This window comes from Streptomyces sp. NPDC039736, assembly GCF_055596485.1.
The window spans coordinates 110,789-168,459 of sequence record NZ_JBVIUQ010000011.1; the positions used below are offsets into that span (position 1 = coordinate 110,789).

47 protein-coding genes (1 of these 47 cut by a window edge) are annotated in these 57,671 nt (G+C 71.7%); 30 read left to right on the forward strand and 17 right to left on the reverse strand.

The window, feature by feature from the left end; all coding sequences use genetic code 11:
* A protein-coding gene (locus tag ACZ56L_RS29510) for an MFS transporter (RefSeq protein WP_468686365.1) crosses the window boundary here: on the forward strand, positions 1-641 show its 3' portion. 607 nt of this gene lie to the left of the window's left edge; only the last 641 of its 1,248 coding nucleotides appear in the window; its start codon lies off the left edge, out of view; the stop codon is at positions 639-641.
* Positions 642-666: 25 nt separating this feature from the next.
* Here the strand turns inward: ACZ56L_RS29510 and ACZ56L_RS29515 are convergent, their stop codons facing one another.
* The 3 genes from ACZ56L_RS29515 to ACZ56L_RS29525 form a co-directional block, all read right to left on the reverse strand.
* A complete protein-coding gene (locus tag ACZ56L_RS29515) occupies positions 667-1,239 on the reverse strand; it encodes a DinB family protein (protein WP_345229032.1) in 573 nt (190 codons plus the stop codon).
* Between the two features lie 114 nt (positions 1,240-1,353).
* Positions 1,354-2,544, reverse strand: coding sequence for a lipase family protein (locus ACZ56L_RS29520; RefSeq protein WP_471067411.1), 1,191 nt, complete (start codon positions 2,542-2,544; stop codon positions 1,354-1,356).
* A 116-nt stretch (positions 2,545-2,660) separates the two neighbouring features.
* Positions 2,661-3,764, reverse strand: coding sequence for an AraC family transcriptional regulator (locus tag ACZ56L_RS29525; RefSeq protein WP_471067413.1), 1,104 nt, complete (start codon positions 3,762-3,764; stop codon positions 2,661-2,663).
* 92 nt (positions 3,765-3,856) lie between these two features.
* On the opposite strand from ACZ56L_RS29525, the gene ACZ56L_RS29530 reads away from it, so the two are divergent.
* Positions 3,857-5,692: an AMP-dependent synthetase/ligase gene (locus tag ACZ56L_RS29530; protein ID WP_471067415.1), complete on the forward strand. Its 1,836-nt coding sequence runs from the start codon at positions 3,857-3,859 to the stop codon at positions 5,690-5,692.
* Between the two features lie 185 nt (positions 5,693-5,877).
* On the opposite strand, the gene ACZ56L_RS29535 is transcribed toward ACZ56L_RS29530, so the two are convergent.
* Positions 5,878-6,081 carry a cold-shock protein gene (locus tag ACZ56L_RS29535; protein ID WP_008738468.1) on the reverse strand — a complete coding sequence of 68 codons (204 nt, stop codon included), beginning with the start codon at positions 6,079-6,081 and terminating at the stop codon, positions 5,878-5,880.
* 295 nt (positions 6,082-6,376) lie between these two features.
* On the opposite strand from ACZ56L_RS29535, the gene ACZ56L_RS29540 reads away from it, so the two are divergent.
* Positions 6,377-7,249 carry a menaquinone biosynthetic enzyme MqnA/MqnD family protein gene (locus ACZ56L_RS29540; RefSeq protein WP_345229028.1) on the forward strand — a complete coding sequence of 291 codons (873 nt, stop codon included), beginning with the start codon at positions 6,377-6,379 and terminating at the stop codon, positions 7,247-7,249.
* 15 nt (positions 7,250-7,264) lie between these two features.
* Here the strand turns inward: ACZ56L_RS29540 and ACZ56L_RS29545 are convergent, their stop codons facing one another.
* A complete protein-coding gene (locus ACZ56L_RS29545) occupies positions 7,265-8,296 on the reverse strand; it encodes an alpha/beta hydrolase (protein ID WP_345229027.1) in 1,032 nt (343 codons plus the stop codon).
* Between the two features lie 240 nt (positions 8,297-8,536).
* Here ACZ56L_RS29545 and ACZ56L_RS29550 point away from each other — a divergent pair, with 240 nt between their 5' ends.
* The 5 genes from ACZ56L_RS29550 to ACZ56L_RS29570 all read left to right on the forward strand — a co-directional run bounded on the left by ACZ56L_RS29550 (position 8,537) and on the right by ACZ56L_RS29570 (position 13,697).
* Positions 8,537-10,039 (forward strand): serine/threonine-protein kinase, encoded by a 1,503-nt coding sequence (locus ACZ56L_RS29550; protein ID WP_471067418.1) that lies wholly within the window; start codon positions 8,537-8,539, stop codon positions 10,037-10,039.
* A 136-nt stretch (positions 10,040-10,175) separates the two neighbouring features.
* On the forward strand, positions 10,176-11,372 hold the full coding sequence (mqnC, locus tag ACZ56L_RS29555; protein ID WP_345229025.1) for a cyclic dehypoxanthinyl futalosine synthase: 1,197 nt from the start codon (positions 10,176-10,178) through the stop codon (positions 11,370-11,372).
* Between the two features lie 7 nt (positions 11,373-11,379).
* Entirely contained in the window at positions 11,380-11,940 is a 561-nt protein-coding gene (locus tag ACZ56L_RS29560) for an imidazolonepropionase-like domain-containing protein (protein ID WP_345229024.1), read from the forward strand.
* A gap of 75 nt (positions 11,941-12,015) precedes the next feature.
* A complete protein-coding gene (locus ACZ56L_RS29565; protein WP_345229022.1) occupies positions 12,016-12,708 on the forward strand; it encodes a demethylmenaquinone methyltransferase in 693 nt (230 codons plus the stop codon).
* Entirely contained in the window at positions 12,708-13,697 is a 990-nt protein-coding gene (locus tag ACZ56L_RS29570; RefSeq protein ID WP_471067421.1) for a glutaminase, read from the forward strand. The genes ACZ56L_RS29565 and ACZ56L_RS29570 overlap by 1 nt, the downstream gene beginning before the upstream one ends.
* Before the next feature lie 357 nt (positions 13,698-14,054).
* On the opposite strand, the gene ACZ56L_RS29575 is transcribed toward ACZ56L_RS29570, so the two are convergent.
* Positions 14,055-14,642, reverse strand: a complete 588-nt coding sequence (locus tag ACZ56L_RS29575) for a GNAT family N-acetyltransferase (RefSeq protein WP_471067423.1) — start codon at positions 14,640-14,642, stop codon at positions 14,055-14,057.
* A gap of 105 nt (positions 14,643-14,747) precedes the next feature.
* Here ACZ56L_RS29575 and ACZ56L_RS29580 point away from each other — a divergent pair, with 105 nt between their 5' ends.
* Positions 14,748-16,043 carry a geranylgeranyl reductase family protein gene (locus tag ACZ56L_RS29580; protein WP_345229020.1) on the forward strand — a complete coding sequence of 432 codons (1,296 nt, stop codon included), beginning with the start codon at positions 14,748-14,750 and terminating at the stop codon, positions 16,041-16,043.
* 79 nt (positions 16,044-16,122) lie between these two features.
* Positions 16,123-17,049, forward strand: a complete 927-nt coding sequence (locus ACZ56L_RS29585; protein WP_468686372.1) for a threonine/serine dehydratase — start codon at positions 16,123-16,125, stop codon at positions 17,047-17,049.
* A gap of 90 nt (positions 17,050-17,139) precedes the next feature.
* On the opposite strand, the gene ACZ56L_RS29590 is transcribed toward ACZ56L_RS29585, so the two are convergent.
* On the reverse strand, positions 17,140-18,018 hold the full coding sequence (locus tag ACZ56L_RS29590; protein WP_471067426.1) for a C40 family peptidase: 879 nt from the start codon (positions 18,016-18,018) through the stop codon (positions 17,140-17,142).
* A gap of 789 nt (positions 18,019-18,807) precedes the next feature.
* Between ACZ56L_RS29590 and ACZ56L_RS29595 the strand changes: the two genes are divergently transcribed.
* From ACZ56L_RS29595 to recQ, 15 genes are all read left to right on the forward strand, one after another.
* Positions 18,808-19,167, forward strand: a complete 360-nt coding sequence (locus ACZ56L_RS29595; RefSeq protein WP_189821185.1) for an NADH-quinone oxidoreductase subunit A — start codon at positions 18,808-18,810, stop codon at positions 19,165-19,167.
* A gap of 18 nt (positions 19,168-19,185) precedes the next feature.
* Positions 19,186-19,740: a NuoB/complex I 20 kDa subunit family protein gene (locus tag ACZ56L_RS29600; RefSeq protein WP_345229017.1), complete on the forward strand. Its 555-nt coding sequence runs from the start codon at positions 19,186-19,188 to the stop codon at positions 19,738-19,740.
* On the forward strand, positions 19,737-20,474 hold the full coding sequence (locus tag ACZ56L_RS29605; protein ID WP_468686374.1) for an NADH-quinone oxidoreductase subunit C: 738 nt from the start codon (positions 19,737-19,739) through the stop codon (positions 20,472-20,474). Before ACZ56L_RS29600 ends, ACZ56L_RS29605 begins: the two co-directional genes overlap by 4 nt.
* Positions 20,471-21,802, forward strand: a complete 1,332-nt coding sequence (locus ACZ56L_RS29610; RefSeq protein ID WP_345229013.1) for an NADH-quinone oxidoreductase subunit D — start codon at positions 20,471-20,473, stop codon at positions 21,800-21,802. The genes ACZ56L_RS29605 and ACZ56L_RS29610 overlap by 4 nt, the downstream gene beginning before the upstream one ends.
* A gap of 17 nt (positions 21,803-21,819) precedes the next feature.
* Positions 21,820-22,725, forward strand: a complete 906-nt coding sequence (gene nuoE, locus ACZ56L_RS29615; protein WP_471067549.1) for an NADH-quinone oxidoreductase subunit NuoE — start codon at positions 21,820-21,822, stop codon at positions 22,723-22,725.
* Positions 22,722-24,095 (forward strand): NADH-quinone oxidoreductase subunit NuoF, encoded by a 1,374-nt coding sequence (gene nuoF, locus ACZ56L_RS29620; RefSeq protein ID WP_345229012.1) that lies wholly within the window; start codon positions 22,722-22,724, stop codon positions 24,093-24,095. The genes nuoE and nuoF overlap by 4 nt, the downstream gene beginning before the upstream one ends.
* A complete protein-coding gene (locus ACZ56L_RS29625; protein ID WP_468686375.1) occupies positions 24,092-26,638 on the forward strand; it encodes an NADH-quinone oxidoreductase subunit G in 2,547 nt (848 codons plus the stop codon). Before nuoF ends, ACZ56L_RS29625 begins: the two co-directional genes overlap by 4 nt.
* Positions 26,635-28,008 carry an NADH-quinone oxidoreductase subunit NuoH gene (gene nuoH / locus ACZ56L_RS29630; protein ID WP_345229009.1) on the forward strand — a complete coding sequence of 458 codons (1,374 nt, stop codon included), beginning with the start codon at positions 26,635-26,637 and terminating at the stop codon, positions 28,006-28,008. Before ACZ56L_RS29625 ends, nuoH begins: the two co-directional genes overlap by 4 nt.
* Positions 28,001-28,651, forward strand: coding sequence for an NADH-quinone oxidoreductase subunit NuoI (nuoI, locus tag ACZ56L_RS29635; protein WP_345229008.1), 651 nt, complete (start codon positions 28,001-28,003; stop codon positions 28,649-28,651). Before nuoH ends, nuoI begins: the two co-directional genes overlap by 8 nt.
* Positions 28,648-29,487, forward strand: coding sequence for an NADH-quinone oxidoreductase subunit J (locus ACZ56L_RS29640; RefSeq protein WP_345229007.1), 840 nt, complete (start codon positions 28,648-28,650; stop codon positions 29,485-29,487). Before nuoI ends, ACZ56L_RS29640 begins: the two co-directional genes overlap by 4 nt.
* Positions 29,484-29,783, forward strand: a complete 300-nt coding sequence (gene nuoK / locus ACZ56L_RS29645) for an NADH-quinone oxidoreductase subunit NuoK (protein WP_189554133.1) — start codon at positions 29,484-29,486, stop codon at positions 29,781-29,783. The genes ACZ56L_RS29640 and nuoK overlap by 4 nt, the downstream gene beginning before the upstream one ends.
* 15 nt (positions 29,784-29,798) lie before the next feature.
* Entirely contained in the window at positions 29,799-31,745 is a 1,947-nt protein-coding gene (nuoL, locus tag ACZ56L_RS29650; protein ID WP_468686376.1) for an NADH-quinone oxidoreductase subunit L, read from the forward strand.
* A 5-nt stretch (positions 31,746-31,750) separates the two neighbouring features.
* Positions 31,751-33,325, forward strand: coding sequence for an NADH-quinone oxidoreductase subunit M (locus tag ACZ56L_RS29655; protein ID WP_401756848.1), 1,575 nt, complete (start codon positions 31,751-31,753; stop codon positions 33,323-33,325).
* Positions 33,322-34,986, forward strand: coding sequence for an NADH-quinone oxidoreductase subunit NuoN (nuoN, locus tag ACZ56L_RS29660; RefSeq protein ID WP_345229004.1), 1,665 nt, complete (start codon positions 33,322-33,324; stop codon positions 34,984-34,986). Before ACZ56L_RS29655 ends, nuoN begins: the two co-directional genes overlap by 4 nt.
* A gap of 161 nt (positions 34,987-35,147) precedes the next feature.
* Positions 35,148-37,181: a DNA helicase RecQ gene (gene recQ / locus ACZ56L_RS29665; protein WP_471067552.1), complete on the forward strand. Its 2,034-nt coding sequence runs from the start codon at positions 35,148-35,150 to the stop codon at positions 37,179-37,181.
* A 202-nt stretch (positions 37,182-37,383) separates the two neighbouring features.
* Here recQ and ACZ56L_RS29670 read toward each other — a convergent pair whose 3' ends face one another.
* The 4 genes from ACZ56L_RS29670 to ACZ56L_RS29685 form a co-directional block, all read right to left on the reverse strand.
* Positions 37,384-38,055 (reverse strand): GOLPH3/VPS74 family protein, encoded by a 672-nt coding sequence (locus tag ACZ56L_RS29670; RefSeq protein WP_468686377.1) that lies wholly within the window; start codon positions 38,053-38,055, stop codon positions 37,384-37,386.
* Between the two features lie 72 nt (positions 38,056-38,127).
* Positions 38,128-39,366: a fumarylacetoacetase gene (gene fahA, locus ACZ56L_RS29675; RefSeq protein ID WP_345229001.1), complete on the reverse strand. Its 1,239-nt coding sequence runs from the start codon at positions 39,364-39,366 to the stop codon at positions 38,128-38,130.
* Positions 39,367-39,685: 319 nt separating this feature from the next.
* Positions 39,686-41,677 carry a CocE/NonD family hydrolase gene (locus ACZ56L_RS29680; protein ID WP_471067432.1) on the reverse strand — a complete coding sequence of 664 codons (1,992 nt, stop codon included), beginning with the start codon at positions 41,675-41,677 and terminating at the stop codon, positions 39,686-39,688.
* Between the two features lie 12 nt (positions 41,678-41,689).
* The gene (locus ACZ56L_RS29685) at positions 41,690-43,222 is read right to left on the reverse strand and encodes a peptide MFS transporter (protein WP_345228999.1); all 1,533 of its coding nucleotides are present in this window, start codon (positions 43,220-43,222) and stop codon (positions 41,690-41,692) included.
* Between the two features lie 228 nt (positions 43,223-43,450).
* On the opposite strand from ACZ56L_RS29685, the gene ACZ56L_RS29690 reads away from it, so the two are divergent.
* The 5 genes from ACZ56L_RS29690 to ACZ56L_RS29710 all read left to right on the forward strand — a co-directional run bounded on the left by ACZ56L_RS29690 (position 43,451) and on the right by ACZ56L_RS29710 (position 48,718).
* Entirely contained in the window at positions 43,451-44,461 is a 1,011-nt protein-coding gene (locus tag ACZ56L_RS29690) for a polyprenyl synthetase family protein (protein ID WP_345228997.1), read from the forward strand.
* Positions 44,462-44,745: 284 nt separating this feature from the next.
* Positions 44,746-45,990 carry a LolA family protein gene (locus tag ACZ56L_RS29695; protein ID WP_471067556.1) on the forward strand — a complete coding sequence of 415 codons (1,245 nt, stop codon included), beginning with the start codon at positions 44,746-44,748 and terminating at the stop codon, positions 45,988-45,990.
* Positions 45,991-46,017: 27 nt separating this feature from the next.
* Positions 46,018-47,049 carry an ABC transporter ATP-binding protein gene (locus ACZ56L_RS29700; RefSeq protein ID WP_471067435.1) on the forward strand — a complete coding sequence of 344 codons (1,032 nt, stop codon included), beginning with the start codon at positions 46,018-46,020 and terminating at the stop codon, positions 47,047-47,049.
* On the forward strand, positions 47,036-47,911 hold the full coding sequence (locus ACZ56L_RS29705; protein ID WP_471067437.1) for an ABC transporter permease: 876 nt from the start codon (positions 47,036-47,038) through the stop codon (positions 47,909-47,911). Before ACZ56L_RS29700 ends, ACZ56L_RS29705 begins: the two co-directional genes overlap by 14 nt.
* 216 nt (positions 47,912-48,127) lie before the next feature.
* Positions 48,128-48,718, forward strand: coding sequence for a TetR/AcrR family transcriptional regulator (locus tag ACZ56L_RS29710; protein WP_345228994.1), 591 nt, complete (start codon positions 48,128-48,130; stop codon positions 48,716-48,718).
* Between the two features lie 88 nt (positions 48,719-48,806).
* On the opposite strand, the gene ACZ56L_RS29715 is transcribed toward ACZ56L_RS29710, so the two are convergent.
* The 6 genes from ACZ56L_RS29715 to ACZ56L_RS29740 all read right to left on the reverse strand — a co-directional run bounded on the left by ACZ56L_RS29715 (position 48,807) and on the right by ACZ56L_RS29740 (position 57,534).
* Entirely contained in the window at positions 48,807-50,162 is a 1,356-nt protein-coding gene (locus tag ACZ56L_RS29715) for a M28 family metallopeptidase (protein WP_471067440.1), read from the reverse strand.
* A 311-nt stretch (positions 50,163-50,473) separates the two neighbouring features.
* Positions 50,474-52,075, reverse strand: coding sequence for a ribosomal protection-like ABC-F family protein (gene abc-f / locus ACZ56L_RS29720; protein WP_471067442.1), 1,602 nt, complete (start codon positions 52,073-52,075; stop codon positions 50,474-50,476).
* A 364-nt stretch (positions 52,076-52,439) separates the two neighbouring features.
* A complete protein-coding gene (gene rarD, locus ACZ56L_RS29725) occupies positions 52,440-53,360 on the reverse strand; it encodes an EamA family transporter RarD (protein ID WP_468686491.1) in 921 nt (306 codons plus the stop codon).
* Positions 53,361-53,586: 226 nt separating this feature from the next.
* On the reverse strand, positions 53,587-54,666 hold the full coding sequence (locus tag ACZ56L_RS29730) for a 2-oxoacid:ferredoxin oxidoreductase subunit beta (protein WP_401756833.1): 1,080 nt from the start codon (positions 54,664-54,666) through the stop codon (positions 53,587-53,589).
* Positions 54,659-56,614: a 2-oxoacid:acceptor oxidoreductase subunit alpha gene (locus ACZ56L_RS29735; protein ID WP_471067444.1), complete on the reverse strand. Its 1,956-nt coding sequence runs from the start codon at positions 56,612-56,614 to the stop codon at positions 54,659-54,661. Before ACZ56L_RS29735 ends, ACZ56L_RS29730 begins: the two co-directional genes overlap by 8 nt.
* 260 nt (positions 56,615-56,874) lie before the next feature.
* The gene (locus ACZ56L_RS29740) at positions 56,875-57,534 is read right to left on the reverse strand and encodes a response regulator transcription factor (protein WP_189821375.1); all 660 of its coding nucleotides are present in this window, start codon (positions 57,532-57,534) and stop codon (positions 56,875-56,877) included.
* Positions 57,535-57,671: the final 137 nt, after the last annotated feature.

A 57,671-nucleotide genomic window follows, 5' to 3' on the forward strand; every position in this document is an offset into this window, starting at 1 on the left:
ACCGGGTTCCCGGCCTGCGGATCCGCCCCTCCCGGATCTCGGTCCCGGCCGGGGCCCGCCGCCCCTTCGCGCTGCTCTCCCTGGTGCTGGTCGCCGTCTGGTCGGTGTGCGGGCTGTACCTGTCCCTCGGCCCCTCCATCGCCCTGGAACTCCTGCACAGCGGGAACCTGCTGATCGGCGGGCTGACCGTGGCGCTCTTCGCGGGCGTCGCCACCGCCGGTCAGCTGTGGTGCGGCGGGCTGCCTCCGTTGCGGGCCGCCGGGGTCGGCGTCCTCGCCCTGCTGGCCGGTCTCGCGCTGTCCTTCACCGCGCTCACGGCGAACCTGCCCGTGCCGTTCTTCCTGGGCACCGCGGCCCTCGGCTTCGGCTGGGGCGTCGCCTTCCTCGGCTCCTTCCGCGCGCTGGCCGCCCTCGCGGACCCGGCCGGCCGCAGCGCACTGCTGGCCTCGGTCTACGTGGTCGCCTACCTCTCCATGAGCGTGCCCGCCGTGCTGGCCGGAGGAGTCTCCGGCGGCTGGGGCCTGCGCCGCACGGCCCTGACCTTCATCGCCGCCGCGGCCCTCCTGTGCGGGGCGGCCCTGCTGGGGCTGGCCCGCACCGGAAGGCGTGACCGGCGGGCCGCCCGGCCCGCCGGTCCCTGACCCGCACGCCTGCCGCGCCCGGCCCCTACTGCCCCACCCTGCCGTCCACGCACTCGCGCAGCAGGTCCGCGTGGCCGCAGTGGCGGGCGTACTCGTCGACCATGTGGACCATCAGCTCGCGCACCGCGATGTCCTCGCGGCCCACGTGCCGGCCCAGGTCGTCCGCGTACTTCGCCAACTCCGCGTCCGTCGCCGCCTGCTGGCGTTCCAGGTCGGCGAAGGCGGAGGCGACCTGGGCCGGGTCGCCCGCCGCCTCGTCGAAGTCCGCGTCGCGCCTGCCGTACAGCTTCGGGAGCGGGTCGCCGTGGGTGATCCAGTTGAGCCAGTCGCGCTCCACCTCCGCGAGGTGGCGGACCAGGCCCAGGAGGGACATCGTGGACGGGGGCACCGAGCGCGTGGCCAGTTGGTCCGCGGTCAGGCCGTCGCACTTCATGCGCAGGGTGAGGCGGTAGCTGGCGATGGCGTCGAGAAGGGTGGCGAGCTCGCCCTCCGGCGCGGGGCCCTCGGTGTCGCGGGGGTCGTCGTCCGGGTTCACCCACATGTCGGGGTAGACGGTCGCTTCGGTCCAGCGCGCGGGGCGGTGGTCGTCGTCGGTCATGGGGTCATCGTCGCCGGTGCGGGGCGGCGCTGCCAGGGCATTTACGAGGAACGAGGACCCGGCCCGCACGGGCGTCGCGCGGGCCGGGCCCCCTTCCGTACCGGACTGCCGCGATCAACAGTTGCCGCCCGTCGCCCTGCCCGCGAAGCGGTCGCCCAGCCAGTCCATCGCCGGGAACGCGCCGACCGTCACCCCGCCGATGTGTTCGAGGAGCGGGTGGGAGCGCCACTGGACGGTGGCCCCCGCCCCGCACCAGTCGGACCGGAGCCGTGCGCCGATCCGGTACGGGATCAGCTCGTCCAGGCCCGCGTGGTAGAGGTAGACCGGGTGGTCGGGTGCGTGCCGGCCGAGCTTGGAGGCGCCCAGCTTCTCCTGCCAGTCGGGGGAGTCGAGCGGGTTGGTGGTCGTGACCTCGCTGATGCGCTTGAAGGGCGCGGAGACCGCGTTGATCGCCACGCAGTTCCTGCGCATGAAGTCGACGTAGGACCTGCCCTGCCGGTTGAGGTAGGAGTCGAGCTTCAGCTCCGGGTGGGCCGTGTCGTGGCCCGCCGCCGCCATCAGGATCAGACCCGCCCCGATGTTGCCGTCGTTGAACTTCGCGACCTCCATCAGGTCGGCCGGGACGCCGCCGGTCGCCGTGCCCTTCACGTTCAGTTCCGGGGCGTACGAGTCATGGAGTTCGGCCGCCCAGCTACTGGCCTGGCCGCCCTGCGAGTAGCCCATGATGCCGACCGGGGAGGCGGGGGTGAGGCCCGTTTCGGCGGACGGGAGCTTCATCGCGGCGCGGGCCGCGTCCAGTACCGCCTGGCCCTCCGCACGGCCCACCGTGTACGTGTGGTCGCCGGGCGTGCCGAGGCCCTCGTAGTCCGTCACCGCCACCGCCCAGCCGCGCTGCACGACCTGGTTGATCAGGGTCGCCTCGACCGTCGTTCCGTACGGGAAGCCCGCGCTCGGCGCGCACTGGTCGCCCATGCCGACCGTCCCGACGGCGTACGTCACCAGGGGGCGCGGGCCCTTGCGGCCGTCCCGGGGCACGATCACCGTGCCCGAGACGGTGTTCGGCGCGCCCTTCGCGGTCGTCGAGCGGTAGTCGATGTGCCAGGCGTCGGTGTTGGTGGGCTGGAGGGGGAGCGGGTGGAAGGAGGTGGGGGAGGCGGAGAGGAGACTGCCGGGGGCGGAGGCGGACGGGGCCGGAGCCGCCGGCGCGTCGTCGGCCGCGGAGGCGGTCGCGGCCGTCGGCAGGGCCGCGGACAGCGCGAGGGCGGCGGACGCGGCGAGCACTCTGGTACGACTGCGTACGGACATGGGCTCTCCCTACGAGCGGGTGGGGGGTGCAGGGCGCACGGATGCAGGGGTTGCTCTTGCGTACGGAGAACGTAGTGACCGGCGAGCAGGGAACGCGCTGACCGGAACGCTCACCTTCACTGACGCGGATTCGCACCGGGGGCCGCCGGAGCGGGCGGCGGAGGAGTGCCGGGCGGGGCGCCGGGCGGGGCGCCGGAGGGCGTTTCCTCGTGGCCCGCCGCCCGGACCCGGTACGCCCCCGGTGTCGTGCCCGTCCAGCGGCGGAAGGCGCGGTGGAAGCTCGTGTCCTCCGAGAAGCCGAGGCGGGCGGCCAGCTCGGCGATGGGTTCGCGGCCCTCCGCCAGTCCCGCGATCGCCGCGTCCCGGCGGACCGCGTCCTTGAGCTGCTGGAAGCTCGTGTTCTCCCGCTCCAGACGGCGGCGCAGCGTCGCCGGGCTCACCGCCAGACGGGCGGCCGTGACCGTGAGGGACGGCAGGCGCGGGGAGGCGCGGAGGGCCTGGGCCAGGGAGCGGCGCACTTGCTCGGCGACCGTCGTGTCATACTCCCGGCGGGTGAGCAGGTCGAACGGGGCCCGGCGCAGCAGCGCGTCGAGGGATGCCTCGTCCTGGACGAGCGGGGCCGACAGCCAGCGGGCGTCGAAGCCGGCCGCCGTACGCGCCGCCCCGAAGCGGACCGGGCAGCCGAAGAGGCTCCCGTACTCCGCCTCGTGCGGGGGCGGCGGATAGGCGAACTCCGCCCAGTGCAGGGGAATGCGGCTGCCGGTCAGCCAACTGCACAGGCGGTGCCAGATGATCACCACGCACTCGGCGAGGAACCGGTCCTCGTCCGCGCCCAGCCCGTTGTGGACGGTGAGGACCGCCTCCGTGGGGGTGTGCGTGAGGGAGAGCTTCGGGCCGCCGTCGAAGAGGCCGTAGAAGGCGGTGCCGCGTTCCATCGCCCGGCCCAGGTCCGGGCAGCCCAGGGCCGCGTAACACATCATCGCGAAGGTCCCGGGGCGGCTGGGGGTGGCCGAGAGGCCCAGGAACTCGTCCTGGGTGGTGCGGTACAACGCCCGGAAGAGGCGGGCGAACTGGACGCTGGTGACGCGGGCCCGGTCGTCGCCCAGCAGCAGCGGCGGGATCTGCGCGGCCTGGAGGAGCGGGACGGTGTCCACCCCGGCGCGTTCGGCTCCGCGCAGCACGGCCCGCACGTGGTGCACGGTGATCGTCCGCTTGCCCATGGAGGGGAAGGTAGCCGCTGTGAGCGCGCGGGTCAGCGGGGCTGACGTTTCCCGTCATCTCCCGCGCGGACGTGGCTCCTTACCGTCGGGTCATGACGGATACGGGCGCCCTGCGCGCGCAACGGCCGCGTCCCGCGGCACTGGCCGGGTTCAGCGAGTGGGCGGGGGAGCGGCACGGGGAGCTGCCCGCCCTGCGGGCGAAGGGGGCCGAGCCCGTCTCGTACGCCGGGTTCCGCGACCGGGTGCGGGACGTCGGGCGCCACCTGATGGCGGCCGGGGTGGGTCCGGGCGACCGGGTGGGCATCCTCGGCGATACCTGCGTGGACTGGACGTACGCCCACTTCGCCGTGCTCGCGGTGGGCGGAGTCGTGGTCCCGGTCTACCCGACGGCGGGCGAGGAGGAGGTCGCCTGGGTGCTGGGCGACTCGGGCGCGGTCCTCGTCCTGTGCGAGACCGCCGAGCAGGCGGAACGGGTGGCGTCCGCGACGGGTCCCGGGGAAGGGGGCGCGGCTCCGGGAAGCGGTCCCGCCCCGGGGGAGGGGGTCGGTGCGGTCCCGGGGGAGGGGGCCGGTGCGGTCCGGGGGCCGCGGCCCCTGCCGACCCTGCTCTTCGGGGAGCTGGGGGAGCGGGTTCCCGGGGAGGTCGCCGTCGACGACTTCCTCGCGCGGGCCGACGCCGTCCGGCCCGGGGACCTCGCCTCGCTCGTCTACACGTCCGGGACCACCGGGCCGCCCAAGGGGTGCCGGCTCACCCACGCCAACTTCGGGGCCGTTCTCGACGGCGGGGCCGAGACGATCGACGGCGGGCCCGGCGACGTCACGTACCTCTACCTGCCGCTCGCGCACCTGCTGGCGCAGCTCGTCGAGCTGAACACCCTCATGTTCGGCGGGGAGTTGTGCTACTTCGGCGGGCGGATCGAGGACGTGATCGGTGAGCTGGCCGAGGTGCGGCCCACGCACCTGCCCTCCGTGCCCCGGCTCTTCGAGAAGGTGCACGCCGTGGTGCTGGGGCTGGCCGAGGCGCGGGAGGGCGGCGGGGAGCGGTTCCGGGAGGCCGTACGGGTCGGGGTGCTGGCGGCGGAGGGACGGCTTCCGGAAGAGGACAGGGCGACCTGGGAGGCCGCCGAGGAGTCGTTGTACGGGCTCGTGCGCGGGGCCTTCGGGGGGCGTGTGCGGTGGGCCCTCACCGGGGCCGCCCCCATCGCCCCGCAGACGCTCGACTTCCTGCGGGCGTGCCGGATTCCCGTGTACGAGGGGTACGGGATGACCGAGTCCGGCGGGGTCATCTCGCTCAACCGGCCGGGAGCCGTGCGGTACGGCTCCGTGGGGCGGGCCTACCCCGGCTGCGAGATCCGGATCGACGCGTCCGACGGCGAGGTGCTGGCCAGGGGCGGAACGGTCTTCACCGGTTACCACGGGGACGAAGCCGCCACCCGCGAGGCCCTCGACGCCCAGGGGTGGCTGCACACCGGGGACCTGGGGACGATCGACGCGGACGGGTACCTCACCCTCACCGGCCGCAAGAAGGACCTGGTCATCACGTCCTCGGGGAAGAACCTGACCCCCTCGCTGATCGAGCACGCCGTCCAGCAGTCCCGGTACGTCTCGTACGCCGTCATGGCCGGCGACCGCAGGCCCCACCCCGTGGCCCTGATCACCCTGGAGGCCGACGAGATCGCCGCCTGGGCCGCCCGCGAGGGCCATGACCTCGGCGAGGAGCCCGGCCGGCACCCCGCCGTGCGGGAACTGGTGCGGGAGGCCGTCGAGGCGGCGAACGCGCAGGTCTCCCGGCCCGCCCGGATCCGGGCCTTCGCGATTCTCGGCCGGGACCTCGCCGTCGCGGACGGCACCCTCACGCCCACCCTGAAGGTGCGCAGGAGAGCCGTCCTGGAACGCTACGCGGCGGAAATCGAGGAGCTCTACCGGTGAGTGGAGAGCCCTGCCGGTGAGTGGAGAGCGCTACCGGTGAAGGAAGGGCTCTGTCCGTGCATGCGGAGGAACAGGCAGGAGCCCCGCTCCGACGAATCGGAACGGGGCTCCTTGGGTACTGCGTTCAACGACCGCGATCGATCGTTTTCCCGATGGGTCCGAGGACCCGGCTCACGTCGTGAGACTCAGGCGGGGGTGACGTTCTCCGCCTGCGGGCCCTTGGGGCCCTGCGTGACGTCGAAGTTCACGAGCTGGTTCTCCTCCAGGGAGCGGAAACCAGACGCGTTGATCGCGGAGTAGTGGACGAAGACATCCGGGCCGCCGCCGTCCTGGGCGATGAAGCCGAAGCCCTTTTCAGCGTTGAACCACTTGACGGTTCCGGTAGCCATAAGCCCTCCCATGGGCCAAAGGGTTGCCCTGCTCCAGAACCTGCAAGGAAGTCTGAAAACAAAAGCCTGCGGGTTACATGTCCGCAGGCTCTGTACTGCAAGGGAAACCAAACTGCAACTTGCGGGCGAGCCTAGCACGCACCTTTGGGCAAGCGGTAGAGGGAAAGATCACGTCACTCGGATGTTTGACGCGGGCGTGTCGGCTGACGCCGGACGGGGGCCCGGGGGCCTCCCGCGACCCCGTCCGCCGACCCCCGGAGGGGCCCTCCGGTCAGCGCGGGTCTAGCCTCGCGATGTGGACAATTCAACCGCTGGCGAGCTGACGCCGAACCGCACCCGGCCCCGCGTCGGCCACATCCAGTTCCTGAACTGCGTGCCCCTCTACTGGGGCCTGGCGCGCACCGGGAGCCTGCTGGACTTCGAGCTGACCAAGGACACCCCCGAACGGCTCAGCGAGCAGCTCGTCCGGGGCGACCTGGACATCGGCCCGGTCACCCTGGTCGAGTTCCTGAAGAACGCCGACGACCTGGTGGCCTTCCCCGACCTCGCGGTCGGCTGCGACGGGCCCGTGATGTCCTGCGTGATCGTCTCCAAGGTGCCGCTGGCGGAGCTGGACAAGGCGCGGGTCGCCCTCGGCTCCACCTCGCGTACCTCCGTACGCCTGGCACAGCTCCTCCTGGCCGAGCAGTACGGCGTCGAGCCCGACTACTACACCTGCCCGCCGGACCTGTCGCTGATGATGCGCGAGGCGGACGCCGCCGTGCTGATCGGGGACGCCGCGCTGCGGGCCTCCCTGCACGACGCGCCCCGGCTCGGCCTCCAGGTCCACGACCTGGGGCAGATGTGGAAGGAGTGGACGGGGCTGCCGTTCGTCTTCGCCGTGTGGGCCGCCCGCAAGGACTACCTGGCCCGCGAGCCGTACCACGTGGAGAAGGCGCACGAGGCGTTCCTCGCCTCCCGCGACCTGTCGCTGGCCGAGGTCGACCAGGTCGCCGAGCAGGCCGCCCGCTGGGAGGACTTCGACGCCCGGCTGCTGGAGAAGTACTTCACCACGCTCGACTTCCGCTTCGGGCCCGAGCAGATCGCGGGCGTCGAGGAGTTCGCGCGCCGCACCGGGGAGACCACCGGGTACCCCACGGACGTGCACGTGACCCTGTTGGGCGAATGACCCCCGACGGCCCGCTCAGGGGGTGGGGACGGGCGCCTTCAGGTGCGAGCTCAGCCAGGCGAGGCTGCCCGACTCCATGCCCTTGATGTACGTCGCCGGATTGTGGACGCCGTCCGGGATCACCTGGAGGCGGGTCTTGATCGGGCCCTTGCCGTAGTCCTCCATGAAGCGCCGCACCCGCGGGATCAGCTTCTCCTTGGACCCGACCTGGAACGCCAGGTACACCTTCGGGGCGTCCGGCCGCTTGATCAGGTCGCCGGCCAGCTTCCGCGGACTGTTCGCCAGTTTCTCCTGCGGGTGGCCCTTCCACATCGGGGAGTCCGGCACGAGGTCCGGGCCCGAGGAGATCGCCGCCTTGAAACGCTCCGGGTACTTCAGCACCGACTTCAGCGCGATGAATCCGCCGGACGACGAACCCATGAACGCCCAGCCGTCCCGCGAGCGGTACGTGCGGAAATTCGCCCGGACGAAATCCGGGACGTCCTGCGTCAGCCAGGTGTCCATTTTCGGCCGCCCGGGAATGTCGCTGCCGTCGTGGTACTTCTTCTCCGGATTCTGCACGGGCATCACGACGAGGAACGGCAGGCTCTGCCCCCGCTCGGTCATCTCGGCGACCGTCTCCAGGAAGTGCTTCTTCTCCAGCGACCAGTAATTGCTGTCGTGCCCGTACGAACCCGGCAGCGCCGTCAGCACCGGGAAACCGCTCTCCGCGTACTTCGGGTCGAAGTACTCCTTCGGGGCCCACACCCACACCTTGCCGGTGAAGCCGGACTTCGCGCCGGACAGGGTCGTCTGGGCGACCTTCGTGCCGTCGTCCAGGGTGCGGAACACGGAGAAGTCCGCGCGCGGCCCGCGCGGCAGCAGCGTGTCGGCCCCGCCCTTGGACGCGGCCTGCTGGAGGTCGTTGCGCTGGATCGAACCGCCGTTGTCCTCGGCCGAGTTGAAGTCGTACGGCTTGCCCTCGTCCGAGCAGCCCGTCACCGAGAGCGTCAGGAGGGACCCGAGCAGGGCGGCGGCTATCAGGCGGCGGGTCGGCAGGCGATTCATGCGGGGGCTCCGGGGGCGGGTGGGGGCGGACGTGCGGCGACGGGGGCGGTGCGGGGCCACCCGATTCCTCCACGCGGCGGACACGCTGTGTGCGCGATCCGTACAAGGAGATGTGCCTCGGGGGGCTTCGGTTCGCCCCCGGCCCGATCTGTCCCAGTGATCCCGCACACGTCGGCCCTACTGTGGGAGCAGGGTCCACGCGGGTTCACGGTTCACGAGGTCTCGGGGGAGAACACCACCATGCAACCGCTGGAAGCGGGCGAACCGCAGAATATCGGTGACTACCGGCTGCTCGGACGGCTGGGGTCCGGCGGCATGGGCCGCGTCTACCTCGGGCGCACCGCGGGGGGCCGCACGGTCGCGGTCAAGGTGGTGCACCCGCACTTCGCGCAGGACGAGGAGTTCAGGGCGCGGTTCCGCCGCGAGGTGGCGGCCGCGCGGAAGGTCGGCGGGGCGTGGACGGCGCCCGTCCTGGACGCGGACCCGGAGGCCCCGGTGCCGTGGGTGGCGACGGGTTACGTCGCGGGCCCTTCGTTGACGCAGGCGGTCGCCGGGCACGGCCCGCTGCCGGACTCCTCGGTACGGGTCCTGGGCGCGGGCCTCGCGGAGGCGCTGACGGCGGTGCACGCGCTCGGCCTCGTGCACCGGGATGTGAAGCCGTCGAACGTGCTGCTCACCCTGGACGGGCCCCGGCTGATCGACTTCGGGATAGCGCGGGCCACGGACGCGACGGCGTCCCTGACGTCGACCGGGGTGTCGGTGGGCTCGCCCGGCTACATGTCGCCGGAGCAGATCCTCGGCAAGGGGGTCACCCCGGCCGCCGACGTCTTCTCGCTGGGGGCGGTGCTGGCGTTCGCGGCGACGGGGGCGTCCCCCTTCCCCGGGGACTCGGCGGCCGCCCTGCTCTACAAGGTCGTGCACGAGGAACCCGAGCTGTCGGGGCTGCACGGCGACCTGCGGGACCTGGTCCTGTCCTGCCTCGCCAAGAGCGCCGCCGAGCGGCCCACCCCGCGCGAGGTCGGCGAACGGCTGCTGCTGGGCGGGGCGGCCGCGGCGGTGCGGGCGGGGTGGCTGCCGGGGGAGCTGGTCGCGGAGGCGGGGCGCAGCGCGGTGCGGCTGCTGGAGCTGGAGGCGGCCTCGGGGCCGGTGCCGTTCACGCAGGGGGCGTCTGCGCCGGAGGAGTTCGAGCCGGCCCCGACGTCGTCCGGCGACAGTGAGGACGGCGACCCCGCGCAGCGGAGCAGGCGGCGGAGCTGCACGGTGGTGCTCGCGGTGGCGGGCGCGCTGGCCGGGGTGGCGCTCGGCATCGCCTTCCTGCCGCCGCTGCTGGGGGAGGAGAAGCAGTCCCGGGACATGTCGGCGTCCGAGCCCCGGGCGCCCGGCGGCGGGGTGCCGGACGGCTTCCTCGGCACCTGGAGCGGCAGCATCACGGAGGCCACCACCGACCAGCCGCACGGCACGGCCACGATCACCCTCGTGCGGGGCGGCAAGGGCGAGGACGTGCTGAGGTCGACGTACGAGCTGATGGGCTACAAGTGCCACGGCGTCGGCAGGCTGGAGTCCGCGACGGCCGACAAGGTGGTCGTGGTGGACCGCCCCGACCCGGCGCGCCCCTCCACCCCGCTCCTGTGTTCCGGCGAGTCCAGCGAACTCGTCCTCACCCGGAACCCGGACGGCACGCTCCAGTACACGTCGCCGTCCGCGAAACAGGGGAAGCCCTACGGAACCCTCCGGAAGCGCTGACCCCGCCCCCGCACCCCCCTCCCCGGGCGGCGGGGCCGCTCCGGGGAGGGGCCGCCCGGCCGGCCCAGGCCGCTGGCGTAGGCTGGATCAGTCTTGACGTACGCTCCCGAAACCCCTCTGGGAAGGACCCGCCCCGGTGACCGAGAAGGCCGACCTCCAGTCTGTCCTTGACCGTGCCGCCGAGGGTGGCCGCATCACCCCCGAGGAGGCCCTCGCCCTCTACCGCGACGCCCCGCTGCACGCGCTCGGCCAGGCCGCCGACGCCGTCCGCCGCCGCCGCTACGCCGGCACCGAGCACATCGCGACGTACATCATCGAGCGCAACATCAACTACACGAACTCCTGCGTCACCGCGTGCAAGTTCTGCGCCTTCTTCGCCGCGCCGAAGAGCCCCGACGTGTGGACCCGCGACCTCGACGACATCCTGCGCCGCTGCGCGGAGACCGTCGAGCTGGGCGGCACCCAGATCATGTTCCAGGGCGGGCACCACCCCGACTACGGCGTCGAGTACTACGAAGAGCACTTCTCGGCGATCAAGAAGGCGTACCCGCAGCTCGTCATCCACTCCCTCGGCGCCTCCGAGGTCGAGCACATGGCCCGGATCAGCAAGGTGAGCACGAAGGAGGCCATCCAGCGGATCCACGCCGCCGGCCTCGACTCCTTCGCCGGCGCCGGCGCCGAGCTGCTCCCGGCCCGCCCCCGCAAGGCCATCGCCCCGCTGAAGGAGTCCGGCGAGCGCTGGCTGGAGATCATGGAGGAGGCCCACGGCCTCGGCGTCGAGTCGACGTCCACCATGCTCATGGGCACCGGCGAGACCAACGCCGAGCGCATCGAGCACCTGCGCATGATCCGCGACGTCCAGGACCGCACGGGCGGCTTCCGCGCCTTCATCCCGTACACCTACCAGCCGCAGAACAACGCGCTGAAGGGCCGCACCCAGGCCACCCTCTTCGAGTACCTGCGGATGATCGCCATCGCGCGGATCTTCCTCGACAACGTCGCCCACATCCAGGGCTCCTGGCTGACCACGGGCAAGGAGGTCGGCCAGCTCTCCCTGCACTACGGCGCGGACGACCTCGGCTCGATCATGCTCGAGGAGAACGTCGTGTCGTCCGCCGGCGCCAAGCACCGCTCCAACCGGATGGAGATCATCGACCTCATCCGCAAGGCCGGCCGCGTCCCCGCCCAGCGCGCCACCACGTACGAGCACCTCGTCGTGCACACCGACCCGGCGGACGACCCGGTCGACGACCACGTCGTCTCGCACCTCTCCTCCACGGCCATCGAGGGCGGCACGGCCCACCCCGAGCTGAAGCTCCTCGCCTCCAACTGACGCGCCGGTGCTGACCATCCACCGGGTGCGCGGCATCCGGGAGGCCGACGGAGTGCGCGGGAACGCGGTCGTCGTGGACGGCGACCGCGTTCGCGCCGTCGGCACGTACGAGGAGCTCGCCCCGGAGCTCGACCCCCGCGCCCGCGTCCGGGAGTGGGACGGCCACCTCACCCCCGGCCGCTTCGAGCCCGACGCCGTCGACCTCCTCCAGGCCCACTACTGGCCCGACCCCCGCGAGGCCGACGAGCTGGGCGCCGAGCCGCTGACCGGGCCCGCCCTGCGCGGCCTGGACCTGACCGACACCCGCTGGGGCCACAGCGCCCGCCGGGGCGTGCAGCGGCTGCTCGCGCACGGGACGACCGCCGTCGCGGGGCCGTTCACCCACCCGGCGGTGCGGACCGCGGTCGAGCGGTCACCGGTACGGGTCCTGCCCGCGCCACGCCCGGGCCCGCTCGCCCCGTCCGCCCCCGCCGACTTCGCGGTGTTCGCGGAGGGGACGGACGCGGGGACGCCGGGGGCCTGCCTGGTCACCGTCATCGGCGGCAGGCTGGTGTTCCGGCGGGCCTGAGGGCGAGCCGCCGATCCCGGGCCCGCCGGTGAGCCCCCGCACGCCCGCCGCCCCGCTGCCCGGCACAATGGGCGGGTGACCCGAGCATCCCTGGACAAGCAGCCGCACGAAGTCGCCTCGATGTTCGACGGAGTGGCGGCGAACTACGACCTCACCAACACCGTCCTGTCCCTGGGCCAGGACCGCGCCTGGCGCAAGGAGGTGACCCGGGCCGTCGACCCCGGGCCCGGCAAGCGCGTCCTCGACCTCGCGGCCGGCACCGCCACCTCCTCCCTGCCCTTCGCGGCCACCGGCGCGTACGTGGTGCCGTGCGACTTCTCGATCGGGATGCTGAGCGAGGGCAAGAAGCGGCACGCGCACCTGCCCTTCACCGCCGGTGACGCCACGAAGCTCCCCTTCCAGGACAAGTCCTTCGACGCCGTCACCATCTCCTTCGGGCTGCGCAACGTCGTCGACACGGAGGCCGCGCTGCGGGAGATGTTCCGGGTGACGAAGAAGGGCGGACGGGTGGTGATCTGCGAGTTCTCCGACCCCACCTGGGCGCCGTTCCGGACCGTCTACAACGAGTACCTGATGCGGGCGCTGCCGCCGGTCGCGCGCGCCGTCTCCTCCAACCCCGACGCGTACGTCTACCTCGCCGAGTCCATCCGCGCCTGGCCCGACCAGGCCGGACTCGCCAAGAAGCTGCAGCAGGCCGGCTGGTCGAAGGTCGCCTGGCGCAACCTGACCGGCGGCGTGGTCGCGCTGCACCGGGGCGTGCGGATCTGATGAGCGCGGGGTCGGCCGGGCCGGGAGCCGTGGCGTCGGAGCACGGGCGGGAGAGCGAGCCGGAGCAGCCCGCGGACTTCGACTTCCAGGGCATCCTGCGCCGGATCGAGGCCGATGTGCGGCCGCAGATCGGGGCGGGGCAGGTCGCCGCGTACATCCCCGCGCTGTCCTGCGTCGATCCGAACCGCTTCGGCATGGCGATCGCCGACCTCGACGGCAAGGTGTACGGGGTGGGGGACTGGCGGCAGCCGTTCTCCACCCAGTCCATCACCAAGGTCTTCGCCCTGGCGCTGGCCCTCGCGCAGGGCGGCGACGACCTGTGGGAGAGGGTCGGCCGGGAGCCGTCCGGCAACCCCTTCAACTCGCTCGTGCAGTTGGAGTACGAGAACGGGATACCGCGCAATCCGTTCATCAACGCCGGCGCGCTCGTCGTGACGGACCGGCTCCAGACCCTCACCGGCGACGCGAGCAGCGAACTCCTCGGATTCCTCCGGCAGGAGAGCGGGAACCCCGACGTCACCTTCGACCCGGAGGTCGCCGCCTCCGAGTCCGACCACGGCGACCGCAACGCGGCGCTGGCCCACTTCATGGCGTCCTACGGCAACATCGCCAACCCGATCCCCGCCCTGCTCGACCACTACTTCTGGCAGTGCTCGATCGAGATGAACTGCGCGGACCTGGCGCTGGCCACCCGCTTCCTGGCCCGGCACGGCCTGCGCGCCGACGGCACCCGGCTGCTGCCGCGCCGCCTCGCCAAGCAGATCAACGCGGTGATGCTGACCTGCGGGACGTACGACGCGGCGGGCGAGTTCGCCTACCGGGTCGGGCTGCCCGGCAAGAGCGGGGTGGGCGGCGGAATCGTGGCCGTCGTCCCGGGGGTGTGCACGGTGTGCGTGTGGAGCCCCGGGCTCGACCCGCAGGGGAACTCGGTGGCGGGCATAGCCGCCCTGGACCGCTTCACCACCCTGACGGGCCTCTCGGTCTTCTGACACCGGGCACGCGTGCGGGGGCGCGGTGGTTCCGGTCCCGTGCGGGTGCGTCGTGGTCACGGTCCCGTGCGGGTTCGTGGCGGTCTGGGTCCTGTGCGGGTTCGTCGTGGCTGGTCGCGCAGTTCCCCGCGCCCCTGAAGGGGCTGCTTCGCAGCCGCCTTCCCCCTCTCCCTTTCCCCCGGCCCCTTGCGGGAGGGCGGGCAAGGGGCGGCCCCTTCCGCTCCCGGCCCACCCGGGTGCCGCCGCCTCCTGCGCAAGCGCCTGCGCCGGGTGCACGTCCCCGCCGGGGCCGCGAGCCCGGCCCCCGCCCCGGCCGCACCCGCCGCGGAAGGCCGAGCCGCCCCGTACCCCGCCCCGCTACAGCGTCAGCCGGAAGCAGCGCCCCTCCCGCCCCGCCCCCGGCACCACGAACGGCTCCGCCTCCCGCATCCCCAGCCGCTCCGCCACCGCGATCGACCGCGCGTTGCGCACGTCCACCACCGCCACCACCTCCGGCACCCCCGCCGCCCGCACCCGCGCCACCGCCTCCCGCGCCGCCGCGGCCGCGTAACCCCGGCCCCAGAACTCCCGCCCCAGCCGCCACCCGATCTCGATCTCCCCGACCGGCCCGTAGTGCGTGTGCGGCCACGGCTGCGCGCCGGTGAAGCCGATCACCCGGTCGTCCTCGTCCAGCAAGGTCCACAGGCAGTAGCCCAGTTCCGCGTCGTGCTTGCGCTGGCGGGCCGTCAGCTCCTCGTACACCGAGACCCCCTTCGGCTTCCCGCCGAAGAACTCCATGACCTCGGCGTTCTTGAACACGTCGTACCAGGCGTACGCGTCCTCCTCGACCGGCACCCGCAACCGCACCGCCGGCAGGGCGCGCGGCGGCGCGGAGGACGGCACCACGGACGGCACGACGGACGGTACGGAAGCCACGGCGGGAGCCACAGGCGGCGTGAGGGTCATGAGGGCAGCCCTTCAGATGATGGAGGAGTACGCCCCCATAGACTGCCCGTAGCCCTGTGCCGTCAAGGCACGACATCGACATCGAGTCTTACGGGAGACCCCGCCGTGACCGAGCCCGCGACCCCGACCCCCTCCGAGCACAGCGCAGATGTGATCGTCGTCGGGGCCGGACCCGCCGGCTCCGCCACCGCGTACTACCTGGCCAAGTCGGGTCTGGACGTCCTCCTCCTGGAGAAGACCGCCTTCCCCCGCGAGAAGGTCTGCGGCGACGGCCTCACCCCCCGCGCCACCAAGCAACTGGTCTCCATGGGCATCGACATCTCCGAGGAAGCCGGCTGGCTGCGCAACAAGGGGCTGCGCATCATCGGCGGCGGGCAGCGGCTCCAGCTCGACTGGCCCGAGCTGGCCTCGTACCCGGACTACGGACTGGTCCGCAAGCGCGACGACTTCGACGAACAGCTCGCCCGGCAGGCCCAGAAGGCGGGCGCCCGGCTGTACGAGCGCTGCAACGTCGGCGCCCCGGTCCTCGACCGGCGCACCGGCCGCATCACGGGCGTCGAGGCCAAGCTCGGCGAGGACAAGGTCCCCACCACCTTCCACGCGCCGCTCGTCGTCGCCGCCGACGGCAACTCCACCCGGCTGTCCCTCGCGATGGGGCTGCACCGGCGCGAGGACCGCCCGATGGGCGTCGCGGTACGGACGTACTTCACCTCGCCCCGCCACGACGACGACTACCTCGAATCCTGGCTGGAACTGTGGGACCGGCGCGGCCCGCAGGACCGCCTCCTGCCCGGCTACGGCTGGATCTTCGGCATGGGCGACGGCACGTCCAACGTCGGCCTCGGCATCCTCAACTCCTCCAAGGCGTTCAAGGAGCTGGACTGGCGCGAGGTGCTCAAGGCGTGGTGCGCGTCGATGCCCGAGGAGTGGGGGTACACCCCCGAGAACATGACCATGCCCATCCGGGGCGCGGCCCTCCCCATGGCCTTCAACCGCCAGCCCCACTACACCAAGGGGCTGCTGCTGGTCGGTGACGCGGGCGGCATGGTCAACCCGTTCAACGGCGAGGGCATCGCCTATGCGATGGAATCGGGGCAGATCGCCGCGGACGTCATCGTCCAGGCCCACGCCCGGGCGACGCCCGCGCAGCGGGAGATGGCGCTGGCCCGCTATCCGCAGGTCCTCAAGGACACCTACGGCGGGTACTACACGATGGGCCGCGCCTTCGTGAAGCTCATCGGCAACCCGAAGATCATGAAGCTGGCGACGGAGCGCGGTCTCACGCATCCCGTCCTGATGCGCTTCACCCTGAAGATGCTGGCCAACTTGACGGACCCGACGGGCGGCGACGCGATGGACCGCATCATCAACGGCCTCGCCAAAGTCGCCCCCACCTCCTGACTCCCGCCCCCTCGGCCGCCGCGCCCTGCCGTCGCCCTGACCCCTCCGGAACGTCCCTGCCTCCCCGCCTGGAGCCCCCGTGCCGTCACCCAGCGCCCCCCGACTGACTTCCGGCGAGATCAAGGCCGCCGCCGAACGGATCGCCGGCCGCATCCGCCCCGTCGCCGTGGCGCAGGCCGCCCCGCACCGCTTCCTCGCCCTCGAACTCCTCCAGCACACCGGCAGCTTCAAGGCGCGCGGCGCGATGAACTTCCTCCTCGCCCATCAGGAGAGCGGCGGCCTCCCCGACGCGGGCGTCACCATCGCCTCCGGCGGCAACGCCGGCCTCGCCTGCGGCTGGGCCGCCCGCGAACTGGGCGTGCGGGCCACCGTCTTCCTGCCGGAGAACGCCCCCGCGGTGAAGGTCGCCCGGCTGCGTTCGTACGGCGCGGAGGTACGGCTCGTGGGGCAGCGGTACGACGAGGCGCGGGCCGCCTGCGAGGAGTTCGCGGCGGCCTCCGGGGCCCTGGCCTCGCACGCGTACGACCATCCGCTGATCGCGGCGGGCGCGGGCACCCTGACCGAGGAGATCCTGCGGGGGGTTCCGGAAGGCGTGGACACGATCGTGGTCTCGGTGGGCGGCGGCGGGCTCTTCGCGGGGGTCGCGACGGCGGCGCTGGAGGCGGGCGTGCGGGTGGTCGCCGTCGAGCCGGAGAACTGCCGTGCGCTCCACGCCGCCCTGGACGCGGGCCGGGTGGTGGACGTACCGGTGTCCTCCGTGGCCGCCGACTCCCTCGGCGCGACCCGGGTCTCGCAGGACGCGCTGGAAGCGGCCCGGCGGGAGGGCGTGCGCTCCGTGCTGGTCACCGAGGAGGCGATCGTGGCGGCCCGTCAGCGACTGTGGGACGAGCACCGCCTCGCCGTCGAACACGCGGCGGCGACCGCGGCCGCCTTCGTCCCTGAGCCCGGCACCCGGACCGCCTTCGTCCTGTGCGGCGCCAACACCTCCCTCACCACCCTGGCCTGAGGCCCCGCCGCATCCCGCGCACGCCGAGGGGCCGCCGTCCCCGAGCGGGAGAACGGCGGCCCCTGGCCAAGCGAATTCAGGACAAACGGATCAGAGGACCCGCACCGCGCCCGTCGGCGGGTCGTACGACAGCGGGCGCTCGACGACGCCCGTGCCCGAATTCTGCGCACCGACGAAGTTGCCGCCGCCCACGTAGATGCCCACGTGGTACGCGCTGCCCGCGCCACCCCAGTACAGGATGTCGCCCGGCTTGAGGTTGTTCAGGCCGACCTGGGTGCCCGCGGTCGACTGGCTCTGCGAGACCCGCGGCAGGTCCACGCCGATGCTGCGGAACGCGGCCTGGGTGAGGCCGGAGCAGTCCCACGCGTTCGGGCCGGTGCTGCCCATGACGTACGCGTCGCCGACCTGCGCCCGAGCGAACGCGACGACGGCGGCGGCGCTGCCGGTGGCCGTCGACTTGGAGGAGGAAGAGGAAGAAGAGGGAGAGGAAGACGAGGAGGAGGACGAGGACGAGGAGGCGGGGGTGGCGGCGGAGTAGGAGCGCAGCGAGGAGCGGTCGGAGGAGCGCGAGGCGCGGTCCTCGGCGGCCTTCTGCTCGGCCTTCTGGCGGGCCTCGGCGGCCTTCTTCTCGGCCTCCGCCTTGCGGTCCGCCTCGGCCTTGGCCTTCTTGGCGTCCTTCAGGGCGGTTTCGGCGGCCGCCTCCTGGCGGGCCTGCCGGTCGTACTCGAAGGCGATCTGCTGCGTCGCCTCCGCTGCGGTGCTGACGGTGGAAGCGGGCTTCGCGGGGGCGTCGGTGAGCGTCGGCATCTCGACGGTGGTCTCGTGCACCGGCTCGGCGTTCGCCGGAGCCGCTGCGCCGGCAACCGCGATGGTGCTGAGGACGCCACCGGCAACTCCGGCACGGAGCGCCATCTTCGAGGCGCTGCGACGGGGCTTCCGGTGGCTGGTTATGTGAGCGGTGTGGGACATGAGAACAACCGCTATCAGAGGTAACGACTCGGCATCAAGAAACGTGGTCTCCGCCACAGTTGCCGAAAAGTGGCCCGAATTCGGTTTCCCAGCAGTCTTATTGACGCCGTAACGGGCAAAACGGGCATCCATGATCGGCGCTGTGATCACGGGTTTTCCACGATACGCCCGAATTGCCCCGACGCCTACCATCTGTTCACACGCATGGCCAAGCCCGGTTTCCCGGCGCGTTGTTGAGCGTGACGCAGGTCACACGGCGGGCGGTCAACGGTGAGTCTGCCGACGGAGTCGCCCCCCGGCTCGCGCGCTCGTGAACGCGCGCACGTGTCCACCCGCCTCCGCGGACCCCCTCGGGCGGGTGAGTCCGAGTCGTCGGGAATCACCGGGGAAGGTCCCGCGCGGCTTTATCACGCCGGGGCGTCCAGTTCCAATTTGCTTGTAGTGGACAGCTCTTGATAGAGCAACACGTCTCTCACCAGCGGCAACGCCACCGAATGTCACGGCAGGTGATCACTTGCGCGCTTCCGGTACGTAGATCACCGCTCATCCGGCTTCATGATCCTTCGTCAGGTGGTGGAGATCACAAACTCGTTGTCGCACCCCGTGTCGCAGATCACAGACCAGCAGGCATAGGATGCGGGGCAGTCAGGCTTGTGAACTGCCTCACATATCCGCGATCTTCCTACGGTCCACCGCGGAGAACGACGAGGCGCACCGGCCCCCCGCTCCGGGGCAGGCACGAGCCCGGCGCGGTCCAACGGTCAAGGACGACTGGAAGGAGCGAGGAGGGTGAATGCTTACGCGCCCATCCTTGTGCTCGGCGCCCTCGGGGCAGGGTTTGCGATCTTCTCCGTGGTCATGGCCACGCTTATCGGCCCCAAGCGCTACAACCGGGCGAAGCAGGAAGCGTACGAGTGCGGCATCGAGCCCACCCCGACGCCGGCCGGCGGCGGCCGTTTCCCCATCAAGTACTACCTGACGGCGATGCTGTTCATCGTCTTCGACATCGAGATCGTCTTCCTCTACCCCTGGGCGGTCTCCTTCGACGCCCTGGGGATTTTCGGGCTCGTCGAGATGCTCCTCTTCGTGCTCACCGTTTTTGTCGCGTACGCGTACGTATGGCGTCGCGGCGGCCTGGAATGGGACTGAGGGGCTGAGGGATCACCCATGGGACTCGAAGAGAAACTGCCGAGCGGATTCCTGCTCACCACCGTCGAACAGGCCGCTGGCTGGGTGCGGAAGTCCTCCGTCTTCCCCGCCACCTTCGGCCTCGCCTGCTGCGCCATCGAGATGATGACGACGGGCGCGGGCCGGTACGACCTGGCCCGCTTCGGCATGGAGGTCTTCCGCGGCTCGCCGCGGCAGGCGGACCTGATGATCGTGGCCGGCCGGGTCAGCCAGAAGATGGCGCCCGTCCTGCGACAGGTCTACGACCAGATGCCGAACCCCAAGTGGGTGATCTCCATGGGGGTCTGCGCCTCGTCGGGCGGCATGTTCAACAACTACGCCATCGTGCAGGGCGTCGACCACATCGTGCCGGTCGACATCTACCTCCCCGGCTGCCCGCCGCGCCCCGAGATGCTGATGGACGCGATCCTCAAGCTCCACCAGAAGATCCAGGGCTCCAAGCTCGGCGTGAACGCGGAGGAAGCGGCCCGCGAGGCGGAGGAGGCGGCCCTCAAGGCACTCCCCATGATCGAGATGAAGGGGCTGCTGCGGTGAGCGACCAGCACGTCAACGGCCGGACCCAGGACGAGAGCGCCCCGCACCCGGTCCCCGCCCCGCGCGAGTCGGGCGGCGAGGTCGTCCGTACCCGCAAGGGCATGTTCGGCGCCAACGACGGCGGCGACACCACCGGTTACGGCGGTCTCGTACGGACCGTCACCTTCCCCGGGGAGTCGTCACGCCCGTACGGCGGGTGGTTCGACGAAGTCGCCGACGAACTGGAGGGGGCGCTGGAGGAGCAGGACCTGCTGCCCTCGCACGCCATCGAGAAGACGGTCGTCGACCGCGGCGAACTCACCTTCCACATCGCCCGCGAGCACCTGCTCCAGGTGGCCCGCACCCTGCGCGACGACCCCGCCCTGCGCTTCGAGCTGTGCACGGGAGTGAGCGGGGTGCACTTCCCGGAGGACAAGGGACGCGAGCTGCACGCCGTCTACCACCTGCGCTCGCTCACCCATGGGCGGCTCGTCCGGCTCGAAGTCAGCGCCCCCGACGCCGACCCGCACGTCCCCTCGCTGGTCTCGGTGTACCCGACCAACGACTGGCACGAGCGCGAGGCGTACGACTTCTTCGGCCTGGTCTTCGACGGCCACCCCGCCCTGACCCGGATCATGATGCCGGACGACTGGCAGGGCTTCCCGCAGCGCAAGGACTACCCCCTCGGCGGCATCGCCGTCGAGTACAAGGGCGCCCAGATCCCGGCTCCGGACCAGCGGAGGTCGTACTCGTGACCACTCCCCCTTCTTCTGCGTCGGCCCGTGAGACCACCGAGGGCACCGTCTACACGGTCACCGGCGGCGACTGGGACGAGGTCGTCCAGTCGGCGGCGAAGTCCGACGACGAACGCATCATCGTCAACATGGGCCCCCAGCACCCGTCCACCCACGGCGTGCTCCGCCTGATCCTGGAGATCGACGGCGAGACCGTCACCGAGGCCCGCTGCGGCATCGGCTACCTCCACACCGGCATCGAGAAGAACCTCGAATTCCGGAACTGGACGCAGGGCACCACCTTCGTCACGCGCATGGACTACCTGACGCCGTTCTTCAACGAGACGGCGTACTGCCTGGGCGTCGAGAAGCTGCTCGGCATCACCGACCAGATCCCCGACCGGGCCAGCGTCATCCGCGTGCTGCTGATGGAGCTCAACCGGCTCTCCTCGCACCTGGTGTGCATCGCCACCGGCGGCATGGAGCTCGGCGCGACCACGATCATGATCTACGGCTTCCGGGACCGCGAACTCATCCTGGACGCCTTCGAGCTGATCACCGGCCTGCGCATGAACCACGCGTTCGTCCGCCCCGGCGGCCTCGCCCAGGACCTCCCGCCGGGCGCCATGGACAAGCTCTCCGAGCTGCTGAAGACCATGCGCAAGAACCTCCCGGAGTACGACAAGCTCGCCACCGGCAACCCCATCTTCAAGGCCCGCATGCAGGACGTCGGCTACCTCGACCTCACCGGCTGCATGGCGCTCGGCGCCACCGGGCCCGTGCTGCGCTCCGCGGGGCTCCCGCACGACCTGCGCAAGACCGACCCGTACTGCGGCTACGAGACCTACGACTTCGAGGTCCCCGTCGCCGACACCTGCGACTCCTACGGCCGGTTCCTGATCCGGCTCGAAGAGATGCGCCAGTCCCTCGACATCGTCGAGCAGTGCCTGGAGCGGCTGAAGAAGCCCGGTGACGTCATGGTCGCGGACAAGAAGATCGCCTGGCCCGCCCAGCTCGCCATCGGCGCGGACGGCCTCGGCAACTCCCTCGACCACATCAAGAAGATCATGGGCACCTCCATGGAGGCCCTGATCCACCACTTCAAGCTGGTGACGGAGGGCTTCCGGGTCCCGGCCGGCCAGGCGTACGCGGCCGTCGAGTCCCCCAAGGGCGAACTCGGCGTGCACGTCGTCTCCGACGGCGGCACCCGCCCCTACCGGGTCCACTTCCGCGACCCGTCCTTCACCAACCTCCAGGCCATGGCGGCGATGTGCGAGGGCGGCCAGGTCGCCGACGTCATCGTCGCCGTCGCGTCCATCGACCCCGTGATGGGAGGCGTCGACCGATGACCGATGTGTCACTGGGCATGCCCCAACTGCCCGCCCCCGCCTACCCGGACGAGGTCCGGGCCCGCCTGGAGGCGGACGCGAAGGAGGTGATCGGCCGCTACCCCGACAGCCGCTCCGCGCTGCTGCCGCTGCTGCACCTCGTGCAGTCCGAGGAGGGGTACGTCTCCCGCACCGGCATGCGGTTCTGCGCGGAGGTGCTCGGCCTGACCACCGCCGAGGTCACCGCCGTCGCCACCTTCTACACGATGTACCGGCGCAAGCCGTCCGGCGACTACCAGGTCGGCGTCTGCACCAACACCCTGTGCGCGGTGATGGGCGGCGACGCCATCTTCGAGGAGCTGAAGGACTACCTGGGGGTCGGCAACAACGAGACCACCGGCGACGGGAAGGTCACCCTCGAACACATCGAGTGCAACGCCGCCTGCGACTACGCCCCCGTGGTGATGGTCAACTGGGAGTTCTTCGACAACCAGACCCCGGAGTCGGCGAAGAAGCTCGTCGACGACCTGCGCTCCGGCCGGCCCGTCGAGCCCACCCGGGGCGCCCCGCTGTGCTCGTACAAGGAGACCGCCCGCATCCTGGCCGGCTTCCCCGACGAGCGCCCCGGCGCGGTGGAGGCCTCCGGCGGCGCCGGGCACGCCTCGCTGCTCGGCCTCCGGCTCGCCAAGGGCGAGGCGATCGGCCAGCCCCGCGTCGTGGCGCCGCGCGGCGAGCACCAGCAGGACGCGCCCAAGCAGGACGCGCCCAAGCAGGACGCGCCCAAGCACGACGCGCCCCAGCCGGGCGCGCAGAAGCAGGACGCGCCCCAGCCGGGCTCCGAGCACCTCAGCTCGCACGACGCCCCCCAGCCCACCTCGGCCTCCGACCCGGCCGCGGCACCCGAGCAGCACCCGGCAGGACCCTCGTCCGAGGAGGGGGAGTGATGACCTTGGCAGCCGAGATCAACAGCAACGGCAACGGGGACAGCCCCGAGAAGCTGCTCTCGCCCGTCCTCTCCGCCTTCTGGGACGACCCGAAGTCCTGGACGCTGGAGACCTACCGCAGGCACGAGGGGTACGAGGGCCTGCGCAAGGCCCTCGCCATGACCCCGGACGACCTCATCGCGTACGTGAAGGACTCCGGTCTGCGCGGGCGGGGCGGCGCCGGGTTCCCCACCGGGATGAAGTGGCAGTTCATCCCGCAGGGCGACGGGAAGCCGCACTACCTCGTCGTCAACGCCGACGAGTCGGAGCCGGGGACCTGCAAGGACATCCCGCTCCTCTTCGCGAACCCGCACAGCCTCATCGAGGGCATCGTCATCGCGTGTTACGCGATCCGTTCGAACCACGCCTTCATCTACCTGCGCGGAGAGACCGTCCCCGTGCTGCGCAGGCTGCACGAGGCCGTGCGGGAGGCGTACGCGGCCGGCTACCTCGGCACGAACGTCCTCGGCAGCGGACTCGACCTCGAACTCACCGTGCACGCGGGGGCGGGCGCGTACATCTGCGGAGAAGAGACCGCCCTGCTCGACTCGCTCGAAGGCCGTCGCGGCCAGCCCCGGCTGCGTCCCCCCTTCCCCGCGGTCGCCGGGCTCTACGCCTGTCCCACTGTCGTCAACAACGTCGAGTCGATCGCGTCGGTTCCCGCGATCCTCAACAAGGGCAAGGACTGGTTCCGTTCGATGGGCAGCGAGAAGTCCCCGGGCTTCACGCTGTACTCGCTGAGCGGGCACGTCGCCAACCCGGGCCAGTTCGAGGCCCCGCTGGGGATCACCCTGCGCCAACTGCTCGACATGAGCGGCGGGATGCGGGCCGGGCACCGGCTGAAGTTCTGGACGCCGGGCGGCTCCTCCACCCCGATGTTCACCGACGAGCACCTGGACGTACCGCTCGACTACGAGGGGGTGGGCGCGGCCGGCTCCATGCTCGGGACGAAGGCCCTCCAGTGCTTCGACGAGACGACGTGCGTGGTGCGCGCCGTCACCCGGTGGACCGAGTTCTACGCCCACGAGTCCTGCGGCAAGTGCACGCCCTGCCGCGAAGGCACGTACTGGCTGGTGCAGTTGCTGCGCGACATCGAGGCCGGCAAGGGCCGGATGTCCGACCTCGACAAGCTCAACGACATCGCCGACAACATCAACGGCAAGTCCTTCTGCGCGCTCGGAGACGGTGCGGCCTCGCCGATCTTCTCCTCGCTCCAGTACTTCCGCGCGGAGTACGAGCAGCACATCACCGGCAAGGGCTGCCCCTTCGACCCCGCCAAGTCGACCCTGTGGGCCGACCGGCACGCCGAAAACACGGAGGTGAACGCATGACCGTCACGACAGACAGCGCGCCCTCCGGGGGCGGCGAGGCGGCGGTCCCCCGGGAGGATCTCGTCTCCCTGACCATCGACGGCATCGAGATCAGCGTCCCCAAGGGCACCCTGGTCATCCGGGCCGCCGAACTCCTCGGCATCGAGATCCCCCGGTTCTGCGACCACCCCCTCCTCGACCCGGCCGGCGCCTGCCGCCAGTGCATCGTCGAGGTCGAGGGCCAGCGCAAGCCGATGGCCTCCTGCACCATCACCTGCACCGACGGCATGGTCGTCAAGTCGCAGCTCACCTCCCCGGTCGCCGACAAGGCGCAGCGCGGGGTGATGGAACTGCTGCTGATCAACCACCCGCTGGACTGCCCGGTCTGCGACAAGGGCGGCGAGTGCCCGCTGCAGAACCAGGCCATGTCGCACGGCGACCCCGACTCCCGCTTCGAGGGCAGGAAGCGGACGTACGAGAAGCCCGTCCCGATCTCCACCCAGGTGCTCCTGGACCGCGAGCGGTGCGTGCTGTGCGCGCGCTGCACCCGGTTCTCCAACCAGGTGGCGGGCGACCCGATGATCGAGCTGATCGAGCGCGGCGCGCTCCAGCAGGTCGGCACCGGCGAGGGCGACCCGTTCGAGTCGTACTTCTCCGGCAACACGATCCAGATCTGCCCGGTGGGCGCGCTCACCTCCGCCGCGTACCGCTTCCGCTCCCGCCCGTTCGACCTGGTGTCCTCGCCCTCGGTCTGCGAGCACTGCGCCGGCGGCTGCGCGACCCGCACCGACCACCGGCGCGGCAAGGTCATGCGGCGCATGGCGGCCGAGGACCCGGAGGTCAACGAGGAGTGGCTGTGCGACAAGGGCCGCTTCGGCTTCCGGTACGCCCAGCGGCCCGACCGGCTGACGACCCCGCTCGTGCGCAACGCCGACACCGGTGAGCTGGAGCCCGCGAGCTGGCCGGAGGCCCTGGCGGCGGCGGCCGAGGGGCTGGCGGCCGCGCGTGGCCGCGCCGGTGTGCTGGCCGGCGGCCGCCTCACCGTCGAGGACGCCTACGCGTACGGCAAGTTCGCCCGCGTCGCCCTGGACACCAACGACGTCGACTTCCGCGCCCGCGTCCACAGCAGCGAGGAGGCCGACTTCCTGGCCGCCTGCGTCGCCGGGCGCGGCCGCGACCTCGACGGCACGGGAACGACGTACACCACCCTGGAGAAGGCCCCGGCGGTACTGCTCGCCGGGTTCGAGTCCGAGGAGGAGGCGCCCGGCGTCTTCCTGCGGCTGCGCAAGGCCCACCGCAAGCACGGCCAGCGCACCTTCGCCGTCGCCTCGCACGCCACCCGCGGTCTGGAGAAGGCGGGCGGCACGCTGCTGCCCGCGGCCCCCGGCACCGAGACCGAGTGGCTCGACGCGCTGGCCGGGCGCACGGGACTGGACACCGCCGACGCGGTCCGCGCCGCCGACGCGCTGCGCGAGCCCGGCGCGGTGATCGTGGTCGGTGAGCGGCTGGCGGGGGTGCCGGGCGCGCTGACCGCGGCCGTTCGGACCGCGTCGGCGACCGGCGCCGAACTGGTGTGGATCCCGCGCCGGGCCGGTGAGCGCGGGGCCGTCGAGGCGGGCGCGATCCCGTCGCTGCTGCCCGGCGGGCGTCCCGCGATCGACCCCCGGGCGCGCGAGGAGGTCGCCGCCGTGTGGGGGGTGGCCGAACTCCCGCACCGGTACGGGCGCGACACCGGCCAGATCGTGGAGGCCGCCGCGACCGGCGAACTCCTCGCCCTGGTCGTCGCGGGCGTCGACCCGGCCGACCTGCCGGACCCCGCGCGTGCGCGGGAGGCGCTGGACGAGGTGCGCTTCCTGGTCTCGCTGGAGCTGCGGCCCAGCGAGGTCACCGCCAGGGCCGACGTCGTCTTCCCGGTGGCGGCGGTCGCCGAGAAGCCCGGCACCTTCCTCAACTGGGAGGGCAGGGCGCGGATGTTCGAGGCGGCGCTGAAGCCGGAGCAGATGACGCGCACGCTCGCGCCGAGCGACGCGCGGGTGCTGCACATGCTGGCCGACGCCATGGCCTCCGTCGGGGGCGCCGACCGGCACGGTCACTTCGCGCTGCCGGACCTGAAGTCCGTACGGCGCGAGCTCGACCGGCTCGGCGCCTGGGACGGACCGTACGCCTCCGCTCCGCTGGAGGCCTTCCGGCCGCTTCCCCGAGCGGGCGCCGGAGAGGCCGTCCTCGCCGGCCACCGGATGCTGCTCGACCAGGGCAGTCTCCAGGACGGCGACGAGGCGCTGGCCGGCACCCGGCACGCGGCCGTGGCCCGGCTGTCGGCCGCCACCGCCGCCGAGACCGGCGTCCAGCACGGCGACCTGCTGGCCGTCACCGGCCCGGCCGGAACCGTACGACTGCCGCTCCAGGTCACCGCGATGCCCGACCGGGTGGTCTGGCTCCCGCTGAACTCGGTGGGCGGCGGCGTCCTCTCCGACACCGGGGCCCGCCCCGGCCAGTTGGTCGCCCTCGCGCCCGCGAAGCCCGCGACGAGCGCCGAAACCGCTCCGACGGAGGTGACGGCATGACGACGGCGTACACATTGGCGGCCGAAGACCTGTCCATGTTCGGCACGGACCCCTGGTGGCTCGTCGCGATCAAGGCGGTCTTCTGCTTCGCCTTCCTGATGGTGACCGTGCTGTTCTCCATCGTGTGGGAGCGCAAGGTCGTCGCCTGGATGCAATTGCGCATCGGCCCCAACCGGCACGGCCCCTGGGGCATGCTCCAGTCGCTCGCCGACGGCGTGAAGCTGATGCTGAAGGAGGACCTGGTCGTCAAGCGCGCCGACAAGGTCGTCTACGTCCTGGCCCCGATCGTCGCCGCCATCCCCGCCTTCATGGCGATCGCGGTGATCCCCTTCGGGCCGCCCGGCAACGAGGTCTCGATCTTCGGCACCCGGACGTCGATGCAGCTCACCGATCTGCCGATCGCGATGCTCTACATCCTCGCGGTCGCCTCCGTCGGCATCTACGGCATCGTGCTGGCGGGCTGGTCGTCGGGTTCGACGTACCCGCTGCTCGGCGGTCTCCGCTCGTGCGCGCAGATGATCTCGTACGAGATCGCCATGGGCGCGGCCTTCGCCTCCGTCTTCCTCTACTCGGGGTCGATGTCCACGTCGGAGATCGTGGCGCAGCAGCACGACAAGTGGTTCGTCATCGTGCTGCCGGTGTCCTTCCTGATCTACGTCGTCACCATGGTCGGCGAGACCAACCGCGCCCCGTTCGACATGCCGGAGTCCGAGGGCGACCTGGTCGGCGGCTTCAACACCGAGTACAGCTCGATCAAGTTCGCGCTGTTCATGCTGGCCGAGTACGTCAACATGGTCACCGTCTCGGCGGTCTCGGTCACCCTCTTCCTGGGCGGCTGGCGGGCCCCGTACCCGATCAGCTCCTTCTGGGAGGGCGCGAACCACGGCTGGTGGCCGATGCTCTGGTTCGTCCTCAAGGTGCAGTTGCTGCTGTTCTTCTTCATCTGGCTGCGCGGCACGCTGCCCCGGGTGCGCTACGACCAATTGATGAAGCTGGGCTGGAAGGTCCTCATCCCGCTCTCGGTGGTCTGGCTGATGCTGGTCGCGACCATGCGGGCGCTGACCCGCGAGGGCGTCGAGTTCCGGTCGATCGTCTTCTACGTCGCCGGGGCGGTCCTCGCCGTACTGCTGGTCTCGTACGTGTGGGAGATGTTCCGGCGCTCGAAGCACGAAGGGCCCGAAGAGAGGGAGGACAAGGCCGCGTTCGACCCGATGGCCGGGGGATTCCCGGTGCCTCCGCTGCCCGGACAGACCCTGCCACCGGTGCCGCGCAGGCGGTCCCGGCAGGAGCGGGAGCTCGTTGTCAGTGGCGGCGGCCACACTGAGGGCATTGCTACTGAGAGTGACGGAAAGGAGGCTGACGGTGTCTGACGCGTCGTCCCGGGGCGAAGACCCCCGGACCCCCTGGCAGAACCCCGTGGCCGGCTTCGGCGTGACCTTCAAGGCCATGTTCAAGAAGCGGCTGACCGAGCAGTACCCGGAGACGCCGAAGGTGACGGCGCCGCGCTTCCACGGCCGTCACCAGCTCAACCGGCACCCCGACGGCCTGGAGAAGTGCGTCGGCTGCGAGCTGTGCGCCTGGGCCTGTCCGGCCGACGCCATCTACGTGGAGGGCGCGGACAACACCGAGGAGGAGCGCTACTCCCCGGGCGAGCGGTACGGCCGCGTCTACCAGATCAACTACGCCCGCTGCATCCTGTGCGGGCTGTGCATCGAGGCGTGCCCCACCCGGGCGCTCACGATGACCAACGAGTTCGAACTGGCCGACAGCAGCCGCGAGAACCTGATCTACACGAAGGACCAGCTCCTCGCCGGGCTCACCGAGGGCATGGTCGAGGCGCCGCATTCGGTCTTCCCGGGCACGGACGAGCAGGACTACTACCGGGGGCTGGTCACCGAGGCCGCGCCCGGCACGGTCCGGCAGGTCCCGCTGAGCAGGCAGGAGCGGCCCCAGGAGGGCGCCTCCACCTTCGGCGAGGACGAGCCCGCCGCCGGCAAGGTGGTGGGGGCATGAGCCACACCCTCGCTGCCGCCGCGTCCACGGGCGAGGCCGTGCAGTTCTGGATCCTGGGCACGGTGGCCGTCGTCGGCGCGCTGGCCACGATCCTGATGAAGAAGGCCGTGCACAGTGCGCTGTGCCTCGCCGGAACCATGATCATCCTGGCGGTCTTCTACCTCGCCAACGGGGCGTACTTCCTGGGCATCGTCCAGATCGTCGTCTACACCGGCGCGATCATGATGCTGTTCCTGTTCGTGGTCATGCTGGTCGGCGTCACCGCCGCCGACTCGCTCAAGGAGACGCTGAAGGGGCAGCGCTGGCTGGCCGCCGGATGCGGCGTCGGCTTCGGAATCCTGCTCATCGCGGGCATCGGCAACGCCGGGATCAAGGAGTTCAACGGACTCGGCCAGGCGAACGCGGCCGGCAACGTCCAGGGGCTGGCCGAGCTGATCTTCACGGACTACGTCTTCGCCTTCGAGATCACGGGCGCCCTGCTGATCACCGCCACGGTCGGCGCGATGGTCCTCACCAACCGCGAGCGCACCGAGCGCGCCAAGACCCAGCGGGAACTGTCCGAGCAGCGCGTCCGCGCGGGCAAGCACCTCCCGCCGCTGCCCGCCCCCGGCGTCTACGCCCGGCACAACGCGGTCGACGTCCCCGGTCTGCTCCCCGACGGCACCCCGTCCGAGCTGACCGTGATGCAGACGCTGCGCGAGCGCGGCCAGGTCCGGGACGTGTCGGCCCAGGCGCTGAGCGACCTCAAGGCCCTGGAGCAGCGCTCGGAAGAGCGCCTGGGACGCGACGACGCGGAGCGTCGCCCGTCGCGTCGCGAAGAGGAGGCGGCCAAGTGAACCCGGTCAACTACCTGTACCTCGCCTCGCTGTTGTTCACCATCGGCGCGGCAGGAGTGCTGATCCGGCGCAACGCCATCGTCGTGTTCATGTGCGTCGAGCTGATGCTCAACGCCTGCAACCTGGCACTGGTCGCGTTCTCCCGGATGCACGGCAATCTCGACGGCCAGATCATCGCCTTCTTCACGATGGTCGTCGCCGCCGCCGAGGTCGTGGTCGGCCTGGCGATCATCGTGTCGCTGTTCCGGTCCCGCCACTCGGCCTCGGTCGACGACGCCAGCCTGATGAAGCTGTAAGGGGCGCAAAGAATCGTGGAGAACCTGATCGCGCTGCTCGTAGCGGCGCCACTGCTCGGAGCGGCCGTACTGCTGTGCGGCGGCCGCCGGTTGGACAAGATCGGCCACTGGCTGGGCACCCTGCTCGCCGCCGGTTCCTTCGTGATCGGCGCCGTCCTCTTCGCCGACATGATCGGCAAGGACGCGGGCGACCGCGCCCTGCACCAGAAGCTGTTCAGCTGGGTGCCGGTCGCGGACTTCCAGGCGGACATCGCCTTCCAGCTCGACCAGTTGTCGATGACCTTCGTCCTGCTGATCACCGGCGTGGGCACCCTGATCCACGTCTACTCCATCGGGTACATGGAGCACGACGAGCGCCGCCGGCGCTTCTTCGGCTACCTGAACCTCTTCCTCGCCGCGATGCTGCTCCTGGTCGTCGCCGACAACTACCTCCTGCTGTACTTCGGCTGGGAGGGCGTGGGCCTCGCCTCGTACCTGCTCATCGGGTTCTGGCAGCACAAGCCCAGCGCGGCGACGGCGGCCAAGAAGGCGTTCCTGGTCAACCGGGTCGGCGACATCGGCCTCTCGATCGCGATCATGCTGATGTTCACCACCTTCGGGACCTTCGCCTTCGGGCCGGTGCTCGGGGCGGCGGAGGGCGCGAGCGAGGGCAAGCTGACGGCGATCGGGCTGATGCTGCTGCTCGCCGCGTGCGGCAAGTCGGCGCAGGTGCCGCTCCAGTCCTGGCTCGGCGACGCGATGGAGGGCCCGACCCCGGTCTCGGCCCTGATCCACGCCGCGACCATGGTGACGGCGGGCGTGTACCTGATCGTCCGCTCCGGGGCGGTCTTCGACGCGGCCCCCACGGCCCAGTTGGTGGTCACCGTCGTCGGCGCGGTCACGCTCCTGTTCGGTGCGATCGTCGGTTGCGCCAAGGACGACATCAAGAAGGCGCTCGCCGGATCGACCATGTCGCAGATCGGCTACATGATCCTCGCGGCCGGACTCGGCCCGATCGGCTACGCCTTCGCGATCATGCACCTGGTGACGCACGGCTTCTTCAAGGCCGGGCTCTTCCTCGGCGCGGGCTCCGTGATGCACGGCATGAACGACGAGGTCGACATGCGCAAGTACGGCGGCCTGCGGAAGTACATGCCGGTCACCTTCATCACCTTCGGCCTCGGCTACCTGGCGCTGATCGGCTTCCCGGGCCTTTCCGGCTTCTTCTCCAAGGACAAGATCATCGAGGCGGCGTTCGCCGCGGGCGGCACCCAGGGCTGGATCCTGGGCGCGGCCACCCTGCTGGGCGCCGGACTCACCGCGTTCTACATGACGCGCGTGATGCTGATGACCTTCTTCGGCGAGGAGCGCTGGCGCAACCGGGCCACCGCCTCCCCGGACCGGCCGGACGTGGAGCCCGCCGCCGAGACGCACGGCGCGCACAGCGAACCGCATCCGCACGAGTCGCCGAAGTCCATGACGATCCCCATGATCGTGCTCGCCTTCGGCTCGGTCTTCGCCGGTGGCTTCTTCGGCATCGGCGACCGGTTCGTCAACTGGCTGGCCCCGGTGACCAAGTTCGAGCACCCGCACCCCCCGATTTCCGTGCCCGTCATCATGGGCGCGACGATCACGGTCCTGCTGCTCGGCGTGGCCGCCGCGTACGTCCAGTACGGCCGCAAGCCGATTCCGGTGGTCGCCCCGCGCGGCTCGCTGCTCACCCGGGCGGCCCGCCGCGACCTCCTCCAGGACGACTTCAACCACGTGGTCCTGGTCCGCGGCGGCGAGCACCTCACCCGCTCGCTGGTCTACCTCGACCACAAGGGCGTCGACGGCGTGGTCAACGGCACCGCCGCCTCGGTCGGCGGGCTCTCGGGCCGGCTGCGCAAGCTCCAGAACGGCTACGCCCGTTCGTACGCGGTCTCGATGTTCGGCGGTACGGCGATCCTCATCGCCGCGACCCTGCTGATGAGGGCGGTCTGATCACGATGTCCTTTCCCCTGCTCACCGCGACGGCGGTCCTCCCGGCGGCCGGTGCCGTTCTCACCGCCGCCGTGCCGGCCGCCCGCCGCACGGCCGCCAAGTGGCTGGCGCTGCTGTTCTCCCTGGGCACGCTGGTGCTGGCCGCGATCGTCCTCGTCCGCTTCGAGCCCAGCGGCGACCGCTACCAGCTCACCGAGTCGCACGCCTGGATCAAGGACTTCGGCGTCCGCTACGAACTGGGCGTCGACGGCATCGGGGTCGCGCTCATCGCGCTGACCGCGCTGCTGATCCCGTTCGTGATCCTCGCGGGCTGGCACGACGCCGACCCTCTGGAATCGAAGGACAACAAGCGCTGGCGCCCCACCCAGGGCTTCTTCGCGCTGATCCTGATGGTCGAGGCGATGGTGATCATCTCCTTCGAGGCCACCGACGTCTTCCTCTTCTACATCTTCTTCGAAGCCATGCTCATCCCGATGTACTTCCTCATCGGCGGCTTCGGCGACCGGGCGCACAGCGGCACGGACGAGGCGGCGGCCACCCAGCGGTCGTACGCGGCGGTGAAGTTCCTGCTCTACAACCTGGTCGGCGGCCTCATCATGCTGGCCGCGGTGATCGGGCTCTACACGGTCACCGGCACCTTCTCGCTCTCCGAGATCGCCGAACTCCGGGCCAACGGCGGCCTGGAGATGTCGACCACCGTCGAACGCCTGCTCTTCCTCGGCTTCTTCTTCGCCTTCGCGGTGAAGGCCCCGCTGTGGCCGCTGCACACCTGGCTGCCGAACGCGATGGGGGAGGCCACCACGCCGGTCGCCGTCCTGATCACGGCGGTCGTCGACAAGGTCGGCACGTTCGCGATGCTGCGCTTCTGCCTCCAGCTCTTCCCGGAGGCCAGCCAGTGGGCGACGCCCGCGATCCTCGTCCTCGCGCTGATCAGCATCGTGTACGGGGCGCTGCTCGCGGTCGGCCAGCGCGACATCAAGCGCCTGATCGCGTACGCGTCGATCTCGCACTTCGGCTTCATCATCCTGGGCATCTTCGCGATGACCAGCCAGGGCCAGTCCGGCGCGACGCTCTACATGGTCAACCACGGCCTCTCGACCGCCGCGCTGATGCTGGTCGCCGGCTTCCTGATCTCCCGGCGCGGGTCGCGGCTCATCGCGGACTACGGCGGGGTGCAGAAGGTGGCCCCGGTGCTCGCCGGAACCTTCCTGATCGGCGGTCTCGCGACGCTCTCACTGCCGGGCCTCGCGCCCTTCGTCAGTGAGTTCCTGGTCCTGGTCGGCGTGTTCGCGGCCTACCCGGTCGTCGGGATCATCGCCACCACCGGCATCGTCCTCGCCGCGCTGTACGTCCTGGTGCTCTACCAGCGCACCATGACCGGCCCGGTGAAGGCCGAGGTCAGCGGGATGAAGGACCTCAAGGCCCGCGAGCTGACCGTGGTCGTCCCGCTGATCGTGCTGCTGATCGGGCTCGGCGTCTTCCCCAAGCCGCTGACCGACATCGTCAACCCGGCCATCACCCACACCATGAGCGACGTGAACAAGCAGGACCCCGAGCCCGAAGTGGAGGCCGCGAAGTGAGCGCAGCATCCGTCCACAGCCTGTGGGCGACTCTGGCGGCCGACACTCCTCCCGGCTCCGGGCTGAAGTTCGACGCCCCGACCATCGAGTACGCCCAGCTCTCGCCGATCCTGATCATCGTCGGCGCGGCGGTGCTCGGCATCCTGGTGGAGGCGTTCGTCCCCCGCAAGGGCCGCTACTACGCCCAGCTCTTCCTGTCGGTGGTGGCCATCGCGGCCGCCTTCGCGGCGATCGTCGGGCTCGCGGCCAGCGGGTTCGCCACCACCAAGGCGCACATCGCGGCCATGGGCGCGATCGCGGTCGACGGCCCGGCCCTGTTCCTCCAGGGCACGATCCTGCTGGCCTCGCTGGTCGCCGTCTTCACCTTCGCCGAGCGCAAGCTCGACCCGGAGACGCACGGCAACCGCGTGGACTCCTTCGCGGCCGACGCGGCGGCGGTGCCCGGCAGCGACGCGGAGAAGGCCGCGGTCAAGGCCGGTTTCACCACCACTGAGGTCTTCCCGCTCGCCCTGTTCGCGATCGCCGGACTGCTCGCCTTCCCGGCCGCCAACGACCTGCTGACGCTCTTCATCGCGCTGGAGGTCTTCTCGCTCCCGCTGTACCTCCTGTGCGCCGTCGCCCGCCGCAAGCGGCTGATGTCGCAGGAGGCGGCCGTGAAGTACTTCCTGCTCGGCGCGTTCTCCTCGGCGTTCCTGCTGTTCGGCATCGCGCTGCTGTACGGGTACGCCGGTTCCGTCTCGTACGCGAAGATCGCCGACGTGGTCGACGGCACCGCCCAGCAGATCTCCCCGGCGCTCGCCGGGACCATGGGCAACGACGCGCTGCTCCTGATCGGCATGGCACTGCTCCTGATGGGCCTGCTCTTCAAGGTCGGCGCGGTGCCGTTCCACATGTGGACCCCGGACGTCTACCAGGGCGCCCCGACCCCGGTCACCGGCTTCATGGCCGCGGCCACGAAGGTCGCGGCCTTCGGCGCGCTGCTGCGCCTGCTGTACGTCGTGCTGCCGGGCCTCACCTGGGACTGGCGGCCGGTGATGTGGGGCATCGCCATCGTCACCATGCTGGGCGGCGCCGTCGTGGCCATCACCCAGACCGACATCAAGCGGCTCCTGGCGTACTCCTCGATCGCGCACGGCGGGTTCATCCTCGCCGGTGTCATCGCGGCCACCCCCGACGGCATCTCGTCCGTCCTCTTCTACCTGCTCGCCTACTCCTTCGTGACGATCGGCGCGTTCGCCGTGGTCACGCTGGTGCGCGACGCGGGCGGCGAGGCGACGCACCTGTCGAAGTGGGCCGGCCTCGGCCGGCGCTCCCCGCTGGTGGCCGCCGTCTTCGCGGTGTTCCTCCTCGCCTTCGCGGGCATCCCGCTGACCTCCGGTTTCTCGGGCAAGTTCGCGGTCTTCAAGGCGGCGGCGGAGGGCGGCGCGGGAGTGCTCGTCGTGGTCGGTGTGCTGTCCTCGGCGGTCGCGGCCTTCTTCTACATCCGGGTCATCGTGCTGATGTTCTTCAGCGAGCCGAAGGCGGACGGCCCCACGGTCGCCGTGCCGTCGGTGCTGACGACGACCGCGATCGGGGTGGGCGTGGCGGTGACGCTGGTGCTCGGCGTCGCCCCGCAGTACTTCCTGGACCTGGCCAACCAGGCGGGAGTCTTCGTCAGGTAACGGCCGTCACGGTGTGTCACCGCCGCCCGGCGCCCTTCGAGGGGTGCCGGGCGGCGGCTTTTGGTCCCGGTTGTCGGTGCGTGCCCCTACCGTGGTGGAGGTGGCGACACGGAAACGGGGGAACGGGTGCGATGAACGCGATGAGTGGGGCGAGCGGAGTGATGGACGTGGACGGGACACAGACGGCGGCCGGGGCCGGGGGAGGCGTGGGAGTCGCGGAGAGTGATGCCCTGCGCACGCTGCACCGGATCTTCGGGTACGACGCGTTCCGCGGTGAGCAGGCGGCGGTCATCGACCAGGTGGTGGGCGGCGGCGACGCGGTCGTCCTGATGCCGACCGGCGGCGGAAAGTCCCTCTGCTACCAGATCCCGTCCCTGGTCAGGCCGGGCACGGGCGTGGTGATCTCGCCGCTGATCGCGCTGATGCAGGACCAGGTCGACGCGCTGCGGGCGCTCGGCGTGAAGGCCGGCTTCATGAACTCGACCCAGGACTTCGACGAGCGGCGCACGGTCGAGGCGGAGTTCCTGGCGGGCGAACTGGACCTGATCTACCTGGCCCCGGAGCGGCTGCGGCTGGACTCGACGCTGTCGTTGCTGGCCCGCGGCAGGATCTCCGTCTTCGCCATCGACGAGGCGCACTGCGTGGCCTCCTGGGGCCACGACTTCCGTCCCGACTACCTGGCCCTGTCCGTACTGGGCGAGCGCTGGCCGGACGTGCCGCGCATCGCCCTGACGGCGACCGCGACGGCGGCGACGCACCAGGAGATCACCGCCCGCCTGGGCATGCCGGACGCCAAGCACTTCGTGGCGAGCTTCGACCGGCCGAACATCCAGTACCGGATCGTCCCGAAGGTCGACCCGAAGAAGCAGCTCCTGGCCTTCCTGAAGGAGGAGCACGCGGGCGACGCGGGGATCGTCTACTGCCTCTCCCGCAAGTCGGTGGACGCGACGGCGGACTTCCTCTGCAAGCAGGGCATCGAGGCGATCCCGTACCACGCGGGTCTCGACGGGGGCACCCGCGCCCGCAACCAGGCCCGCTTCCTGCGCGAGGAGGGTCTGGTGGTGGTCGCGACGATCGCCTTCGGGATGGGCATCGACAAGCCGGACGTGCGCTTCGTCGCCCACCTGGACCTGCCGAAGTCGGTGGAGGGGTACTACCAGGAGACCGGTCGTGCGGGCCGTGACGGGGCGCCCTCCACGGCCTGGATGGCGTACGGCCTCCAGGACGTCGTCCAGCAGCGGAAGATGATCCAGAGCGGCGAGGGCGACGAGGCGTTCCGCCGCCGGGCCGCCTCCCACCTGGACGCGATGCTGGCGCTCTGCGAGACGGCGGAGTGCCGGCGCGGCCAGCTCCTCGCCTACTTCGGGCAGGAGGGCGCACCGGAGAAGTGCGGCAACTGCGACACCTGCCTGAATCCGCCGGAGACGCTCGACGGGACGGTGCCCGCGCAGAAGGTGCTGTCGACGGTGTGGCGGCTGAAGCAGGAGCGCAGGCAGAAGTTCGGGGCGGGACAGATCATCGACATCCTGCTCGGGAAGAAGACGGCGAAGGTCATCCAGTTCGACCACGATCAGCTCTCGGTGTTCGGGGTGGGGCAGGAGTTCGCCGAGTCCGAATGGCGGGGCGTGGTGCGGCAGTTGCTGGCGCAGGGACTGCTGGCGGTGGAGGGCGAGTACGGGACGCTGGTCCTGACGGAGTCCAGCGGGTCGGTGCTGGGCGGCGAGCGTCAGGTGCGGCTGCGCAAGGAGCCGAAGAAGGTGGCGGTGGCGCGGGCCGACCGGTCCGAGCGGAAGGCGAAGGCGGCGGCCGCGGTGGCGGACCTGCCGGCGGACGCGGCGCCGGTCTTCGAGGCGCTGCGGTCCTGGCGGACGGCGCAGGCGAAGGAGCTGGGGATGCCGCCGTACGTGGTCTTCAACAACGCGACGCTCCAGGAGATCGCGGTGCGGCGGCCGTCCTCGCTGGCGGAGCTGGGGGCGATCGGCGGCGTGGGCGAGAAGAAGCTGACGACGTTCGGGGAGGGCGTACTGGGCGTGCTGTCGGGGCTGGACGGCCCCACGGGGGCTCCCGCCCCGGTCCCGGCTCCCACCCCTGCTCCGGCTCACGCCCCGGCCCCGGCCCGCTCGGCGGAACCCGAGTCGGCCTGGGACACGGAGCCCGAGCCCGACTGGGACATGGAACCGCCGCCGGAGGACTGAGCGGAGCCCTCCGGGGCCGGGGGGGGCGGCCCGGAGGGCATGCCCCCCTTGGGGCGCGGGGAACCGCGCGACCAGCCACGACGCCTCCGCAGGGAACCCGCAACCCCCCCCCGCACGGAAGGGGAACCACACCCCACCCGCACGGACACAGGACACACAGGGCGAAGGCGGCGGCCCGACCCCTCCCGCCCGGAAGCGGCGGTCACTCGCCTCCGCCGCCGTCCCCGCCCCCCGACGCCTGATCGCTCTGGACCGCCTTCCGGACCGCCCTCGCGGTCCACTCCCGGTGGCAGAAGTCCCGTACCCGCGCCCGCAGGGCCCGCCCCTCCCGCCCCGGGAAGCGGCGTCCGACGAGCCCGGTCGCGTACAGGAACGCGCCCAGGAGCCGGTCGCGGTGGCCGGGAAAGCCCGCCGCCGACGCGTCGGCGAGCCGCTGGTGCACCACCGCCGAGAAGTCCTGGCCGGCCGCCGGGTGGCGGACCACCGGGAAGACGCCCCACACCTTCTTCGACTCCCGCCGCAGCACGCCCCGTTCGACCAGGCGGTCCAGACAGCGGCCCATGACCGTCCGTCCGGAGCGCCGTACGAAGTGCGAGGTGCGGACCGCGTCCCGGTGCGCCTTCCCCGGCGGACCGAGCCTCTCCAGCACCTCCACCAGCACCGGGTCGGCGCCCGGCGGCAGGACCGGGTTGCGGACGTGCACCCGGCCCCGCTCCTCCACCACGCAGCCCGCCAGGGCGAGTTCGGCCAGCACGGCCCCGGCGATCCCGTACTCGACGTAGGAGCCCATGAGACGGGTCGAGCCCTTCTGCGGGTGCAGTCCGAGCAGGAGGAGTTCCTCCGCGAGGGAGAGGTGGGGAAGGGGTGCGTTCACGGCGTCAGCCTCCCGGGGGCCGAGGGCAGGGGAGTTCCTGCGGAACTCCAGGATTCCCCGCCGGAGGGCCGTTCAGCCCCGCCCCACGATCCGCCCGGTGACCTCGCCGAGACCGACCTTCGTACCGTCCGGGCCCGGCGCCCACGCGGTGAGCGTGACCTCGTCGCCGTCCTCCAGGAACGTCCGCTTGCCGGTGGGCAGTTCCAGCGGCTCGGTGCCGTTCCAGGTCAGCTCCAGCAGCGAGCCCCGCTGCCCGGTCTGCGCACCGCTGACGGTCCCGGACCCGTACAGGTCCCCGGTCCGCAGCGACGCGCCGTTGACCGTCATGTGCGCCAGCATCTGCGCCGCCGACCAGTACATGCCCGAGAACGGCGGCTCGGAGACGACGACCCCGTTGACGGCGACGGAGATCCGCAGGTCGAAGCCGCCCGCCTCCTCGTCGTCGGAGTCGTCCAGGTACGGCAGTACCGGGACGTCCCGCGGCGGCAGCGCGACCCGCGCCTCCTCCAGGGCCTCCAGCGGCGTCACCCACGCGGAGACCGAGGTGGCGAAGGACTTCCCGAGGAAGGGGCCCAGCGGCACGTACTCCCACGCCTGGAGGTCCCGCGCCGACCAGTCATTGAGCAGCGAGAGTCCGAAGACGTGGTCCCGGAACTCCCCGAGCCCGACCGGCTTCCCCAGCTCCGACGGCGTGCCGACGAGGAAGCCGACCTCCGCCTCGATGTCCAGCTTCACCGAGGGGCCGAAGACCGGAGCCGCGTCCGCCGGGGCCTTGCGCTGGCCCGAGGGGCGGACCACGTCCGTCCCGGAGACCACGACGGTGCCGGACCGGCCGTGGTAACCGATCGGCAGGTGCTTCCAGTTGGGGGTCAGCGCGTCGCCGTCCGGGCGGAAGATGCGGCCGACGTTGGTCGCGTGGTTCTCGCTCGCGTAGAAGTCGACGTAGTCGGCGACCTCGTACGGCAGGTGCAGCGTGACCGCGTCCAGCGGGTGCAGCAGCGGCTCTATGTCCTCGCGGTGCGCGGGGCTGGTGACCCACGCGGTGAGCGCGCGGCGCACGTCGCGCCAGGCGGTGCGGCCCGCCGCGAGCAGCGGGTTCAGGGAGGGCTGGGCCAGGAGTTGGGCGTACGGGGAGCCGAGCGCGAGGGCGGCGGCGCCCGCGTCCAGCACGTGGTTGCCGATCCGGACACCGACGCGGCGGCGCTCCGGCGCGTCCGCGGTGGAGAACACGCCGTAGGGGAGGTTGTGCGGGCCGAAGGGGTCGCCCTCGGCGATGTCGAGCGCTGACGTGAGCGGGGACTGCTCGGGCATGGGGTGCTGCCTCGCTTTCCAGGTCGTTGGAACACACGTTACGTGGGCGGGGCGAGCGACGGCAGGGGCGGAAGAGTTCGTGATGTCCCGAAACGGCCGGTTAATGGCACGGCGGCGCGGGGCGTTGACCTGCGGCGACCCGTCGGCCGAACCGGACGCCGACCACCGGATGCCGGACGGACCTCCCGGCCACCGGCTCCCCGGACGAACTCGCGCTCCACCTCGCCCTGTTCGGCTTCCCCTTCGAGGTGCACGGGCCCCCGGACCCGGTGCGGCGGGCCGGCCGCACCGCCGACGGAGGACGTGCCGGGGGCCGGGGTCAGCCCGCCGTGCGCGGAATCCGGCGTTCCCACACCCGGTGGAAGAGGACCTCGCCGCCCTCCTTGCAGGTCACCTCGTCGTACGTCAGGAAGTCCGACGCGTCGCAGGTGATCTCGGAGCGGGTCACCACCTCCGTGTCCCAGGCCAGGTCCGGGCGGCGCAGGCGGATCGTCCAGTCGGAACGGGTGCGGGCCGACAGGGGGTCCCGTTCGTCGATCGTGTACGTCTCCAGGGCGTCCTCGGTGAATTCGAGGCCGTCGGGGTAGACGCGGGTGCCGCCGTAGCGCGGGTCGACCTCCAGCTTCCACTCGCCCTTGGCCACGTCCCGTACGACCAGGCGTTCCGGCCGCTGGTCCGGGTCGGCGGGGAACACGACGTTCAGCGGAGCCGACTGCTCCGGCTCCTCGAAGCGGATCTCCGGGTGCTCGGTGTGCTCGCGCACCGGAAGCTCCAGCGACGAGCCCGCCGGGTCCAGGACGAAGCCCGCCGAGCCGGCCTGCGGCCAGATCCACGGCCAGTACGCCGAGGAGACCGACAGGCGCACGCGGTGGCCCGGCGGGAAGGTGTGGCCGATGCCGTTCAGCTCGAACTCCACGTCCTCCGTCGCCCCCGGCCGCCACGCCTCCGCGCGGTCCCGGCCGTTGCGGGCGGAGAGGTTGAGGACACCCCGGGTGACCAGCGTGGACGAACCATCGGGGGCGACGTCGCAGACCCGCGCGATCGCCTGGCCGCGCGGCACGTCCACGGTCAGCCGCAGCCGCACCTTCGCCCGGCCCAGGACCTCGATCGGCGCCCGCGTGACGGGGAAGTCGAAGCAGGCCGACCTGGCGTCCTCCTCGCGCTGGTCCGGCGGCAGGTCGGAGTCGTTGCCGAAGGGGAAGAAGCGCCCGGCGTCCAGTCCCGTGTGCATCGGCGAGTCCACGATCACGGGCGGCCCCTGGAGCCCGTACGTCACCGGAGTGACCAGCGGGGACGGCCAGGCGGTGTCGCCGACCCAGCGGCCCGGCAGTTCGGGGTAGGTCGTCGCGGGCGGGTGGGACTCGCTGATCCAGGAGCGGAGCAGGGGCTCGGCCATCACCCCGGTCTCCTCGCCCTTGAGGTGCTGGTCCCACCAGCGCAGGGTCTCCTGGAGGAAGCCGATCGCCGGTCCCGGCGGCAGGCCGCGGTCGGGGTACTGGTGCGACCACGGGCCGATCAGTCCGCGCACCCGGCCGGGATCGAGGTGCTCGACCAGGCGCAGCACCGTGTCCCGGTACGGGTCGTGCCAGCCGCCCACCGCGAGCACGGCGGCGTCGATCGCCGCGTAGTCCTCGCATACGCTGCCGTGCTTCCAGTAGTCGTCCCGGGTCTGGTGCGCGAGCCAGGTGTGGATGAAGGGGTCGACCGCGTCCAGGCGCTCGCGCCACCTGTCCTTCCACCCGTCGCCGACCTGCGCCGGGTCCGGCGGGCGGCAGACGAAGGCGAGCATGGTGGCCGCCCAGGCGTGCATGTCCACGGCGAGCACGGAGCCGCCCATGTAGTGCACGTCGTTGTCGTAGCGGTCGTCGGCGGAGCAGACGGTGACGACCGCCTTCAGGGGCTCGGGGGCGAGGGCCGCGATCTGGAGCGAGTTGAAGCCGCCCCAGGAGATGCCGAACATGCCCACCTTGCCGGTGCACCAGGGCTGGGCGGCGAGCCAGTCGACGACCTCGACGCCGTCGCTGAGCTCCTGGGCGTCGTACTCGTCGCCGGGCAGGCCCTCGCTGTTGCCGTGGCCGCGCACGTCCACGCGCACGGACGCGTAGCCGTGGCCCGCGTACCAGGGATGGCGCTGCCAGTCGCGGGGCGCGGTCCAGTCGCTGAGCCGGTAGGGGAGGTATTCGAGGATCGCCGGCACCGGCTCCTCGGTCACCGGACGCCAGATCCGGGCGTACAGGCGGGTGCCGTCGGCCAGCGGGACCGTCACGTCCTCGCAGGTCGTTTCGTACGGGAAGGCAGTGCGTATGTGCATCGGGAGGCCGCCTCAGTGAACGGGGTGCATGGTGCGCTTGAGCCAGGGGGCGGCGGCGACGACCGCGAGGCCGCAGACGACCGCGACGGCGCCGTTGACGCCGAAGTACACGGGGTTGGAGACCTGGCCGTAGAGCTTGACGGTCTGGGCCTGGATGCCGTTGGCGAGCGCGAGGGAGAGGAACCAGAGCGCCATGGTCTGGCTGGCGAAGGCCTTCGGCGCGAGCTTGGTGGTGGCGGACATGCCGGACGTCTGGAGCAGGATGTCGCCGAGTCCGAGCAGCAGGTACGAGCCGACGATCCACCAGGCGGCCATCCTGTACGTGTCGTCGGCGTGCCCGGAGGTGGGCAGGACCATCAGGAGGAAGGACAGGCCGCCCAGCACCACCCCGATGGCGATCTTGTTGGAGGCGTGCGGCTGGCGCTTGCCCATCCGCACCCACACGGCGGCGACCACGGGGGCCAGCGCGACCTCGAAGGCGCCGAGCGCGGACGCGTACCAACTGACCGGGAAGTCGAAGCCGAGGAGGTGCGTCTCGGTGTTCGACGCCGCGAGCAGCATCATCGTCGAGTACGCCTGGAACAGGATGAAGTTGAACGCCACGGACGCCAGGAACAGGACGACGTACGGCCGCAGCCGGCCCTTCTCCTCGGCCGTCACCCGGGGGCTGCGGAACATCACCGCGAAGTAGACCACCGGCGCGATCACCGAGATCAGCGTGAGGACGTCCACGAAGCGGTCCATCGTCAGCCAGCCGGCCAGCGCGAGCAGCGTGCAGACGGCGGCCACCACGACCAGGCCGGCGACGATCACGCGGACGGCGCCGCGCATCTTCTGCGGCGGCAGCGCGAACTCCGCGCGGTCCTTGCGGCCCGCGAGGTGGCGGCGGCCGGTGACGTACTGGACCAGGCCCAGCGTCATGCCGATCGCGGCGGCCGAGAAGCCCCAGTGCCAGCCCCGGTGGTCGGCGAGCCAGCCGGTGACCAGGGGGCCGAGGAAGGCGCCGATGTTGATGCCCATGTAGTAGAGGGCGAATCCGGCGTCGCGGCGCTCGTCGGCGGTCCGGTAGAGCTTGCCGACCATGTTGGCGACGTTGGGCTTGAGCAGGCCGGTGCCGGCGCTGATCAGGCCGAGGCCGATCCAGGTGAAGGCGTCGGTGGGCACGGCCATCGCGTAGTGGCCGCAGGCGATCAGGACGCCGCCCCACAGCACGGCCCGGTAGGAGCCGAGGATGCGGTCGGCGAGCCAGCCGCCGGCCACGGACACCAGGTAGACGAGGGTGCCGTAGGCCGCGCCGAGGGAGGCCGCGTTGCCCGGGTCCACGCCCATGCCGCCGTCCGCGACGGCGGCCGCGAAGTAGAGCACCAGGATCGCCTGCATGCCCAGGAAGGAGAAGCGCTCCCACACCTCCAGGCCGGACAGGGTCATCAGGCCCTTCGGCTGGCCGAAGAAGGCGGTGTCGTCACCCGGGGGCGGCTGCGCGTCCCGGGGGCCGGCCGCCGGGCCGGAGGGGCGGGACGCGTCGGGCTGGGGGTCGGGCTCCATGGGGGACAAAGGGCTCTCTCCCGGTCGTATCGGCTCTCCACGAACATACCGGTGTGCTTCGGACCGTGCCCGGGGACGGCGCGGGGGCGCGGCCGGCCTCGGACGGTGGTGCGGGCAACAGGGCGGGGGCCTCGGTGATCGAAAGTCGACGGGATAGGCTGACTTGTTGAGTGATGCCAGCGACAGATCGACAATCCGTTTGATCGTCAGCAGACAGGAGTAACCCTCGTGACCGTCGTCGGGCCGTTCGGACTGAGCGTGCGGGACCAGGCTCTTGAGACCGATGTCCAGACCGGACTGGCCGCCGTCGAGGAGGGGCTCCTCGACGCGACCAAGAGCGAGGTGCCGTTCATCACGGAGGCCGCGCAGCACCTCGTCCGCGCGGGCGGCAAGCGTTTCCGGCCGCTCCTGGTGATGCTGTCCTCGCAGTTCGGCGACCCGTACGCGCCGGGCATCGTGCCGTCGGCGGTGGTGGTCGAGCTGACCCACCTGGCGACGCTGTACCACGACGACGTCATGGACGAGGCGGACGTGCGGCGCGGGGTGCCGAGCGCGAACTCGCGCTGGGGCAACTCGGTCGCGGTCCTCACCGGGGACTTCCTGTTCGCCCGCGCCTCGCACATCCTCGCCGACCTGGGGCCGGAGGCCGTACGCATCCAGGCGGAGGCGTTCGAACGCCTGGTCACCGGCCAGATCCTGGAGACGGCGGGCCCGCGCGACGGGCGCGACCCGATCGAGCACTACCTGGACGTCATGTCCGGCAAGACCGGCTCGCTGGTCGCCGTCTCCTGCCGCTTCGGCGCGATGATCTCGGGCGCCGACGAGAGCGTCGTCGACATCCTGACGCAGTACGGGGAGCGGCTCGGCACCGCCTTCCAGCTCGCCGACGACGTGCTGGACATCGCCAGCGACAGCCACGAGTCCGGCAAGACCCCCGGCACCGACCTGCGCGAGGGCATCCCCACCCTGCCGGTGCTGCACCTGCGGGCGATGGCCGCTGCGCAGGGGCGGCCCGAGGACGTCGAGCTGTGCGAGCTGCTCGACGGGGACCTGTCGGGCGACGCGGAGCTGGCGGAGGTGCTGCGCCGGCTGCGGGTGCACCCCGCCCTCGCGCAGGCCAGGCGGGACACCGTGCGGTACGCGGAGGAGGCCAGGGCGGCGCTGGCCCCGCTGCCGGACTGCTACGCGAAGTCGGCGCTGGCAGAGCTGTGCGACGCGGTGGTGCACCGGGCGGGGTGAGGGCGCGGGGCCGGTCGCGGCGGCCGTGAGGACGCCCGGGAAGGCCGCGCGGCAACCCGGAGAGACCATGGACCGGGCGGGAACGCTGTAGGAGCCACCTGTTTTCTGTACCCCCTGGCGGGGGAGAAGCGGGTGGCTTCTGTCATCCCGTGGGTGTACGTGAGGTTGGTGCCGGGGGTTGACGTATCGCGGCCGGTGATTTGGTCTGATGGAGGGGCGCAGGGGAACACGGCAGTAACACGGCCGCCAACCACGGAGGTAGAGCACACATGGCACCGAACGGCATGGCACCGAACGACACGGCTCGGAGCACCACGGACACCACGGGCGGAGTGCGCCGCCGCAGGGCCGCGCGGTACGTCGTGCCGGTCGCGGTGGCGGGCGTCGCGGCGGCGACCATCGGGCTCGTCCCGGCCCTCGCCAGCGCGGGGGACCCTGACCTGCCGCAGCTCACCGCCCAGCAGCTCATCGAGAAGATCGCCGCGTCCGACACCGAGCAGCTCTCCGGCAACGTCAAGATCACCACGGATCTCGGCCTGCCGAACCTGGACGGGCTCGCCAAGCAGTTCGGCGGGGCCGAGGGCGCCAAGGGCAAGGGCTCCGGAGCCGACCCGCAGGCCCAGCTCACCAAGCTCGTCTCGGGCACGCACACGCTGCGCGTCGCGGCCGACGGCCCGGAGCGGCAGAAGGTCTCGATCCTGGACGACGCCGCCGAGTACAGCCTCATCCACAACGGCGACGAGGTCTGGGCGTACGACAGCGCCTCCAACGAGGCCTTCCACGCCAAGGCCCCCAAGTCCTCGGACGCCGCCAGGCCCGGCAAGCGGCAGAAGCTGCCCGAGGGGGCGCCGGCCACGCCCAAGGAGTTCGCCGAGCAGGCGCTGAAGATGGCCGGGAAGGACACCTCGGTCACCGTCGACGGCACCGCGCAGGTGGCCGGCCGGGACGCCTACCAGCTCAGCGTGAAGCCCAAGCAGTCCGGCTCCACGGTCTCCGACATACGGGTCGCGGTGGACGCGCGGACGGGGACGCCGCTGAAGTTCACGCTGCTGTCCACCGACGGCGGCAAGCCGGTCGTCGAGGCGGGCTTCACCAAGATCGACTTCGCCGCGCCGGCCGCGGGCACCTTCGACTTCACGCCGCCCAAGGGCGCGAAGGTCACCGAGGCCGACAAGCTGGACGGCCCGAAGAACCACCGGAACGACAAGGGCGCACCGGACTTCGGCCTCGGCAAGGAGCTCGGCAGGGGCGGCCCCGGTGACGTCAAGGTCATCGGCGAGGGCTGGACCTCGGTGGCCCAGCTCGGCGCCAAGAACGCCGCGCCCGCCGGGAGCAAGGGCAAGGACCAGTTGCCGCCGCAGGCCCAGGGCCTGATGGACTCGCTCGGCGCCAAGGTCTCCGGTTCGTTCGGCGAGGGCCGTGTCTTCTCGACCCGCCTGGTCAACGCCCTGATGACGGACGACGGCCGGGTGTTCGTCGGCGCGGTCACCAAGGACGCCCTGGTGAAGGCGGCCAACGAGGCCAAGTAGGCCCGACGCGGGAGGAGTGGGGATCGGATGGGGGACGGGCCGCCGTCGGCGGAAGGAGCGGCGGGCGGGGACGAACGGGTCCCGGCCCGCGGCGGACCGGTGATCGAGACCCGGGGGCTCACCAAGCGGTTCCGTGGTGGGCAGCTCGCCGTCGACGGGCTCGACCTGTCCGTCCCCGCCGGGAGCGTCTTCGGCTTCCTCGGGCCCAACGGCTCGGGGAAGACCACCACCATCCGCATGCTGATGGGGCTGATCGAACCGACCTCCGGCACGGCCCGGGTGCTGGGGCGGCCCATGCCGGCCGCCGCCAGGACCGTACTGCCGAAGGTCGGAGCGCTCATCGAGGGGCCCGCGCCGTACGGGTTCCTGTCCGGCCGCGACAACCTCCTGCGGTACGACAGCGCCGACCCCACCGCCGACCCGCGCACCCGCGGGGCGCGGGTGGCGGCGGCCCTGGACCGGGTCGGGCTGACGCCCGCGGCCGGAAAGAAGGCGCGGGCGTACTCGCTGGGCATGAAGCAGCGGCTCGGCCTCGCCGCCGCCCTGCTCCACCCCCGTGACCTGCTGGTTCTCGACGAGCCGACCAATGGCCTCGATCCGCAGGGGATGCGGGAGATCCGCGCCCTGGTGCGGGAGCTGGCCGGTGAGGGCACCACCGTCTTCCTCTCCTCCCACCTGCTCGACGAGATCGAGCAGGTGTGCACGCACGCCGCGGTGATGGCGAAGGGGCGGCTGGTCGTCCAGGGGCCGGTCGCCGAGCTGGCGGCGGGCGCGCGGGGACGGCTCGTGGTCACCACCCCCGACCCGGGCGAGACGGTGCGGGTGCTCAAGGAGCACGGGGTGACGGACGTGGAGGCGGAGGAGGGACGGGTCACCGGCAGCCTCCCGGGGCCCGGGCCCGGTGCGGGGGCGTCCGGGTCCGAGGCGTCCGGGCTCGCGGAGCTGAACGCCGCCCTGGTGCACGCCGGGGTGCGGGTCACCGGGTTCGGGGCCGAGCGGGCCTCGTTGGAGGACGCGTTCGTCGCGCTGACCGGGGAGGGCTTCGATGTCGCGGGCTGAGACGGCGACCCGGGAGCGGAGGGTGAGCCCGCTGTGGACGTTCGGGCTGCTGCGGTCCGAGCTCGCAATGACCTTCCGGCGCTGGCGCACCCTGGTGCTGCTGGTCGTGCTGGCCGGCGTGCCCGTACTGATCGGCATCGCGATCAAGGTGGAGTCCAGCGGCTCCCCGGAGTCCGGCGGCGGTGGCGACGGGCCCGCCTTCTTCTCGCAGATCACCCAGAACGGGCTCTTCCTGGTCTTCGCCGCGCTCGCCGCCACGCTGCCGGTGTTCCTGCCGATGGCCGTCGGTGTCGTCGCGGGCGACGCGATCGCCGGTGAGGCGCATGCCGGGACCCTGCGCTACCTGCTGGTCGCACCCGCCGGAAGGACGCGGCTGCTGCTCGCCAAGTACGCGACCACCCTGGTGTTCTGCCTGGTCGCGACCCTGGTGGTGGCGGCGTCCGCGCTCGCGGTGGGGGCACTGCTGTTCCCGGTCGGCGAGGTGATGACGATCTCCGGGGTGCCGATCGGCTTCGGGGAGGGGCTGCTGCGGGCCCTGGCGGTCGCCGTGGCCGTCGCCGTCTCGCTGACCGGGTTCGCGGCCATCGGGCTGTTCGTCTCGACGCTGACCAACAGCGGCATCGCGGCCATGGCGGCCACCGTCGGGCTGCTGATCACCGTCCAGATCCTCGACACGATCCCGCAGCTCGACGCGCTCGGCCCCTACCTCTTCCCGCACTACTGGCTGTCCTTCGCGGACCTGCTGCGCGAGCCGGTCCACTGGGACGAGCTGGGGAAGAACCTCGCGATGCAGGGCGTGTACGCGGCGGTGTTCGGCTCGGCTGCGTGGGCGCGGTTCACCGGCCGGGACATCACGGTCTGAGCCGCGCCCCGGAGGCGAGGAGGGCCGGAGGGGGAGCGGGCCGGGCCCGCACACTCCCCTCCGGCGTACGGGACCGGCCCTGAGCCTGTGCCGTGCCGAGCCGTCCCCCGATGCGGCTCGACACGACACGGACCGTTCCCCCTCGGTTCGCTATTGTTGGAGTCCGTCCTTCCGCTGTCAATACGCGTCGTACCGCCGCCCGGATACACTCCCCGCGTGAGCGCGACGCCTCCCAACCCGCAACGGCGCAGCGAGCGGTCCCGGCAGGCGATCCTCGCGGCAGCCATCGAGCTGTGCACGGAGAAGGGATACGTCGGAGTCACGGTCGAGGCGATCGCCGCCCGGGCGGGCGTCAGCAAGAAGACGATCTACCGCTGGTGGCCCTCGAAAGGCTTCGTCCTGCTGGAGGCCCTGGCCCAGCGCACCGACTCGCACGCGCCGTTCCCGGACACCGGCCACCTCGCCGCCGACCTCTACGCGCAGATGACCGGCGTGGTCCGGCTGCTGACCACACCGCCCTTCGGACCGGCGTACATCGGCATCCTCTCGGAGCTGCACCACGACCCGGAGCTCACCGCGGCCGTTCACGAACAATTCATCACTCCGCGCTTCACCGCCGCCGTGAACCGTCTCAAGAGCGCCCAGCGGCAGGGCCGGCTGTCCGCGGACGCCGACCTGGAGCTGGCGGTCGAGCTGCTCTACGGCCCGCTCTACTACCGGTACGCCCTGCGCAAACCGGCGCACACCGCCGAGCGGATGGCGGAGCTGGTCGACCACGTGCTGCGGACGCTGGACTGCCGCCCCTGACGCGGTCGTGTCGCGCGTCGGGGGCGGCAGGGTTCAGTGTCGTGCTCGGGTCACCGGGCGGCCCGCCCGGTTCGCCGGCTCATGCGGCTCAGAAGGTGAGCTTCCAGCTGTTCAGCGTGCCGGTGTCCTGCGCCGCGACGTCCTGGACGCGCAGCTTCCACGTCCCGTTCGCCGCCTCGCTGGAGGCGTTCACCGTGTACGTCGCCACGATGTCGTCCGCCGAGTCGCTGCCGGAGTTCTTCAGCCGGTACGCGGTCCCGTCCGGGGCGAGCAGGTCGAGGACCAGGTCGCCGCGGTAGGTGTGCTTGATGTTCACCGACACCTTGAGCGTGGCGGGCGCGTTGCCGGTGCGGCCCGCGACGGCGATCGACGAGGTCACGGCCGCGCCGGCGTCGGGGATCGCCACCGGGGTGGTGTTCTCGTAGTCCGTGCCCGGGGGAGTGGTGCCGCCCGCCGACAGGGTCCACAGCGCGTGCGCGATCGCGTCGCTGTTGCGGTCCAGGGCGGTGTCGTTGATGTTCGTCAGGCTGTCGCACGAGGAGTGGTAGCAGCGGTCGAAGGCCTGGCCGGAGGTGCCGCCCCACTTCTGCGCCTGCGCCGCCGACTTGGTCCGGCTGGCCCCGGTGAACAGGCCGCCGACCGGAATGCCGACGTTCTTGAAGCTGGCGTGGTCGCTGCGGCCGTCGCCCTCGGTCTCGATCTCGGTCGGCACGCCCAGGCCCGTGTAGAAGTCCTTGAAGGTCTTCTCGATGGCCGGGTCGTCGTCGTAGACGAAGTAGCCCGGGTTCGGCGAGCCGATCATGTCGAAGTTGAGGTAGCCCGCGAACTTCGCGCGCTCGGTCGACGGGAGGCCGTTGACGTACGCCTTCGAGCCGATCAGTCCCAGCTCCTCCGCGCCCCACCAGCCGAAACGCAGGTGCTTGTCCGGCTTCAACTGGGCGCGGGAGACGGCGAGCGCGGCCTCCAGGACGGCTGCGGAGCCGGACCCGTTGTCGTTGATCCCGGCCCCGGAGGACACGGAGTCCAGGTGCGCGCCGGCCATCAGGACCTTGTTCGGGTCGCCGCCCGGCCAGTCGGCGATCAGGTTGTAGCCGGTGGCGCCGCTGGCGGTGAAGGTCTGCACCGAGGTGGTGAACCCGGCCGCGTCCAGCTTGGCCTTCACGTAGTCGATGGACGCCTTGTAACCGGCGCGGCCGTGCGCGCGGTTGCCGCCGTTGGCGGCGGCTATCTGGGAGAACTGGGAGAGGTGCGCCTTGACGTTGGCGAGCGGGATGTCGGGGGCGGCGACCGCCGCCGTCGTGCGGGTGGGAGCGGGCGCCGCTGCGGTCGCACCGGCGGTGGTGGCGAGCAGACCGGTCACGGCGAGCGCGGACACGGCCGCGACGCGCAGGGCGCCGGGCCGGGGCGTGCCGGATCTGCTGCGGGTGAAGGCGGAGAGCGTCATGTGGGGGCTCCGGATTCCGAACGGGGACGGGACGGAAACGTACGAGAACTGGCCGAACAGGTGGGTCTGGTACGGCAGTTGAGCGGTGACGCGTGCGCTGTGCGTGCTGATGTTCAGCGAGAGTTCGTGTCACCGTCAAGAGCGGGTTCCGGTCAGGTGTGTTCGGATAGCGGAACGGGATGATCGGGAACGGCCGCGCGGGGCGTCGTGCGACCCGGGCGGCGGGAGCGGCGGGCGCCGGGCCGACCGGTCGGTGCGCATCCGACGCGCCCGGCCGGCACCCCCCTCACGTCGCGGACATCACCCGCCCCTCACGTCGCGGACACCACCCGCCCGTCCGCCAACTCCAGCTCCGTGCCCGTGAATCCGCTCCGGAAGCGGCGGTCGTGCGAGACGACCACCACCGCGCCCGGATACGCCGCCAGCGCCTGCTCCAGTTCCTCCACCAGGGCGAGCGCGATGTGGTTCGTCGGCTCGTCCAGTACGAGGAGGTCGGCGGGCCGTGTCACCAGCCGGGCCAGCTCCAGACGGCGGCGCTGGCCGACGGACAGGGCCGAGACCGCTACGGAGAGATCGGCGGGCCGGAACAGCCCGAGCGCGAGCAGTTCCTCCGCGTACTCCTCGGGAAGGCCGGGCCGCCCGGCGGCGAACGCGGCGAGCAGGGGCCGCCGGTCGTCGGAGCGGTCGGGTTCCTGGTGCAGGTGTCCCAGGTTCTCGGGTCGTACGACGGTCCCCGTGTCCGGCGCGAGGTCCCCGGCGAGCACGCGCAGCAGCGTGGACTTGCCCGCGCCGTTGGGGCCCGAGACGAGCAGGCGTTCGCCGGGCTTGACGGTCAGCTCGGGCAGGTGGAGGCGGCCGGCGACGACGATGTCCCGCAACTCGGCCACGGTGGGCGGCTGTTCCCCGGCCGTCCGCAGTTCCACGTGGAACGAAAGCGGAACGGGCGGGGCCGGTACGGGGTGGGCCCGCAGCGTCTCCAGGCGCCGGCGGGCTTCGCGCACGCGGCCGGACAGCTTGGCCTCGCTGGACCTGCGGTGCTTGCCGAAGCCCTGGCCGGGGTCCTTGCCGGTGGCGGCGAGCCGCTGGCCCGCGGCTGCCACCAGGGCTTCGGTGGAGGCCAGTTCGTCGGTCCACTGCTGGTGCTCCTGCGCCCAGCGGGCCCGCGCGGCGGCCTTCGCGGCGCGGTAGCCCTGCCAGCCGTCGCCGTACCGGGTGACCGTGGCCAGGTCGCGGTCCACCTCCCAGACGGTGTCGGTGACCCGCTCCAGGAAGGCCCGGTCGTGCGTCACCGCGAGGACGGTGCCGCGGTGGGCGCGCAGCCGGTCCTCCAGCCAGGCGGTGGCGGGCCGGTCGAGGTGGTTGGTCGGCTCGTCGAGGAGGAGGAGTTCGGGGTCGGCGGCCAGTACGCAGGCCAGCGCGAGCCGGGACTGCTCGCCGCCGGAGAGGGAACCGAGGGCGCGGTCCCGGGTGATCCGGGCCAGGCCCAGGTGGTGCAGGGCGGAGTCGACGCGGGCGTCGGCCTCGTAGCCGCCGCGGTCCTGGTAGGCGGCGAGGAGGTCGCCGTAGGCGTCCAGGGTGGCGTCGGTCAGGTCTGCTTCCGCCGCGCGCAGCGCCGCTTCGAGCGCGCGCAGGTCGGCGAGGGCGGTGTCGACGGCGTCCTGGACGGTGAGGTGGCCGGGGAGGGCGAGGGTCTGGGCGAGATGGCCGACGCCGCCGGGGAAGGCGACGGTGACCTCGCCCTCGTCGGGGGCGAGCTCGCCGGCGATCAGGCGCAGGAGGGTGGTCTTTCCGGAACCGTTCTCGCCGACGACCGCGGCCTTCTCGCCGGGGCGCAGGGAGAGGTCGACGCGGTCGAGGACGGTGCGGTCGCCGAAGGTCTTGGAGACGGCGTGGAGGGAGAGCTGGGCGGGCATGGAGGTCCCCTGGGGAGGCGTGTCTACGGGCTGCGATTCCTCGTGCGGATACGCGGGCGCGGGCACGCGGGGGCGGCGGGGGAGGGGTGAGACCCTTCGACCCCGGCGCACGGGTGTCCGCGTGCGGCGCGTTCGCGGGAGGAATTACAGGAAGTAGAAGTGCCTGGCCATGCTTCGAGGCTAGCGCGGGGGTGTGGATCTGTCCCCCGCATTTCCCGCCGGGGGCGGGGGAGTGAGGCGTTGCACGTGCGGGTGCGAGGTGGCTGAGCCGTTGTCTGTGCGGGTGCGTCGTGGCTGGTCGCGCGGTTCCCCGCGCTCCTGACGGCATGCCCTCCGGGCAGCCGTCCCCGTCCCCGGGCGCGTCCTACCGGCCGGGCCCCGCCACCGCTCCCGGTTCGGCGACCGGGACGGGCTCGGCCGGCGCGGGTCCCGCCAGGGCCCGTGCGCGCGCCGCCCGCGCCCTCCGGGCCGTCCGGATCGCGTCCCACGTCAGCAGCGTCAGCGCCAGCCACACCAGCGCGAACCCCGCCCACCTCTCCAGCGGCATCTCCTCCCGGAAGTACACGACCCCGAGCACGAACTGGAACACCGGCGCCAGATACTGCAGCAGCCCCAGCGTGGACAGCGGCACCCGCACCGCCGCCGCCCCGAAGCAGACCAGCGGCACCGCCGTCACCAGCCCCGTCGCCACCAGCAGCGACGCGTGCCCGACCCCGTGCCCGCCGAAGGCGAGACCCCCCGAGGCGCCGAGGAAGAGCAGATAGCCCAGCGCGGGCAGGAAGAGCACGGCGGTCTCGGCGGCCAGCGACTCCAGGCCGCCCAGGTTCACCTTCTTCTTGACCAGGCCGTACGTCGCGAAGGAGAAGGCCAGGACCAGGGAGATCCACGGCGGCTGCCCGTACCCGACGGCCAGGACCAGCACCGCCGCCGCCCCGATCCCGACCGCCGTCCACTGCAGGGGCCGCATCCGTTCGCCCAGCAGCAGGACGCCCATCGCGATGGTGACCAGGGGGTTGATGAAGTAGCCGAGCGACGCCTCCACCACGTGGCCGGAGTTGACCGACCAGATGTACAGGCCCCAGTTGACGGTGATGACGGCCGCCGCCAGGGCTATCAGGCCCAGCTTCTCCGGTCGGCGCAGCAGTTCGCGGATCCAGGCCCAGCGCCGTACGAAGAGCAGGGCGATCACGACCACGCCCAGGGACCACACCATCCGGTGCGCCAGGATCTCGACCGCCCCGGCCGGCTTCAGCAGCGGCCAGAAGAGGGGGACGACGCCCCACATCCCGTACGCCCCGACCCCGTACAGCAATCCCGTCCGCTGTTCGTTCTTCTCCTGCTCCACCGGCCTGGCCTCCCGCCCCGAAACACACCCTGACGTCCGAAGGTAAGCCCGCCCGACCCCGCATGTCATGCCCGTCCCGCGATACGGTCATGACCGCCCGGCGGCTTCCGGAAGCACGAAAGGGCGCCCGGTCGCGCGGACCGGACGCCCCCAGGCGCGGACGGGGTCAGCCGACGACCGTCCAGGTGTCCTTACCTGCCAGGAGCGCCCCCAGGTCGCCCTTGCCGTCGCGCTCGACCGCGGCGTCCAACTGGTCCGCCATGAGCGTGTCGTACACCGGTCGCTCGACCGAGCGGAAGACGCCGATCGGGGTGTGGTGCAGGGTGTCCGGGTCGGCGAGCCGGGAGAGTGCGAAGGCCGTGGTCGGGGAGGCCGAGTGGGCGTCGTGGACCAGGATCTGGGACTGGTTCTCCTCGGTCACCGCGACGACCTTCAGGTCACCGGTCCGCTGGTCGCGCACGACGCCCTTCGAGCCCTCCGCGCCGAAGCGGATCTGCTCGCCGTGCGTCAGCCGGATGACCGCCTCCTCCGCCTGCTGCTTGTCCTTGAGGACCTCGAAGGCGCCGTCGTTGAAGATGTTGCAGTTCTGGTAGATCTCCACCAGCGCCGTGCCCGGGTGGTCGGCGGCCTGGCGCAGTACCTCGGTGAGGTGCTTGCGGTCGGAGTCGACGGTGCGCGCGACGAAGGACGCTTCGGCGCCGATGGCGAGCGACACCGGGTTGAAGGGGGCGTCGAGCGAGCCCATCGGGGTGGACTTGGTGATCTTGCCGACCTCGGAGGTGGGGCTGTACTGGCCCTTGGTGAGGCCGTAGATCCGGTTGTTGAACAGGAGGATCTTGAGGTTGACGTTGCGGCGCAGGGCGTGGATGAGGTGGTTGCCGCCGATGGACAGTGCGTCGCCGTCGCCGGTGACGACCCAGACGCTCAGGTCGCGGCGGGAGGAGGCCAGTCCGGTCGCGATGGCCGGGGCGCGGCCGTGGATGGAGTGCATCCCGTAGGTGTTCATGTAGTACGGGAAGCGGGAGGAGCAGCCGATGCCCGAGACGAAGACGATGTTCTCCTTCGCCAGGCCGAGTTCGGGCATGAAGCCCTGGACGGCGGCGAGGACCGCGTAGTCGCCGCAGCCGGGGCACCAGCGCACTTCCTGGTCGGACTTGAAGTCCTTCATGGACTGCTTCGCCTCGGCCCGCGGGACCAGTGACAGGAGTGTCCTGCCGGTCTGCTCCTGGGTCGTCGTCTCAGTCATCGATGGCCTCCTTGAGAGCCGTTGCGAGCTGCTCGGCCTTGAACGGCATTCCGTTGACCTGGTTGTACGGGAGTGCGTCCACGAGGTACTTGGCACGGATCAGCGTGGCGAGCTGGCCGAGGTTCATCTCGGGGACGACCACCTTGTCGTAACGCCTCAGGACCTCTTCGAGATTCCTCGGGAAGGGGTTCAGGTGGCGCAGGTGGGCCTGTGCGATGGGCCGGCCCTCCGCGCGCAGCCGGCGTACGGCGGCGGTGATCGGGCCGTACGTCGAGCCCCAGCCGAGGACGAGGGTGCGGGCGTTCGCCGGGTCGTCGACCTCGACGTCGGGGACCGCGATGCCGTCGATCTTGGCCTGGCGGGTGCGGACCATGAAGTCGTGGTTGGCCGGGTCGTAGGAGATGTTGCCGGTGCCGTCCTGCTTCTCGATGCCGCCGATGCGGTGTTCGAGGCCGGGGGTGCCGGGCACCGCCCAGGGGCGGGCCAGGGTTTCCGGGTCGCGCTTGTACGGCCAGAAGACCTCGGTGCCGTCGGCCAGGGTGTGGTTGGGGCCGGTCGCGAACCGCACCCGCAGGTCGGGGAGTTCGTCGACCTCGGGAACCCGCCAGGGCTCCGAGCCGTTGGCCAGGTAACCGTCGCTCAGCAGGAAGACCGGGGTGCGGTAGGTCAGCGCGATCCTCGCCGCGTCGATCGCCGCGTCGAAGCAGTCGGCGGGCGTGCGCGGTGCGACGACCGGCACCGGGGCCTCGCCGTTGCGCCCGTACATGGCCTGGAGCAGGTCCGCCTGCTCGGTCTTGGTGGGCAGCCCGGTGGACGGGCCGCCGCGCTGGATCGCCACGACGAGCAGCGGCAGCTCCAGGGAGACCGCGAGGCCGATGGTCTCGGACTTCAGGGCGACGCCGGGGCCCGAGGTGGTGGTCACCGCGAGCTGCCCGCCGAACGCGGCCCCCAGCGCGGCGCCGATCGCGGCGATCTCGTCCTCGGCCTGGAAGGTCCGTACGCCGAAGTTCTTGTGCTTGGAGAGCTCGTGCAGGATGTCGGAGGCCGGGGTGATCGGGTACGAGCCGAGGTAGAGCGGCAGGTCCGCCTGGTGCCCGGCCGCGATCAGGCCGTACGCCAGGGCCAGGTTCCCGGAGATGTTGCGGTACGTGCCCGGGGGGAAGGCGGTGGTGGCCGGGGCCACCTCGTAGCTCACCGCGAAGTCCTCGGTGGTCTCGCCGAAGTTCCAGCCCGCCCGGAACGCGGCCACGTTCGCCTCGGCGATGTCGGGCTTCTTGGCGAACTTCTGCCGCAGGAACGCCTCCGTGCCCTCGGTGGGGCGGTGGTACATCCAGCTCAGCAGGCCCAGCGCGAACATGTTCTTGCTGCGGCCCGCGTCCTTGCGGGAGAGCCCGAAGTCCTTCAGGGCCTCCACCGTCAGCGTGGTCAGCGGCACCGGGTGGACGCTGTAGCCGTCCAGCGAGCCGTCCTCCAGCGGGGAGGTCTCGTACCCCACCTTGGCCATCGGGCGCTTGGTGAACTCGTCGGTGTTGATGATGATCTCGGCCCCGCGCGGCACATCGGCGATGTTCGCCCGCAGCGCGGCCGGGTTCATCGCCACCAGCACGTTCGGGGCGTCGCCCGGGGTGAGGATGTCGTGGTCGGCGAAGTGGAGCTGGAACGACGAGACGCCGGGCAGGGTGCCGGCGGGGGCGCGGATCTCGGCCGGGAAGTTCGGCAGGGTCGACAGGTCGTTGCCGAACGACGCGGTCTCCGACGTGAAGCGGTCGCCGGTGAGCTGCATGCCGTCACCGGAGTCGCCCGCGAAGCGGATGATCACCCGGTCCAGGCGGCGGACTTCCTTCGCTGCCGGGGGCGCCGGGGGCCGCTGGTCCCCGCCTGCTGGGGGCCGGTTGTCCCCGTCGTTCCCGTCGGCCTGCTCGGCCGGGCTACTGACCTGGCTGGTCACTGAACTGGACCTCCCTCAGAGGCGGCTGTTCCGGGGCGGCCGGCCGACCGGCCACCCGTGGCCACCCTACGTCCGCACGGGGCGGCAACCGGGGGGTGCTCAGGGATCGGACGTGCTTTTGAGACACCGGACTGTCCTGATGCCGCACGGCCGCACCCCCCTGGCTCCCCCTCCGGGTACCCCCGGAAGGGGAGACGCCCCGGCCCGTCCCGCGGTTCTGGTTCCGGGGCCCGCCGCGGCGGCGCCCCGGTCCCCGCAGGTCAGGAGTTGAGGTAGGTGAGCACCGCCAGCACCCGGCGGTGGTCCCCGACGCTCGGCGAGAGGCCCAGCTTCAGGAAGATGTTGCTCACGTGCTTCTCCACCGCGCCGTCGCTCACCACGAGCTGCTTGGCGATCGCCGAGTTGGTCCGCCCCTCGGCCATCAGGCCGAGGACCTCCCGCTCGCGCGGGGTCAGCCCCGCGAGCACGTCCTGCTTGCGGCTGCGCCCCAGCAACTGGGCCACCACCTCGGGGTCCAGGGCCGTACCGCCCCTGGCCACCCGTACGACGGCGTCCACGAACTCGCGCACCTCGGCGACGCGGTCCTTCAGCAGATAGCCGACCCCGGTGCTGGACCCGGCGAGCAGTTCGGTGGCGTACTGCTCCTCCACGTACTGCGACAGCACCAGCACCCCGATGCCGGGATGGTCCCTGCGCAGCCGCACCGCGGCCCGCACCCCCTCGTCGGTGTGCGTCGGCGGCATCCGCACGTCCGCCACCACCACGTCCGGCAGCTCCCCCTGCGCGGCGAGGTCCGCGACCGTCTTGACCAGCGCCTCCCCGTCACCGACCCCCGCGACCACGTCATGGCCGAGGTCGGTCAGCAACCGGGTCAGACCCTCCCGGAGCAGCACCGAGTCCTCGGCGATGACCACGCGCACCCTGTCTCCCACGACCACGTCTCTTCCTGCCCCCAGTAACCGGCGGACCGCACGCGCGATCCGTGTCGCGGACCGCACCTGCGACCCGTGTCGCGGACCGCACACGCGATCCGCTCAGGGGCCAGCATCCCAGCATC

Coding starts and splice junctions, on each gene's coding strand:
- ACZ56L_RS29705 (WP_471067437.1), top strand. CDS start 47,036: ATGTCGCGGGCTGAGACGGCGACCCGGGAGCGGAGGGTGAGCCCGCTG.
- ACZ56L_RS29535 (WP_008738468.1), bottom strand. CDS start 6,081: ATGGCTACCGGAACCGTCAAGTGGTTCAACGCTGAAAAGGGCTTCGGC.
- ACZ56L_RS29625 (WP_468686375.1), top strand. CDS start 24,092: ATGACCGTCACGACAGACAGCGCGCCCTCCGGGGGCGGCGAGGCGGCG.
- rarD (WP_468686491.1), bottom strand. CDS start 53,360: ATGTGGGGCGTCGTCCCCCTCTTCTGGCCGCTGCTGAAGCCGGCCGGG.
- ACZ56L_RS29730 (WP_401756833.1), bottom strand. CDS start 54,666: ATGACTGAGACGACGACCCAGGAGCAGACCGGCAGGACACTCCTGTCA.
- ACZ56L_RS29600 (WP_345229017.1), top strand. CDS start 19,186: ATGGGACTCGAAGAGAAACTGCCGAGCGGATTCCTGCTCACCACCGTC.
- ACZ56L_RS29525 (WP_471067413.1), bottom strand. CDS start 3,764: ATGGGCAAGCGGACGATCACCGTGCACCACGTGCGGGCCGTGCTGCGC.
- ACZ56L_RS29685 (WP_345228999.1), bottom strand. CDS start 43,222: ATGGAGCCCGACCCCCAGCCCGACGCGTCCCGCCCCTCCGGCCCGGCG.
- ACZ56L_RS29550 (WP_471067418.1), top strand. CDS start 8,537: ATGCAACCGCTGGAAGCGGGCGAACCGCAGAATATCGGTGACTACCGG.
- ACZ56L_RS29655 (WP_401756848.1), top strand. CDS start 31,751: ATGTCCTTTCCCCTGCTCACCGCGACGGCGGTCCTCCCGGCGGCCGGT.
- ACZ56L_RS29700 (WP_471067435.1), top strand. CDS start 46,018: ATGGGGGACGGGCCGCCGTCGGCGGAAGGAGCGGCGGGCGGGGACGAA.
- ACZ56L_RS29590 (WP_471067426.1), bottom strand. CDS start 18,018: ATGTCCCACACCGCTCACATAACCAGCCACCGGAAGCCCCGTCGCAGC.
- fahA (WP_345229001.1), bottom strand. CDS start 39,366: ATGCCCGAGCAGTCCCCGCTCACGTCAGCGCTCGACATCGCCGAGGGC.
- ACZ56L_RS29640 (WP_345229007.1), top strand. CDS start 28,648: ATGAGCCACACCCTCGCTGCCGCCGCGTCCACGGGCGAGGCCGTGCAG.
- nuoH (WP_345229009.1), top strand. CDS start 26,635: ATGACGACGGCGTACACATTGGCGGCCGAAGACCTGTCCATGTTCGGC.
- abc-f (WP_471067442.1), bottom strand. CDS start 52,075: ATGCCCGCCCAGCTCTCCCTCCACGCCGTCTCCAAGACCTTCGGCGAC.
- ACZ56L_RS29530 (WP_471067415.1), top strand. CDS start 3,857: ATGACGGATACGGGCGCCCTGCGCGCGCAACGGCCGCGTCCCGCGGCA.
- ACZ56L_RS29715 (WP_471067440.1), bottom strand. CDS start 50,162: ATGACGCTCTCCGCCTTCACCCGCAGCAGATCCGGCACGCCCCGGCCC.
- ACZ56L_RS29520 (WP_471067411.1), bottom strand. CDS start 2,544: ATGTCCGTACGCAGTCGTACCAGAGTGCTCGCCGCGTCCGCCGCCCTC.
- ACZ56L_RS29680 (WP_471067432.1), bottom strand. CDS start 41,677: ATGCACATACGCACTGCCTTCCCGTACGAAACGACCTGCGAGGACGTG.
- ACZ56L_RS29695 (WP_471067556.1), top strand. CDS start 44,746: ATGGCACCGAACGACACGGCTCGGAGCACCACGGACACCACGGGCGGA.
- ACZ56L_RS29515 (WP_345229032.1), bottom strand. CDS start 1,239: ATGACCGACGACGACCACCGCCCCGCGCGCTGGACCGAAGCGACCGTC.
- ACZ56L_RS29545 (WP_345229027.1), bottom strand. CDS start 8,296: ATGAATCGCCTGCCGACCCGCCGCCTGATAGCCGCCGCCCTGCTCGGG.
- ACZ56L_RS29575 (WP_471067423.1), bottom strand. CDS start 14,642: ATGACCCTCACGCCGCCTGTGGCTCCCGCCGTGGCTTCCGTACCGTCC.
- recQ (WP_471067552.1), top strand. CDS start 35,148: ATGGACGTGGACGGGACACAGACGGCGGCCGGGGCCGGGGGAGGCGTG.
- nuoE (WP_471067549.1), top strand. CDS start 21,820: ATGCCCCAACTGCCCGCCCCCGCCTACCCGGACGAGGTCCGGGCCCGC.
- ACZ56L_RS29570 (WP_471067421.1), top strand. CDS start 12,708: ATGAGCGCGGGGTCGGCCGGGCCGGGAGCCGTGGCGTCGGAGCACGGG.